The sequence below is a fragment of the Streptomyces sp. NPDC057486 genome (assembly GCF_042802415.1).
GTDB lineage: Bacteria > Actinomycetota > Actinomycetes > Streptomycetales > Streptomycetaceae > Streptomyces > Streptomyces yanii.
The window spans coordinates 1-40,827 of record NZ_JBHVEE010000089.1 but is presented as its reverse complement, the minus strand read 5'-3'; the positions used below and the strand labels follow the sequence as shown (position 1 = coordinate 40,827).

Annotated in this window: 35 protein-coding genes; 9 read left to right on the top strand and 26 right to left on the bottom strand. The window is 70.6% G+C overall.

Annotated features, from left to right (window positions below; all coding sequences use genetic code 11):
• Positions 1-133 precede the first annotated feature (133 nt).
• The 6 genes from ACFU6I_RS32200 to mmuM all read right to left on the bottom strand — a co-directional run bounded on the left by ACFU6I_RS32200 (position 134) and on the right by mmuM (position 9,326).
• Positions 134-1,573, bottom strand: a complete 1,440-nt coding sequence (locus ACFU6I_RS32200) for an amino acid permease (RefSeq protein WP_384373029.1) — start codon at positions 1,571-1,573, stop codon at positions 134-136.
• Positions 1,574-1,785: 212 nt separating this feature from the next.
• Entirely contained in the window at positions 1,786-2,790 is a 1,005-nt protein-coding gene (gene argF / locus ACFU6I_RS32195) for an ornithine carbamoyltransferase (RefSeq protein ID WP_384373027.1), read from the bottom strand.
• Positions 2,791-2,935: 145 nt separating this feature from the next.
• Complete coding sequence (locus ACFU6I_RS32190; RefSeq protein ID WP_384373025.1) at positions 2,936-4,168, bottom strand: arginine deiminase; 1,233 nt, start codon at positions 4,166-4,168, stop codon at positions 2,936-2,938.
• A 110-nt stretch (positions 4,169-4,278) separates the two neighbouring features.
• The gene (locus tag ACFU6I_RS32185; protein WP_384373023.1) at positions 4,279-6,846 is read right to left on the bottom strand and encodes a polynucleotide kinase-phosphatase; all 2,568 of its coding nucleotides are present in this window, start codon (positions 6,844-6,846) and stop codon (positions 4,279-4,281) included.
• On the bottom strand, positions 6,843-8,321 hold the full coding sequence (locus ACFU6I_RS32180) for a 3' terminal RNA ribose 2'-O-methyltransferase Hen1 (protein WP_384373020.1): 1,479 nt from the start codon (positions 8,319-8,321) through the stop codon (positions 6,843-6,845). The genes ACFU6I_RS32185 and ACFU6I_RS32180 overlap by 4 nt, the downstream gene beginning before the upstream one ends.
• Before the next feature lie 66 nt (positions 8,322-8,387).
• Entirely contained in the window at positions 8,388-9,326 is a 939-nt protein-coding gene (gene mmuM, locus ACFU6I_RS32175) for a homocysteine S-methyltransferase (RefSeq protein WP_384373018.1), read from the bottom strand.
• Positions 9,327-9,648: 322 nt separating this feature from the next.
• On the opposite strand from mmuM, the gene ACFU6I_RS32170 reads away from it, so the two are divergent.
• Complete coding sequence (locus ACFU6I_RS32170) at positions 9,649-10,572, top strand: LLM class F420-dependent oxidoreductase (protein WP_384373016.1); 924 nt, start codon at positions 9,649-9,651, stop codon at positions 10,570-10,572.
• A gap of 187 nt (positions 10,573-10,759) precedes the next feature.
• Here ACFU6I_RS32170 and ACFU6I_RS32165 read toward each other — a convergent pair whose 3' ends face one another.
• The 15 genes from ACFU6I_RS32165 to ACFU6I_RS32095 all read right to left on the bottom strand — a co-directional run bounded on the left by ACFU6I_RS32165 (position 10,760) and on the right by ACFU6I_RS32095 (position 25,311).
• Positions 10,760-11,578, bottom strand: a complete 819-nt coding sequence (locus ACFU6I_RS32165; RefSeq protein ID WP_384373014.1) for a hypothetical protein — start codon at positions 11,576-11,578, stop codon at positions 10,760-10,762.
• Positions 11,579-11,984: 406 nt separating this feature from the next.
• Complete coding sequence (locus ACFU6I_RS32160) at positions 11,985-12,509, bottom strand: DUF6099 family protein (RefSeq protein ID WP_384373012.1); 525 nt, start codon at positions 12,507-12,509, stop codon at positions 11,985-11,987.
• A gap of 124 nt (positions 12,510-12,633) precedes the next feature.
• A complete protein-coding gene (locus ACFU6I_RS32155; protein WP_384373010.1) occupies positions 12,634-12,993 on the bottom strand; it encodes a nucleotide pyrophosphohydrolase in 360 nt (119 codons plus the stop codon).
• A complete protein-coding gene (locus ACFU6I_RS32150; RefSeq protein WP_384373008.1) occupies positions 12,990-14,234 on the bottom strand; it encodes an AAA family ATPase in 1,245 nt (414 codons plus the stop codon). Before ACFU6I_RS32150 ends, ACFU6I_RS32155 begins: the two co-directional genes overlap by 4 nt.
• A 55-nt stretch (positions 14,235-14,289) precedes the next feature.
• Entirely contained in the window at positions 14,290-14,688 is a 399-nt protein-coding gene (locus ACFU6I_RS32145) for a cell division protein SepF (protein ID WP_266980409.1), read from the bottom strand.
• A gap of 104 nt (positions 14,689-14,792) precedes the next feature.
• Positions 14,793-16,070 (bottom strand): cytochrome P450, encoded by a 1,278-nt coding sequence (locus ACFU6I_RS32140; RefSeq protein WP_384373006.1) that lies wholly within the window; start codon positions 16,068-16,070, stop codon positions 14,793-14,795.
• On the bottom strand, positions 16,067-16,681 hold the full coding sequence (locus ACFU6I_RS32135) for an ATP/GTP-binding protein (protein WP_384037188.1): 615 nt from the start codon (positions 16,679-16,681) through the stop codon (positions 16,067-16,069). The genes ACFU6I_RS32140 and ACFU6I_RS32135 overlap by 4 nt, the downstream gene beginning before the upstream one ends.
• A complete protein-coding gene (locus ACFU6I_RS32130) occupies positions 16,659-17,012 on the bottom strand; it encodes a DUF742 domain-containing protein (RefSeq protein WP_384373004.1) in 354 nt (117 codons plus the stop codon). The genes ACFU6I_RS32135 and ACFU6I_RS32130 overlap by 23 nt, the downstream gene beginning before the upstream one ends.
• Positions 17,009-17,437, bottom strand: coding sequence for a roadblock/LC7 domain-containing protein (locus tag ACFU6I_RS32125; RefSeq protein ID WP_384373003.1), 429 nt, complete (start codon positions 17,435-17,437; stop codon positions 17,009-17,011). The genes ACFU6I_RS32130 and ACFU6I_RS32125 overlap by 4 nt, the downstream gene beginning before the upstream one ends.
• Entirely contained in the window at positions 17,434-18,834 is a 1,401-nt protein-coding gene (locus ACFU6I_RS32120; protein ID WP_384373001.1) for an ATP-binding protein, read from the bottom strand. The genes ACFU6I_RS32125 and ACFU6I_RS32120 overlap by 4 nt, the downstream gene beginning before the upstream one ends.
• A 62-nt stretch (positions 18,835-18,896) precedes the next feature.
• Positions 18,897-19,895, bottom strand: coding sequence for an MBL fold metallo-hydrolase (locus ACFU6I_RS32115; RefSeq protein WP_384372999.1), 999 nt, complete (start codon positions 19,893-19,895; stop codon positions 18,897-18,899).
• Between the two features lie 547 nt (positions 19,896-20,442).
• Positions 20,443-21,615 (bottom strand): Gfo/Idh/MocA family protein, encoded by a 1,173-nt coding sequence (locus tag ACFU6I_RS32110; RefSeq protein ID WP_266980423.1) that lies wholly within the window; start codon positions 21,613-21,615, stop codon positions 20,443-20,445.
• Between the two features lie 39 nt (positions 21,616-21,654).
• The gene (locus ACFU6I_RS32105; RefSeq protein WP_384372997.1) at positions 21,655-23,292 is read right to left on the bottom strand and encodes a hypothetical protein; all 1,638 of its coding nucleotides are present in this window, start codon (positions 23,290-23,292) and stop codon (positions 21,655-21,657) included.
• 52 nt (positions 23,293-23,344) lie between these two features.
• A complete protein-coding gene (locus ACFU6I_RS32100; RefSeq protein ID WP_384372995.1) occupies positions 23,345-24,304 on the bottom strand; it encodes a carbohydrate ABC transporter permease in 960 nt (319 codons plus the stop codon).
• On the bottom strand, positions 24,301-25,311 hold the full coding sequence (locus ACFU6I_RS32095) for an ABC transporter permease (protein WP_384037165.1): 1,011 nt from the start codon (positions 25,309-25,311) through the stop codon (positions 24,301-24,303). Before ACFU6I_RS32095 ends, ACFU6I_RS32100 begins: the two co-directional genes overlap by 4 nt.
• 388 nt (positions 25,312-25,699) lie before the next feature.
• Between ACFU6I_RS32095 and ACFU6I_RS32090 the strand changes: the two genes are divergently transcribed.
• Complete coding sequence (locus ACFU6I_RS32090) at positions 25,700-26,944, top strand: DUF3472 domain-containing protein (RefSeq protein WP_384372993.1); 1,245 nt, start codon at positions 25,700-25,702, stop codon at positions 26,942-26,944.
• Between the two features lie 42 nt (positions 26,945-26,986).
• On the opposite strand, the gene ACFU6I_RS32085 is transcribed toward ACFU6I_RS32090, so the two are convergent.
• Complete coding sequence (locus ACFU6I_RS32085; protein WP_345514160.1) at positions 26,987-27,787, bottom strand: DeoR/GlpR family DNA-binding transcription regulator; 801 nt, start codon at positions 27,785-27,787, stop codon at positions 26,987-26,989.
• 185 nt (positions 27,788-27,972) lie between these two features.
• Between ACFU6I_RS32085 and ACFU6I_RS32080 the strand changes: the two genes are divergently transcribed.
• Both ACFU6I_RS32080 and ACFU6I_RS32075 read left to right on the top strand, forming a co-directional pair.
• Complete coding sequence (locus tag ACFU6I_RS32080) at positions 27,973-28,857, top strand: SIS domain-containing protein (protein ID WP_384372991.1); 885 nt, start codon at positions 27,973-27,975, stop codon at positions 28,855-28,857.
• A gap of 7 nt (positions 28,858-28,864) precedes the next feature.
• Positions 28,865-29,761 (top strand): acyl-CoA thioester hydrolase/BAAT C-terminal domain-containing protein, encoded by an 897-nt coding sequence (locus tag ACFU6I_RS32075; RefSeq protein WP_384372989.1) that lies wholly within the window; start codon positions 28,865-28,867, stop codon positions 29,759-29,761.
• 416 nt (positions 29,762-30,177) lie between these two features.
• Here ACFU6I_RS32075 and ACFU6I_RS32070 read toward each other — a convergent pair whose 3' ends face one another.
• Positions 30,178-30,726, bottom strand: coding sequence for a hypothetical protein (locus ACFU6I_RS32070; RefSeq protein ID WP_384372987.1), 549 nt, complete (start codon positions 30,724-30,726; stop codon positions 30,178-30,180).
• A gap of 614 nt (positions 30,727-31,340) precedes the next feature.
• On the opposite strand from ACFU6I_RS32070, the gene ACFU6I_RS32065 reads away from it, so the two are divergent.
• The 4 genes from ACFU6I_RS32065 to ACFU6I_RS32050 all read left to right on the top strand — a co-directional run bounded on the left by ACFU6I_RS32065 (position 31,341) and on the right by ACFU6I_RS32050 (position 35,442).
• A complete protein-coding gene (locus ACFU6I_RS32065; RefSeq protein ID WP_327249373.1) occupies positions 31,341-32,102 on the top strand; it encodes a DeoR/GlpR family DNA-binding transcription regulator in 762 nt (253 codons plus the stop codon).
• The gene (pfkB, locus tag ACFU6I_RS32060) at positions 32,099-33,046 is read left to right on the top strand and encodes a 1-phosphofructokinase (RefSeq protein WP_384372986.1); all 948 of its coding nucleotides are present in this window, start codon (positions 32,099-32,101) and stop codon (positions 33,044-33,046) included. Before ACFU6I_RS32065 ends, pfkB begins: the two co-directional genes overlap by 4 nt.
• A gap of 85 nt (positions 33,047-33,131) precedes the next feature.
• A complete protein-coding gene (locus ACFU6I_RS32055; protein WP_384372984.1) occupies positions 33,132-35,129 on the top strand; it encodes a fructose-specific PTS transporter subunit EIIC in 1,998 nt (665 codons plus the stop codon).
• A gap of 40 nt (positions 35,130-35,169) precedes the next feature.
• Positions 35,170-35,442, top strand: coding sequence for an HPr family phosphocarrier protein (locus ACFU6I_RS32050; protein WP_266980443.1), 273 nt, complete (start codon positions 35,170-35,172; stop codon positions 35,440-35,442).
• 36 nt (positions 35,443-35,478) lie between these two features.
• On the opposite strand, the gene ACFU6I_RS32045 is transcribed toward ACFU6I_RS32050, so the two are convergent.
• Complete coding sequence (locus tag ACFU6I_RS32045; protein ID WP_384372982.1) at positions 35,479-37,716, bottom strand: SpoIIE family protein phosphatase; 2,238 nt, start codon at positions 37,714-37,716, stop codon at positions 35,479-35,481.
• Between the two features lie 418 nt (positions 37,717-38,134).
• Here ACFU6I_RS32045 and ACFU6I_RS32040 point away from each other — a divergent pair, with 418 nt between their 5' ends.
• On the top strand, positions 38,135-39,571 hold the full coding sequence (locus ACFU6I_RS32040) for a helix-turn-helix domain-containing protein (protein WP_384372980.1): 1,437 nt from the start codon (positions 38,135-38,137) through the stop codon (positions 39,569-39,571).
• Here the strand turns inward: ACFU6I_RS32040 and ACFU6I_RS32035 are convergent.
• Together ACFU6I_RS32035 and ACFU6I_RS32030 are read right to left on the bottom strand one after the other, a co-directional pair.
• Complete coding sequence (locus tag ACFU6I_RS32035) at positions 39,499-40,503, bottom strand: adenosine kinase (RefSeq protein ID WP_384372978.1); 1,005 nt, start codon at positions 40,501-40,503, stop codon at positions 39,499-39,501. The two genes, ACFU6I_RS32040 and ACFU6I_RS32035, sit on opposite strands and share 73 nt — an antisense overlap.
• Before the next feature lie 139 nt (positions 40,504-40,642).
• On the bottom strand, positions 40,643-40,827 hold a 185-nt coding region (locus ACFU6I_RS32030; protein WP_384372976.1), incomplete at its 5' end, for a ferritin-like domain-containing protein.

The following is a 40,827-nucleotide window of genomic DNA, read 5'->3' as shown; positions in this document are numbered from 1 at the left end:
CGGAGGGTCGTCCTCGTACTGGACGTACTCGGACGACCCCGACAACGCAGCGAGCGTGCGTGCCGGGCGTCGCGGGGCAGGCGGGACTTCCGACACACGCCCTAAAAGAGCTGTCCCCTCCCGGCGGGCGCTCTCAGGCCCGGTCCGCACCGGCCAGCCGCGACCGGCGTCGCCCGTAGCAGGCGTACACCGCCGCGCCGACCAGCAGGAAGACCGCGAACTGCACCCAGGTCGCCCAGCCCGTCCCGTACATCAGATAGAGACAGAAGCCGACGCCCAGGATCGGGCTGGCCGGATAGAGCGGCACCCGGAAGGAACGCTTCAGCCCGGGATGGCTGCGGCGCAGCGCGATCACCGCGATATTGACCGCCACCATGATGGCGAGCGTGCCGATGGTGGTCAGGTTCACCACCGCGTTGAGGGATGCGAAGGCCGCCGGAACGGCAAAGACGACGGCGACGATCCAGGTGTTGGCGACGGGCGTCGCGGTCCGCGGCGAGACGCGTTCGAAGACCCGCGGGACCAGGCCGTCGCGGGACATCGACATCAGGATGCGGGTCTGCCCGTACATCACCGCGAGCACGACGGACGCGATGGCGACGACCGCACCGAAGGCGACGATGCCGCCGCCGACAGTCGAATCGGTGACCTGGTCGACGATCGCCGAGAGCGCGGCCGGCTTGTTGGAGACGGCGTCCGCGCCAAGTGCCCCGATGGCGGTCAGAGCAACCGCGCAGTAGAGCAGGGTGGCGACGCCGATGCAGATCATGATCGCGATCGGGATGTTCCGGCGGGGGTTCCTGACCTCTTCCCCGGCGGTGGTGATGGCGTCGAAGCCGATGTACGAGAAGAACGCCAGCGAGGCGCCGGAGGTGATGCCGGCCACACCGTGGTTGGCGAACGGCGAGAGGTGGCCTGCCTCGAACGCGGTGAATGCGATGGCGCAGAAGGCGATCAGGATGCCGATCTTGAGGACGACCATCGCGGCCGTGGCGCCCGCACTCTCCCGGACGCCGCGCACCAGCAGGGTGGCGGCCATCATGATCACCACGACGGCGGGGAGGTTGATCACGCCGCCGTCGGCGGGCCCCGCGGACAGGGCGGCGGGCAGGTGCCAGCCGACGATGCTGTTCAGCAGCTCGTTGACGTACTGGCTCCAGCCGACCGCGACCGCGGAGACCGAGACGCCGTACTCCAGCAGCAGGCACCAGCCGACGAGGAACGCGACGCGTTCGCCGAGGGTGGCGTAGGCGAAGGAGTAGGAGCTGCCGGAGACCGGGATCGCGCCGCCCAGCTCCGCGAAGGAGAACGCGGTGAAGATGCAGGTGATCGCGGCGAGGACGAACGAGACGACAACGGCGGGGCCGGCCTCGGCAACACTGTCGGAGAGGCCGACGAAGATGCCGGTTCCCACGATGGCGCCGATGCCGAAGCACACGAGCTGGAACAGCCCCATGGTGCGCTTGAGGCCGTGCCCCTCCAGGTCGGCGCCGGATTCGGCGACCAGCTGGGTGGGGCTCTTGATGCGCAGTCCCGGCCGGGGCGACAGGTTCTGCGGGCGGAGCGGACTCACGGGGAGGATCTCTTCTCTGGTGGAGCATGTGGGGGGCGTGCGCGCGGAGCTGGTGGGGGGCTCCGGTCGGCTCCGTGAGGGGAACGCGTCAGACACGACGGTGGGGTTCGAGCCCGCGAGCTCGAACCCCACCAAGTGGAACCATTGTAACCAATTGCCTGCATGTTCACCCAATTGGGCGCATGTTCATGCAGAACCTGGACGGCGACCCGTCAGGCGGCGGCCAGGGTCGCCACCAGGACGGCCTTGATCGTGTGCATCCGGTTCTCGGCCTCGTCGAAGACGATCGAGTGCGCGGACTCGAAGACCTCGTCGGTGACTTCCAGCTCGGTCAGCCCGTGGGCGGCATGGATCTCGCGGGCGACCTTGGTGCCGAGGTCGTGGTAGGCCGGGAGGCAGTGCAGGAACTTCACATCGGCGTTCCCGGTGGCGTCCAGGACGTCCATGGTGACGGCGTACGGCGCGAGCGCCGTGATGCGCTCGGCCCAGACCTCCTTGGGCTCGCCCATGGAGACCCATACGTCGGTGGCGACGAAGTCGGCGCCGCGGACGCCCTCGGCGACATCCTCGGTGAGGGTGACGGTCGCACCGCTGGCCTCGGCGAGCTTGCGGGCCTGCGCGACGATCTCCTCGGCCGGCCAGTACGACTTCGGGGCGACGATCCGGACGTCCATGCCCAGCAGCGCACCGGTGACCAGGTACGAGTTGCCCATGTTGAAGCGGGCGTCGCCGAGGTAGGCGAAGACGATCCGCTCCAGCGGCTTGTCGCTGTGCTCGGTCATCGTGAGGACATCGGCGAGCATCTGGGTCGGGTGCCAGTCGTCGGTGAGCCCGTTGAAGACGGGGACCCCGCCGTACGCCGCGAGCTCCTCGACGGCCGCCTGACTGTCACCGCGGTACTCGATGCCGTCGAACATCCGGCCGAGTACGCGGGCGGTGTCCTTCACCGACTCCTTGTGGCCCATCTGCGAGCCCGAGGGGTCGAGGTACGTGGTCGAGGCACCCTGGTCGGCGGCGGCGACCTCGAACGCGCAGCGCGTGCGGGTCGAGGTCTTCTCGAAGATCAGCGCGATGTTCTTGCCGCGAAGCCGCTGCACCTCCGTACCCGACTTCTTGGCTGCTTTGAGCTCGGCGGCCAGGTCGATCAGGCCGCGGAGCTCCTCGGCCGTGAAGTCCAACTCCTTCAGGAAGTGGCGGCCTGCGAGGTCTATGGCCATGATGACTGCTCCTGGGTCGGGCGAGGGTCGCGCGTACAGTTCTCTGGAAGTCTATACGAGAGAGCGCATTGCTATACAGACCCGCGCGGCCGTGCCGCCTTCCGTACTCCCGCGCGGTCCCGTGTTCCCCCGTTCGGTCGCGGCACTAGACCGCATCGCGGACCACCGGGCAGCTCATGCAGCGCGGACCGCCCCTGCCCCGGCCGAGTTCGCTGCCGCGGATCTCTATGACCTCGATTCCTTGCTTGCGCAGATACGTGTTGGTGGTGGCGTTGCGCTCGTACGCGACGACGACACCCGGCTCGACGGCCAGCACATTGCAGCCGTCGTCCCACTGCTCGCGCTCGGCCGCGTGCACGTCCTGGGTGGCCGTGAGGACCCGGATCGAGTCCAGCCCCAGCGCCGCCGCGATGGCCCGGTGCATGTGCTCGGGCGGATGGTCGGTGACCTTGAGCTCCCGCGGTCCGCTGCCGGGCTCGATGGTGTAGGAGCGGAGCATGCCCAGCCCCGCGTACTGGGTGAACGTATCGCCGTCGACCATCGTCATCACCGTGTCGAGGTGCATGAACGCCCGCCTCTTGGGCATGTCGAGCGCCACGATCGTGCGGGCGGAACCTGCGTCGAACAGTCCGCGGGCCAGCATCTCCACCGCCTGCGGGGTGGTGCGCTCGCTCATCCCGATCAGGACGGCGCCCTTCCCGATGACCAGGACGTCGCCGCCCTCGATGGTGGACGGATAGTCGTCCTGCCCCTCGGACCAGTGGTGGAAGGCTCCCGCCTCGGAGCCGGTGAAGAGGGGGTGATGGCGGTAGATCGCCTCGAAGTGGACGGTCTCGCGCTGCCTGGCCGGCCAGCGCATCGCGTTGATGGACACCCCGTCGTATATCCAGGCGGAGGTGTCCCGGGTGAAGAGGTGGTTGGGCAGCGGACCGAGCAGGAAGTCGTCCAGGTCCATGACATGGAAGCGGACGGATGTCGGCTCACTGTGCCGTTCCAGGAACTCCCGCTTCGTCATCCCGCCGACCAGCGCCTCGGCCAGCTCGGCGGTGGACAGCTCCTCGAAGGCGGCCCGCAGGTGTTCGGTGGCGAGCGGGCCGTACTCCTTCTCGTCGAAGACCCGGTCGAGGACGAGCCGCTTGGCCACCGGGATGTCCAGGGACTCACGCAGCAGATCGCCGAAGAGGTGCACCTCCACCCCGCGGTCGCGCAGGACGTCCGCGAAGCCGTCGTGCTCCTGCCGGGCGCGACGCACCCACAGCACGTCGTCGAAGAGGAGCGCGTCCTTGTTGCTGGGGGTGAGCCGCTTCAGTTCCAGATCGGGGCGGTGCAGGATGACGCGGCGCAGCCGCCCGGCCTCGGAGTCGACATGGAATCCCATGCCTCCATCCTCACCGCGCGGAGCGCCGTTCACCCGGCGAATCGCCACCGAGTTCGCCACCGAATGCGATGCCGGGTCGGGCATCGCATCCCGGCGCGTTCCGGCTGCGGTCAGAGCCTCGGGTCGACGGGCTCCGACTCCAGGGCGAGCACCGCGAACACCGCCTCGTGGACCCGCCACAGCGGCTCGCCCTCGGCCAGCCGGTCCAGGGCCTCGAGGCCGAGCGCGTACTCACGGAGCGCCAGCGACCGCTTGTGGCCGAGGAACCTGGAGCGCAGCCGCTCCAGATTTTCCGGACGCGTGTACTCGGGGCCGTAGATGATCCGGAGGTACTCCCGGCCGCGCACCTTGATGCCCGGCTGGACCAGCCTTCCCTTCTCGTCCCGCACGAGTGCGGCAAGGGGTTTGACGACCATGCCTTCGCCGCCGCGGCCGGTCATCTCCAGCCACCAGTCGATGCCGGCGCGGACCGATGCCTCGTCGCCGGTGTCGACGACGAGCCGCCGGGTGACCTGGAGCAGCCCCGTGGGGTCGTGCTCCACCAGCCGGTCGAGCCAGGCCAGCTGCTCGTCGTGCGGTACGGCGGCCAGCGAGCGGCCCTGCACGGCGAGGATCTGGAACGGGGCGATCCGCACCCCGTCCAGGCCCTCGGTGGACCAGCAGTAGCGACGGTAGGCGTCGGTGAACGCCGCCGCGTCGGCCGTCCGGTCCTGCTGACGCGCAGCCAGGTCGGCGACGTCGACACCGCGGGCCGCCGCTGCCGCGAGTGCCGCGTCGACCTCGGGGAGTACGGCACCGGACGCGGCGCCGACCGCCGCGTACTGGGAGCGCAGCAGCCCGCCCGCCTTGAGGGACCAGGGCATCAGCTCGGCGTCGAGCAGCACCCAGTCGGTGTCCCACTCCTCCCAGAGTCCTGCGGCGGCGACGGCCGTGCGCAGCCTGCCGAGGATCACCTCGGTCAGGGCGGCGTCGTCGAGGAACGGCCGACCGGTGCGGGTGTGCAGCGCCCCGGTCGGGCCCTCGACCCCGAACCGCTCGCGGGCCGCGTCCGCGTCACGGCAGACCAGGGCCACCGCCCGCGAGCCCATGTGCTTCTCCTCGCACACGACCTGGGCGACCCCGTCGGCCCGGTACTGCGCGAAGGCCTCGGCGGGGTGCTCCAGGAAGCCCTCCTCGTGGGAGGTCGCGGTGGGCGCCATCGTCGGCGGGAGGTAGCCGAGCAGCCGCGGGTCGACGGCGAACCGGCTCATCACTTCGAGCGCCGCCGCGGCGTTCTCCTCGCGCACCGAGATGCGGCCCATGTGCCGGGTCTCCACGATCCGCCGGCCCTGCACATCGGCCAGGTCGAGCGGACGCCCCTCGCGGCCCCCGGGCGCCTCGGTGACCAGTGGCTTCGTGGGCTCGTACCAGACCTTCTCGGCCGGTACGTCGACGAGTTCGCGCTCCGGCCAGCGCAGCGCGGTCATCTTCCCGCCGAAGACCGCGCCCGTGTCCAGGCAGAGCGTGTTGTTGACCCAGGAGGTGCTGGGCACGGGGGTGTGGCCGTAGACCACGGCGGCGCGGCCGCGGTAGTCCTCCGCCCACGGGTAGCGCACCGGCAGGCCGAACTCGTCGGTCTCGCCGGTGGTGTCCCCGTACAGCGCGTGCGAGCGGACCCGTCCGGAAGTGCGCCCGTGGTACTTCTCGGGCAGCCCGGCGTGGCAGACGACCAGCTTCCCTTCGTCCAGCACGTAGTGGCTGACGAGCCCGTCGATGAACTCCCGTACCTGCTCGCGGAAGGCCGGATCCCTGGCGTCCTCGCGGTCCAGCTGCTCGATGGTCTCGGCGAGCCCATGGGTGTGCTGGACCTTGCGGCCCTTGAGGTAGCGGCCGAGTTTGTTCTCGTGGTTCCCCGGCACGCACAGGGCGTTGCCCGCCGCCACCATGGACATGACGCGGCGCAGCACGCCGGGGCTGTCGGGGCCGCGGTCGACGAGGTCGCCGACGAAGACCGCCGTGCGCCCTTCGGGGTGTGCGCCGTCGACGTAACCGAGCTTGCCGAGCAGGGTCTCCAGCTCGGAGCTGCAACCATGGATGTCACCGATGATGTCGAACGGCCCGGTGAGATGACGCAGGTCGTTGTAGCGGCGCTCCAGCACCACGTCGGCGTGGTCGACCTCTTCCTCGGTGCGCAGGATGTGCACCTTGCGGAACCCCTCGCGCTCCAGGCCGCGCAGCGAGCGGCGCAGCTCGCGTCGGTGGCGCTGGACGACGTGGCGGGGCATGCCGGCACGGTCGGGGCGGGTGGCGTTGCGCGCCTGGCAGACCTCTTCGGGCAGGTCGAGGACGATCGCGATGGGCAGCACGTCGTGGGTCCGGGCCAGCTGCACCAGCTGCCTGCGGCTCTCGGCCTGGACGTTGGTGGCGTCGACGACGGTCAGCCGTCCCGCGGCGAGCCGCTTGCCCGCGATGTAGTGCAGGACGTCGAAGGCGTCACCGCTCGCGCTCTGGTCGTTCTCGTCGTCTGCGACGAGGCCGCGGCAGAAGTCCGAGGAGATGATCTCGGTGGGCTTGAAGTGCTTGCGCGCGAACGTGGACTTGCCGGAACCGCTGGCCCCGATGAGCACGACGAGGGAGAGGTCGGTCACCGGCAGCGTGCGGTGCGCGTCGGTGGTCTTCTCGGTGTCGTTGTCGGTCATGCTGCCTTCGCCTCCTTCTTCTTCGTGTCGTCCTCGGCGGTCCTCGTGAACACGGCCATCTGTGTGGGCGGCCCCACCTCGGGGTCGTCGGGTCCCACCGGCACGAAGCCGACCCCGTATCCGTGCCGCTGCGCGACGTCCCGCGCCCAGTCCCGGAACTCGGCCCTGGTCCATTCGAAGCGGTGGTCGCCGTGGCGCACGTGCCCGGCGGGGAGGCTCTCCCAGCGGACGTTGTACTCCACGTTCGGCGTCGTCACGAGCACCGTCTGCGGGCGGGCCGAGCCGAACACCGCGTACTCCAGCGCGGGCAGCCTCGGCAGGTCGAGGTGCTCGACGACCTCGCTGAGCACGGCCGCGTCATACCCGCCGAGCCGCTTGTCGGTGTACGTGAGCGAGCCCTGCCGCAGCGTGACGCGGCCGGCCTGCCGCTCGCCCATCCGGTCCAGCTTCAGCCGGCGCGAGGCGATGGTCAGGGCGCGCATCGAGACATCGACGCCGACGATCTCCGTGAAGCGCACGTCCTTCAGCAGCGCCTGCACCAACTGTCCCTGTCCGCAGCCGAGATCCAGCACCCGGCTCGCCCCGGCGGCCCGCAGCGCCTCCAGGATCGCTTCACGCCGCTGCTCGGCGAGCGGCACCGGTTTCTCCTCGGTGTCCGTCGTCTCGTCCACGGCGTTGTCGACGCTCTCCACCGCCAGGTCGTCCAGCTCGGCGAGCCGTACCAGTTCGAGCCGTTCCATCGCCTGCCGGGTCAGCCCCCAGCGCCGGGAGAGATAGCGGCTTGTGATCAGCTTGTGCTCCAGGTGGTCGGCCAGCCAGCCGTCACCGGCCCGCAGCAGCTTGTCCACCTCGTCGGGCGCGACCCAGTAGTGCTTGGCGTCGTCGAGCACCGGCAGCAGGACGTACAGCTGCCGCAGCGCGTCCGCGAGCCGCAACTCGCCCTCCAGCACCAGTCGTACGTACCGCGAGTCGCCCCACTCCGGGAACTGCTCGTCCAGCGGTACGGCCACCGCGTCCACGCTCGTCCAGCCGAGCGGACCGAAGAGCTTCGTCACGAGCTCCGCGCCGCCGCGCGCCGGGAGCGCGGGCACCTCGATCCTGAGCGGCAGGGGCGCCGTCGCGCGCTCGGGCAGGGCCCGGCACACGCCGTTCAGAGCGGACTTGAACACGGTGCTCATCGCGACGGAGAGCAGTGAGGACGCCGCGTACGGCCGGTCGTTGACGTACTGCGCGAGCGCCGCGTCGGGAGCTCCGCCGCGGCCCTTGCCCCTGCCCCGGCGCACGAGCGCCACGGGATCCACCTGCAGCAGCAGGGCGGCCGTGCAGCGCTCGGCGGATGCCTCGGGATAGAAGACATGCGCGGTGCCGTGGGAGGTGGAGAACGTCTGCGCCTTCTCGGGATGCTTGTGCAGCAGGAAGCCGAGGTCGGTCGCGGGGCGCTCGGGGGTGCCGGTCGTACTGATGGTCAGGAACACACGTCCGAGTATGGTCTGGATCACTGCCCCCGACCAGGCATTTTCGTGGTACCTACGGGACATCCCTCAGGGTGTCCGGGGTTCTTCTCCCCCCGCCTTCGGCCCGGCCTCCAGCAGCCCGGCCAGCTCCGCGATCGGTCCGGGACCGACCCGGCAGCAGCCGCCGACCAGCCGCGCACCGGCCTCCTGCCAGCCCCGTACCCGGCGAGGGTCGAACGTGGCACCACCGGTCCATCCCCGGCCCTCGGCGTCCCACTGCTCCCCGCTGTTCGGGTAGACGACGACCGGTTTCCCGGTCGTCTCGGCCGCCGTCACCACCGCCCGGTCCGCGTCCGCAGGATCGCAGCAGTTCACCCCCACGGCCACCACCCGGTCGTGCCCGGCAGCGAGCCCGAACGCCGTCTCCAGCGGCTGCCCCGCCCGGGTCCGGTCGCCCGCCACGCTGTACGAGAGCCAGACCGACAGCCCGCAGTCGTCGACCACCCGCAGCAGCGCCTCGGCCTCATCGGTGTCCGGCACCGTCTCCAGCGCCAGCACATCGGGGCCGGCGGCGGCCAGCGCCTCGATCCGGGGCCGGTGGAAGCGCTCCAGCTCGCGCACCGAGAGCCCGTACCGCCCGCGGTACTCGCTGCCGTCCGCGAGCATCGCCCCGTACGGGCCGACGGAGCCGGCGACCCAGACCTCCCGGTCCGCCGCCGCACCGGCCCGCCGGGCCAGCTCCACGCTGGAGGCGAAGAGCTCCGTCGCCCGGTCCCGGCCGATCCCCCGCCGCGCGAACCCTTCGTACGTCGCCTGGTAACCGGAGGTGATGAGCACCTGCGCACCCGCCCGCACATACGCCCGGTGCGCGGCCTCGATCTGCCACGGCTCGTCGACCAGCAGCCGGGCCGACCACAGTTCGTCGGACAGGTCGCAGCCCTGCGCCTCCAGTTGGTTGGAGAGACCGCCGTCGAGGAGGACGATTCCTTCGGCGAGCGCGGCGGCCAGCGGGCGGGCGGGTCGCACAGCTGCTCACTTCCCTCCGGTCGACCACCCGCACAGGTGCGTACGTGGGTCGCGGCGATACGGTCCTCGTCGGCCGGGGACCGCACGAGGCCCGGATCCCACGACAGCCGGACGCGATCGCCACCAGGGCCTTCTGCATGTCGGTGACGAGGAGCGCGCAGGTGTGTGTACGACCCACGGTAGCGGTCCTCCTCCGGGCAGCGAGGTGATCGCGGCGAAACGGCCCGAGTACGCCGGCGTACCGTGCCCTCCGCACACCGTGATGCGCGTGCGACAGCGGTTCGAGGCGAGTCCGTGAGTACACCACGGGCATGATGGACGCATGGATCTTCGTGTCTTCACAGAACCGCAGCAAGGGGCGACCTACGAGACGCTGCTCCGCGTCGCCAAGGCAGCCGAGGACCTCGACTACGGGGCCTTCTTCCGCTCGGATCACTATCTGCACATGGGAGCCGTGGACGGCCTCCCAGGACCTACTGACGCCTGGATCACGCTTGCCGGTCTCGCGCGCGAGACGACGCGGATCCGCCTCGGGACCCTCATGACCGCCGGCACCTTCCGCCTCCCCGGTGTCCTCGCGATCCAGGTTGCGCAGGTCGACCAGATGTCCGGCGGACGGGTGGAGCTGGGTCTCGGCTCCGGCTGGTACGCGGAAGAGCACGCGGCCTACGGCATCCCGTTTCCCAAGGAGAAGTTCGGACGCCTGGAGGAGCAGCTCGCGGTCGTCACCGGGCTGTGGAACACCCCCATCGGCGAGCGATTCGACTTCACCGGGACGTACTACCAGCTTTCGGACTCCCCCGCGCTGCCCAAGCCGGCCCAGGCCAGGGTGCCAGTCCTGATCGGCGGCCACGGAGCCAGGAGGACACCCGCTCTTGCCGCTCAGTACGCCGACGAGTTCAACATTCCGTTTGCGTCCCTCGTCGACACGGAGCAGCAGTTCAAGCGCGTGCGTGCGGCGGCTGAAGCCTACGGGCGCAGGCCGGACGACCTCGTCTACTCCAACGCCCTCGTCGCCTGTGTCGGCAAGACCGACGCGGAGGTGAAGCGCCGGGCGGAAGCCATCGGCCGCGACGTCGACGAGCTGAAGGCCAACGGTCTTGCCGGGTCTCCCGCAGAGGTCGTCGAGCGCATCTCGGCGTTCCGGGCCGTCGGCTCACAGCGGATGTACCTGCAGATGCTGGACCTTGACGACCTGGACCACTTGGAATTGATCGCGTCCGACGTGATGCCGCAACTCTCGTAGCGAACCGGGTCGGGAAGTCGTGGGGGCCCGTTGACCGACGCGGCCGGCCGATGCGGTCGTTGCCTCACCCCGCAGACGAGTGCGCCGGTCGGCCTGTGACGGGTGATGTTCGGCCGCAGGGGCAGTCCGCTGTTCACGCTGCCCCCGCCCCGGAATCCGGCGGCCCGTCAGCGGCCGCCCCGACGCGTCAACTCACCCCCGGGGGAAGTGCGATGCTGCCGCCGAACACTCCACGGTTCTCCTCGCTCACGTCCTGGGTGTACGTGATGTTCTGCCCGCCGTTCGGAATCAGGAAGGCGAACCGGGATGCGTGGGCCTCCACCTTCCCCGTCCTGGCATCCAGGGTCAGCGTCTCGGTCAGCCGGGACAGGGTGACCTGAGACTTGTCCACCGCCACGCCGGCCCCTCGGAGCTGATCGAGGACGGGCTCCACCTCCCGTACGGCGGACTTCACATAGGCACGGTCCTGCACCTCGGGCACCTTGCGCGGCGAGGCCACCCGCACCTGGAGCCGCACCTTGCCGTGGCTGTCCGCCTCGGTGAGGGTGACGCCCCCCTGCTTCAGGTAGGTCCGGAACGTCTGGACGGCGGCGACGGGATCCTCGACCTTGTTCGCGATCACCGGATCAGTGAGGGCCCCGTGCTTCCAGGTGCCTGGGTCGCCCTCCTTCACGTACCCCGTGCCGCCGACGACGAAGACCTCTTCGGGCTTGCGCTGCCCTTTGCTGCTGATGATGACCCCGTGCGACTGGAGCGCCTCGGGATCACTGGTGCGCCGCACGGTGGCCGTATAGGACGCATTGCTGGGCTGCTGCCCTTGCAGGGTGAGTCCTTCCTTCCCGCGCACGGCGAAGGTCCATCCGTGCTGCGCCGCCATGGCCTTCTCGGCGAGGTCGAGAAAGTCGCCGGGGGTCTCGGGCGAGGCGGGCGCCTTCTCCGATGCAGCCGCGGATGCGGATGCCGCTGCCGGCTTCGCCGCGGCCGGCTGCACATCCTCCCCGCCCACGGCGGAGCAGCCAACGACCGCAAAACAAAGGGGTGCAACCACCCCGACAAGCCCGACCCGCCTCTTCATCTACGTGCCCCTCCTCCGACCCCCCGCCTGACGTGGGGTAACGAGGCGCGGACTATATAGCAAGGCGCGCCACTCGGTCGCGGCAGCGGACAATCCGCCCATTCGGATGGGCAGCCACGAGGGCCACGGGCGGTAATGGCGTCAGACGCGCACACCGTGCCGGGGCCCCCGCCGCCGCATGCCAGAGCACCATCGACGACCGGAGCCGTCCGGCTCACCGGTGGGCGCAGCATGTGCCGCGCCCACCCGTGGTGTTGTGGCGTTCGAAGGGCGGCACGCCCCGTCATGAGGGAACGCGGAGCAGGTCCAGCTCCAGCCTCATTCTCGCGCCGTCACGTCACGCCTGGCCCGCCGCCGAGCCCGCCGGTCCGCGCACCGCACCGTACGCACCCTCCCGCTCCCGCTGCCGGTCCTGCTCCCGGTCCTGCTCGGCGAGGAGCCGGAGCATGCTGTGCACGCGGTCCAGCGCCTCGTCGGCCGCGTCGATCGCCTCGATGCACTGCCAGTAGAGGCTCTCCTCGCCGGTGTCACAGGCCACCGCGACGAGAGCCATCCCCATCTCCCCCAGCAGCACGCCGAGGCCGGTCAGGGCCGCCCGGGGATCGGCAACCTCGGCAAGCTGCGCGGCCCGCGCCGTGCCGGTCCGCACCACCGGATGGTCCGGCGCCCCGCCGCCGCTTCCCCCGATCTCGCCGAGTCCCCGCGCCTCGCCCCGCAGCGCCTTCGGCCCGTGGGCCGCCAGGTGCTCGCCGATCGCCTGGGCCAGCGCCTGGACCTGCCAGGCCTCCGCCATGACGGACGGCGCGCCCCGGCTCTGCGCCAGAGCCCGCCGACTTACCTCTATGAGCCGCTCCGCTTCCATACGTCGCCCCCGTCCGAACGAAAACCCGCTCACCTCATCCATTACCCACAGTGAATGGAGCGGTACCGAAACGCCAGGGGATTTCGGAAATCTGTGGACACAAAATCGACTGTGAATAAGTCGATCACTCCGAAGAGTGACGATCTCGAGGCTCTGGAGGCTTCGGAACCGGGAAGCGGGCTTCGTTCCTGTCGATCTTCTCCGCCAGAGCCGCCAGCGCATCGATGCCCAGCACCTCGCAGAACTGCAGCAGATACGCGAGCACATCCGCGACTTCGTCCGCCACCCGATGCGCCGTCTCGGGCACCTCCATCACCTTCGCGGACTGCTCCGGCGTCAGCCACTGGAAGATCTCGACCAGTTCGGACGCCTCGACGCTGAGCGCCGCCGCCAGGTTCTTCGGGGTGTGGTACTGCTCCCAGTCACGGGCGGCCGCGAACGCGGCGAGCCGTCGCTGCAGTGTCTGTACATCGAGTCCGTTCACGGTCCCAGGTCTACCACCGTCGCACCTGCGGTCCCACGGGCCCGTGCGGCGGCCGCCTCGGCGGCCGTCCCCACCAGCCTGAGGTGCCCGGTCGAGCCGACCGACGCGGCCAGGGCCAGCAGTTCCGCCACCTGCCGTCCGTCCAGGTCCCGGTCCAGCCCGTCGACCAGGACGGTGAGCGTCTGCATGGCCGACGGCACCTCCGCCGCGGCGTCCATGGCCAGCACCCCGGGGCCGGTGAGCAGGACCAGGGCGAGCGCCAGATACCTCAACTCGCCGTCGCCGAGTCGCCCGACCGGGGTGAGGTGACCGCCGTCGCGCTCCACCACGGCGCGCAGCAACCCGTCCGGGAGCCGCTCGACGCCCAGCCCCCTCACCGTCCCCGCGCATCCGGCAGCGGCCGCCGCCACCAGCCGGGCATGCCGCTGTCCGCACTGGGTGTGTGTGCGTTCCAGTACCGCCGCGAGGTTGTCGCAGTCCCGGCGCAACCGGCCCTCCCCACCGGGCACCGGTGCCCGCATCCGCTGCGGCTGCGGTTCGCAGACGAAGACGGAGCGCAGGGCCACGACCATCTGTTCGGCGGCGGCGAGGACCCGTAACTGTCCCTCGGTCGTGCCCGCGACCCGCAGCGGCAGCAGCGCCGTGCCGAGCAGGTCGTCCGGCAGCGGGGCCCGGGTCACCGGGACGGTGCCGGCCGTGTGCCAGGCCGCCTGGACCGTCGAGCCCCTGGGGTCGCGCAGCGCGGTGGTCAGCAGCGTCTCACCGCCGCCGGTCAGCCGTTCACCGACGATCCGGAGGGCGGGCTCGACCTGCACGGCGAGGTCGAGCCGGACCGGTCCTGCCGGGCCGGTCGCCGTGCAGCCGATCCGGAAGCCGCGACGCCCCTGGGTGTCGGGACCGGCCCTTTCGGGTACGTACGCATCCGGGTCCGGGAACACCTCGTCGAGCGGGTCGCCCGCGCCCAGCCGGGCCAACGCCTCGTACGCCCGCAGCGCGCTGGACTTCCCACTGCCACCGGCCCCGGCGAACAGCGTGAGCGGGCCCACCGGAAGGACGGTGCCACGGTGCGAGGCGAAGGCGGAGAGCCGCAGTTCGGTGACGACGGGGCCGGCGGAGCGGACCGCACCGTTTCGGGGAGGTCCGGTTCGGGGAGGTCCGGTTCGGACAGCCTCGTTTCGGGCTTCTCGGGCAGCCGTTGCCTCTGGGGTCGCCCACGGGTTTTCCGGGCAGCGTGCAGTCATGAGCGGACCGTACGCACGCCGTCGACCGGCGAACCGTTCCGCCCGCGCGACCTTCCTACGATCGGGGGACGCCCGCGGCCGCGACCCCTTCGACCTCCATGCCGGCCGGCGACAGAAGAAACACGTTCCGGTCGACACGGTGCATTCCGCTGCCGAGCCCGAAGACCACACCGCTGGTGAAGTCCAGGATCCGCTTGGCCACATCGGTCTCGGCACTGGTCAGATCGAGCAGGACCGGGATCTGTGCGACCAGATACTCGGCCACCTCGCGCGCGTCCGCGAAGACCTGCACCCGCAGCACGACCATGCGCCGCTGTTCGACGGTCTCGTGGTCGTCGGGGACCGCGCGGTGGTCGACCCGTGACGGCCATTCGTTGCGGCTGCGCAGCGGTACGACCTGGGCCAGTCCCTCCCACTGCTCGTCCGTGACGTCATACCTGTCGTACCTGCTCACCGGACCACCCCGTCTGTGCTTCGGTCGGCGTTGCGCCGGCTGCGCTCGCTGTTCATCGGGCAATTCTCTCGCCCCTCACCCGTTCGGCGTACCACCGACACGGTTCATCGGCTGATCGACACCTCCGACGGGGCCGGGAGCGCCGTGTCGCCGGTCACGTCGAGCGGGGTGAAACGGACCGGGAGATGCACCAGTGCGCGGTGGAACGGACCTGGCCGCCACATCAGTTCACTCGCCGGAACAGCCAACTCCGCATCGCACAGCTGGCTGGTCAGCTGCTCGATCGCGGTCATCGCGATGAGCAGTGCCGGCTGCTTCGCGGGGCACCTGTGCGGCCCCGCCGACCAGGACAGATGGGCGCTGCCTCCGGAGCGCTCGCCGGGGTCCGAAGGGGCGGGCGGGGACTGGGTGTTGGCCCCGGCGAAGGAGACCAGGAGCAGTTGCCCCGCGCGCAGCCGGACGCCGTGGAACTCGGTGTCGTGGCGGGGGTAGTGGGCGGCGAAATTGGCCAGCGGCGGGTCCTGCCACAGGACTTCGTTGATCGCCTCGTGGGCCGTCATCGCTCCGCCGTGCAGCGAGCCGGCGTAGCGCTCGTCGGTGAGCATGTGCAGCAACGCGTTGCCGATCAGGTTGGTCGTCGGGTCGTGGCCCGCGCTCATGACCAGAGTGATCTGACGCACAGTCTCGTCGTTGTCGAGGCCGGCCGGGTGGCCGAGGAAGTAGGAGGTGAGGTCGCGGCGGGGGCGGGCACGCCGTTCGGCGACCAGGTCGGTGACGACGGTGACGAGGTCGGCGTACGCGGCGGCGGAGTCCTCGGCGGAGTTGAACATGCCGCCGATGCCGTCGACGATCCGTTCGCTGTCCTCGGGCGGGACGCCGAACCAGGTGGTGAAGACGTGCAGCGGAAGCCGTCGGGCGTACTGGGCGACGAGGTCGCCGCTGCCGGTGGCCGCGAACTCCCGGATGAGCTGCCGGGCGACGCGGGCGACCTCGGCCCGCAGGATGTGCGGTTCGATCAGGGCCAGGCTGTCGTTGATCGTGTCGCGGTAGCGGGCGTGCACGTCGCCGTCGCTGAAGAGTGCGGTGGGCCGGTGGCCGAGCATGGGCAGGACCGGCGAGTCGGCGGGGACGGTGGCCTGCCAGGCGCGGGGGTCCTTGGTGAAGGTGTGGGTGTCGCGGAGCAGGTCGACGGCCGCCTGGTAGTCGGTGACCAGAAGGGCGTCGATGCCCGGGGCGATCCGGACGGGGGCGAGCGGGCCGTGCGCGCGCAGCCGGCGGTAGTGGCTGTGCGGGTCGGCGGCGAAGTCCGGGCCGTACAGCGCGAGCGGCTGCGGCGGCTGTACGGAGCGGGCCGGGCGCGCGGAGTGGGCGGGGGACGTCATGACGGGTCCTGAGGCTGGGGCAGGCGGGTCAGCACGTGCTCGGCGAGGGCGATCAGGGCGTCGATGCTGCCACGGCGTTCGCGGGCGTCGCACTGGAGCAGTGGGGTGTCGGGGTGGAGGTCGAGATGCTTGCGCAGGACCTCGTCGGTATGGACGGGGGCGTCGGGGAAGCGGTTGACGGCGACGGCGTACGGCAGTCCCTGCTCCTCGACCATGTCCATGACGGCGAAGGAGTCGCCGAGCCTGCGGGTGTCGACGAGGACGAGGGCGCCGAGCGCGCCGCGCGCGATGTCCTCCCAGAGCGGGAGGAAGCGTTCCTGTCCAGGCGTGCCGAACATGTAGAGCACCAGGTCGTCCTGGACGGTCAGCCGGCCGAAATCGACGGCGACCGTGGTGGTCGTCTTGTCCGGCAGCCCGGCGGTGTCGTCCAGCCGGGTACTGGACTGGGTCATCGCCTCTTCGGTGTGGAGCGTGGGTATCTCCGACAGCGTACGGATCAGGGTTGTCTTGCCCACGCCGAAGGGACCCGTGACGACGAGCTTCATCAGGGTCTGGGCGGCAGGCGGCAGATAGCCGATGCCGGTCCGGTCAGTGGAGGGAGCGGAGTCCAACGAGCAGCCTCTCGACGAGCGACCGGTCGGTCCCCCCGGCACTGGGGATCGGCGGTCGGGTGTGCAGGTGTCCGGAGGCCGCGAGGTCCGTGGCCAGGAAGACGGTGGCGCTGACCGGGAGGTCCAGGTGGGCCGCGCACTCGACGACGGTGAGCGCGCCCGGTTCCAGCAGCTCGCACAGCCTGCGCTGTTCCGAGCCGGTGTCCGGCGGCAGGGCCGTGTCGGTGCGTACGAGCACGGTGAGCCGGTCGAGTGCGGGTCCGGTGGGCCTGGTCCGGCCACCGGTGACCAGATAGGCGGGGATCAAACGGCGTCCTGGGCCGGGGCTCATGGCCGGGCGGCGGTGTCCGGTTGGCGGGCGGGTGCGTTCATCGCCCGGGTCAGCGCGTTGACCTGCACCTGCATCTGGTACGCGATGTCGCCGAGCCTGGCCCCGGGTTCGGCGAACAGGGCGAGCGTGGTGTTCTTCCCTGCCGGTACGACGATGGCGAAGCCCTGGTCGGACTCCACCACCGTCTGGGCCAGCCGCGGCGCCTCGACATCGGTGAACGCGGTGGTGAAGGCGCGGGCCGCGGCGTGCAGGGTGGCGGTCATGGCGGCGACCCGCTCGCCGGACGCCCGGTCCAGGCCGGGCGAGGCTCCTTCGACGAGCCCGTCGCCGGTGGCGACCACGGCGTGCTGCACTCCGGGCAGTTCCAGCAGTGGGGTCAGCACCCATGCGAGGTCACCGGCGGTGGGGGTAGGGGTGCCGCTCACGTCTCGTCGTCTCCTTCGTCGTTCCTGGCGTTCCTGGCGTTCCTGGCGTTCCGGGCGTTCGGGTCTTCGTCGTGCTCCGATGCCGAGGGAGCGGCCGGGGCGGGGGCGCTTCGGCCGCTGAGGGTGCCCTGCTGGAGCGCCGCCCAGGACGCCTCGGCCTGTTCGGGGGTACGGGGCGCAGGCGGGCCGGTCGGGGGCACCGGGGCTGCGGGCGTGGACCGTACCGCTGCCGGGCGGGGTGATCGGCGGCGCCGGCTGGGCAGCTCGGTGCGTACCTCGGCGGTGGGCTCCGGCTCGGCCGCGGCGGGGGCCGTGGGCTCGACGGTGGCCGGCGCCGCGGTGTGCGCGTGCACCGGTTTCGGAGCGAGGGCGGAGAGGTTGGGGGCGTCCTGCAGCACCGTCAGGAGGTGGGCGGGCACTCTCAGAATCGTCCGCATCCCGCCGAAGGGCGACGCCTCGATGTGGCAGCTGAAGCCGTACTGCACGACCAGTCGGCCGACGACGGCGAAGCCGGCCTGCGGCGGATCGCCCAGCTCGGTCAGGAGGACTTCGGACGGGCCCGCCAGCAGGGCTCGGGCTCGTTCCAGCGCGTCGTCGTCCATGCCGATGCCCGCGTCGTCGATCACCAGGAAGGCGCCGCGGCCGCCACTCTGCTGGACCGTCACCTGGACGTCGGTGTCGGGGTGCGAGTAGGCGGTGGCGTTCGCCAGCAGCTCCGCGAGGGCGATCGCGAGCGGTTCGGCGGCGCGGGCGACGACGGCGAGCCACTCGTCGCGCAGATGGTTGGCGACCTTGATCCGTTCGTAGCCCGCGACCCGGGACTGCGCGCCGAGCACGATCTCGACGAGCGGCGAGTTCTGCCGGGCCAGCCCCGGCCAGGCGTCGCAGAGCACCGCGGTGGCCTGGGTGCGGCGCAGCGCCAGTTCGTTGCGGAAGTCCAGCTGCAGGATCCGCGGGTCGTCGTACTCGTGCTGGAGTTCGTGCAACAGCTGCTGGGACTGGTTGAGCAGCGACTGGATCTTGGCGGAGGTGCCGCGCATCGCCGCGCGTGCGGCCGCGTCGACGCGCTGCCGCTCCTCGACGACCGCCGCGCGTGCGGCCTGCACCGCCTCGGTCAGGAGAGTCGCGGATCCGCCGTCGACGTCGGCCGCCTCCCGCAGTCCGGGGACCGGCGCGCTGGGGTGGGAGAGGGCGAGCGCGGCGGCGGGTATCCGCTTCCGGGCGAGCTGCCGGATCTCGTCGGTGAGGGCGGCGGTACGGGCATCGGCCGCCTTCGCCTGGCGTTCGGCCAGCTCGGTGCGGGCCCACGCCACATGGGCGTCCCGGGCCGCGTTCTGGGAGCGGACCACGGCCACCACGGCGGTGACGACGGCTGCCAGCGCCACGATCCATGCCATGCCGTCACCGTATTTCTGTGGTCGGGTCGGCCTCCCCGCCCGGGCGGCGGGAGATCCGGGTGTCACCCCTCGTGGTCTGCCGTCCCACGGGACTGCTCCACTTCTTGAGCGACGACGGCGACATCGGTCATCACCTGGAGCACGCCGGGCAGTTCCGAGCCGTCGAGCTGCCGGTACTCGCTGCCGATCGTCACCACAAGGCGTTCGGCCAGGCCGAGTTCGGGGTGGCGCCCCTCGGCGATCACCCGGCGGGCCGCCTCCAGTGCGGGCACCCCGGCCGCGTGGAGGGCGTGGGCGCGCTCCCGTACGTGTTCGAGGTAGCCGATGTGCGCGCGCACGCCGGCCGGGTCGAGGACCGGACCGTGGCCCGGGACGATGGTCTCGGCGCCGGTGGCCAGCACCTGTTCGCAGGCGGCGATCACGTGGGAGAGGGGGCCCGCCCAGTGCACCGGGTGGTCGCCCGGCTGCTCCGGCGTGGAGGCGAAGATGACGTCGCCGCTGAACACGGTCTGCTGCGCGGGCAGGTGCACGATCAGGTCGCCCGTGGTGTGGGCGGGGGGCAGGGCCGTCACCTGGACGGGGTACTCCGCCAGGGTCAGTTCGAGTTCGCCGGTGAAGTACGTGGTCGGCTGCACGGGTTCGGTCCGTGACCAGTCGAACGGGCCGAAGTGGCGCTTGAGGTACTCACCGAGCGCGGTGGCCGGATCGCTTCCCTGGACGAGGGCGTGCTGCTGCTTCGGGGTGGGTTCGTAGTGAATGTGTTCCCGTGCCTCGCGGGTCGCGATGATCTCCGCCTCCGGGAGTACGCCCGCGCCCCAGAAATGGTCCCCGTTGGCATGGGTGACGATCACCCGGTCGATGGCGGCGCCGTCGGGCAGCCGCTTCGTCGACTCCGCCAGGAACTGGCCGGCGAGCACGGGGTCGTACGGGGTGTCGATCCAGATCGCGCCACGCGATGACGTCAGAAGGCCGCAGTTCGCGAGGCCCCAGCCCCGTTTCGGCGGGAGCCATGCGTACAGGTCCCGGCCCAGCTCGACGAAGTCTCCGCCCGTGATCGACATGGACGCGATTATGCCGACCGCGATCCGGCAACGCGTTCGAACTCGGCCACCGAGGGTTCCGTTTGGCGCAAAACCGCCGCTTGCTCGCACCGGTTGCGGTGCGGCGGTGACGGTACGAGACCGGGCATCCTCACCCCTGTACGACATCTTCCGGACGTTCGGCTTCATTTCCCCCGACGGCATCACGTCTCGCGACCGTGGCCGATCGGACGGCCGCCAAACAGGAAGAGGCCGATTACCCACCGAGCATGGCTGAAAACAGAGGCAGGAAGACCTCCGGCGACGATGCCTCACAGCGCTGCCACCGGAGGTGCCCACGGCTTCCGGCCGGGTGTTCCTGGTGCCGTGACCGGCCATGTCTGCCGGTCACGGCACCAGGGCGTGTGTCGGAAGTCCCGCCGTCCGCCCGAAGGGCGGACCCGAAGGCGTCCGGTGCGTGCGATCGCGAGGCGGAGGGCCGCCCTCGTACCGGACCCGGGCGAGCCCGACGACGCGGCGAGCGTGCGTGCCGGGCGTCGCGGGACAGGCGGGATTTCCGACACACGCCCTAGCGGACCTGACCGCGTTCGAAGTACGCGATCAGCTCGGGGTCGAGGGCCGGCACGTCGTACGGTGCACCGCCCTCACGCAGCGAGCGGGTCGCGAGGACCCCGGCGGCGACGCTCATCCGGGCGGCGACCGGAGAGGTGTCCGTGACACCGCCCTCACGGACGAACCGGCAGAACTCCTCCATGATCCGGGTGTCACCGCCGCCGTGTGAACCATTGGCCTCCGGCACCCGGTAGGTGATGTCGGCCTCGGCGCGGTATCCGCTGGGTCCGGTGTTCCAGACCTTGACCTCGTCACCGGGGCTGTCGCCGAAGTTCTCCAGCCGGCCCTCGGTGCCGATGACGGTGTAGTTCCGCCAGTAGTCCGGGGTGAAGTGGCACTGCTGGTAGGCGGCCACGACGCCGTTGTCGAGCTGCATGTTCATCACCGAGACGTCCTCGACGTCCACGATGTGGTGCAGGTCCTTGCGGGCCGTCGGCGGCCAGTCGAACTCCCGCAGCCAGTTGTCCGGGCGCGGGGTGTCCGCCTCGCGGCGCGGCAGGTCGCCGTAGACGAGGAGGTCGCCGAGGGCGTTGACACGGCGGGTGTAGCCGCCGGCCAGCCAGTGCAGGACGTCGATGTCGTGTGCGGCCTTCTGGAGCAGCAGTCCGGTGGTGCGGGTCCGGTCGGCGTGCCAGTCCTTGAAGTAGTAGTCACCGCCGTAGCCGACGAAGTGCCGCACCCACACGGCCTTCGGTTCGCCGATGTCACCGCGGGCGATGATGTCGCGCATCAGCCGCACGACGCCCATGTGGCGCATGTTGTGACCGACGTACAGCCGGGTCCCCGTCTCGTACGCGGCGCGCAGGACGTTGTCGCAGCTCTCCACGGTGATGCCGAGCGGCTTCTCGACGAAGACCGCCTTGCCGGCCCGCAGGGCATCGATGGCGATGACCTCGTGGGTGTCGTCCGGGGTGGCGATGATGATCGCGTCGAGGTCGTCCCGGTCGAGGAGCAGTTTGTAGTCCTCGACCGCAACATCGGTGCCGAAGCGCTCGGCCTCGCGCTGCCGCACCTCGGGGTCGAGGTCGCAGACGGCGGTGATCGCCGAACCCTGTCCGGGGTGGTGGGCGGACATCGCGATGGAGCGGCGGAGGCCGAGCCCGATGACGCCGAGTCGCAGGTCTGACACGGGGGTCCCTTCTGTCTGTACGGGTGGTGCGGGCGGAGACTACTTACCGGCGATCGAGGCCTCGAACTCGGCCCGGATCTCGTCGCCGCCGCCCGAGCGCCACTTCTTCACCTGGTCCTGGAAGGCGGAGATCGGCTTGCGGCCCGCGACGACGTCGAGGACGGTGTCGCTCACCGCGGTGCCGATGGAGGCGCCCTTCTTCGTCGAGGCGTCCGAGAAGTGACCGCTGGTGGGGTTCGCCTTGCCCATCTTGAGGAGTTCTTCCTGCCAGCCGTGGATCTTCGAGGCCACCTCGGACTTGCCGGGCAGGTAGACGTACTCCGGGGTGTTGGCGAGGAAGGCCAGCGGCATGGCGGTGGTCACGGCCTCGGCGTTGCCCTTGGCGGTGAGCTTGATGTCGCCGCTGGAGGTACGGGTGTAGTGCGTGCCCTCGATGCCGTTGTCGAGGAAGAGCCGCTCCTCGGTGCCGAACGGGGCGGCGAGGTAGTCGAGCACGCGCAGCAGCATCTCGACGCGCTTGGCGTCGGCCTTCTTGGAGATGGCGGTGTAACCGACCGAGCCGTAGCCGAGGGTGTACGACGGGGTGGCACCGGCCTTGCCGGCGAACGGCACGATGACGCCGAACGGGAAGTCGTACGTCTTGACGTCGGTCAGGAAGCTCGGGAAGGACTGCACATAGGCGCCGAGCGAACCCTGCGCCACCTTCTCCATGGTGGTGCTGAGGTTCGGGTCCGGCCAGAACAGACCGGCCTTGCGGACCTTGACCGCGAAGGCCACAGCCTCCAGGTACTCCTCGGTCTCGTACAGGTGGGTGAGCTTGCCGCCCTCCAGCCGCCAGCTGGCGGGCGCGCCGAACCACTGGGCGAACTGGCCGACGTGGTTCACGTACGCCGGCTCCAGGACGTACTTGTTGCGCTTGGCGTCGAGGAGTTCCTTGCCCTTGGCGAGGAAGTCCTCGGCGCTGGTGAACTCGGCGCCGCCGACCGGCTTCCAGAAGTCCTCGTTGACGACGTAGACCTGGCCCATGGAACCGTACGCGACGGCCACACCGCGGATCTTGCCGTTGATGACGGCGGTCTTCCAGGCGGAGGTGGGCAGGTTGGCCAGGTTCGGGTACTTCTTGACCGCGTCGCCGGACAGGTGCGGCGTGAGGTCGTGGAACTTGGCGTCCAGCAGCTCGGGGACGTGCTGGAGGCCCTGGTTCGGCGGGAACCACACCAGGTCGGGGATGTCCCCGCTGGCGACGATCGCGTTGAACTTGCCGGGGTAGCCGGCGCCCTCCTCGACCACGATGGTCATGTCGAACTGCGAGCCGAGGCGCTTGTTCAGTTCCTGCCAGTAGGCGTTCTTGCCCTGGGCCGGGGCGGGCGTCGTGAAGGTCTCGGTCAGCGCCGTGATGCGGCTGCCGTCACCGGGAGCCTTGGCCACCGACTTGGTGAGCTTCTTCGGGTATCGCAGGTACGTGGCGTCCAGACCCGAGGCGTTGCCCGCGAGGTCCGCGGGGGCGGTCTGCGCAGGGACGTACGTCGGGAGCTTCAGCTGGGCGGAGGCCTTGGCGCCGCCCTTGCTGACGGTGGCACCACTGCCGCACGCGGTCAGGGACGACAGGCCCGCGACGGTCAGGCCGGCTATCCCCGCCGCGCCCATGAAGCCGCGCCGGGACAGGTGTGTGGACATGGGTGCTCCTTGAAGTGTGTGAAGTGCGTGGGGCGATGTCCGCGAGGACGGATCAGCCCTTGATCGCCCCGGTGAGGACGCCCTTGACGAAGAACTTCTGCAGGAAGGGATAGACGCAGAAGATGGGCACGATGGCGATGATCAGCACGGCCATCTGCAGCGAGGTAGCGGGCGGAATCGCGTGGACTCCCATGGCCTGTGCGTTGATGCTCTGGCCGTTGAGGACGTACGAGCGCAGGATCACCTGGATGGGGAACTTGCCCGAGTCGTTGAGGTAGAGCACCGCGTTGAAGAAGCTGTTCCAGTAACCGACCGCGTAGAAGAGACCGACCACGGCGAGAACCGCCTTGGAGAGCGGAAGGACGATCCGGAACAGGACCGTGACCTCACCCGCACCGTCGATCCGTGCGGCGTCGTACAGCTCCTCGGGAATGCTCTGGAAGAAGGAGCGGACGACGACGATGTTGAACGCGTTGAGGAGTACGGGAAGGATCAACGAGGCATAGGTGTCGAGCAGCTTGAACTGCTGGACCGCCAGGTAGGTGGGGATGATGCCGGGGGCGAAGAGGAACGTGCCCAGCACCATCAGCAGGATCGGCTTCCCGAGGACCGTGCCGGGCCGCGAGGTTCCGTACGCGATCATCACCGTGCACGCCAGGCTCAGAGCCGTGCCGATCAGCGTGATGAAGATGGAGACCACGGCGGCCTGGGTGACGACCCCGCCCGAGAGGATGACCCGGTAGGCCTCCAGCGTCGGGTGCTTCGGCAGCAGGACGTAGCCGCCGTTGGCGTTGAGGTCCTCGCGGCTCGCGAGGCTGGTGCCGACGGCGAGGACGAACGGGTAGAGCACGATCACGGTCAGGACGATCAGGGCCAGGGCCTTCGCACCCTGCCCGTACCAGTGCGGTCGCTCCATCCACGGCGGGCGGCCGGACGCCGTGCGGCTGCGGATGGTGCCCCGGGGGCCGAATCGCGCCGTGCGCAGTCGGGACGCAAGGGTCTGCTGACTCATCGGTACACTCCCTGCTCACCGAAGCGGTGCGCCAGCTTGTTGGCGGCGAGGATGAGGGCGAATCCGATGACGCCCTTCATCAGGCCGGCGGCCGTACTCATCCCCCAGTCACCGTCGATGACCCCGTGGTAGTAGACATAGGTGTCCATGACCTCGGCGGCGTCCTTCCCGACGGCGTCGCGCTGCAGGATGATCTGCTCGAATCCCACCGAGAGAATGTCGCCGAGCCGCAGGATCAGCAGCATGAGGATCACCGGCCGGATACCCGGCAGGGTGATGTGCCAGATCCTCCGGAGCCAGCCCGCGCCGTCCATGGCGGCGGACTCGTACTGGCCCATGTCGATCGAGGCGATCGACGCCAGGAAGATGATCGTCCCCCAGCCGCAGTCCTTCCAGATGGCCTGGGCGGTGATCAGCAGCTTGAAGGTACCGGGGTCCGTCATCACATTGCCGATGTTGACCCCGTGCTCCATCAGGAGCGTGGTGACCGAGCCCGCACCGCCGAGCACCTGCTTGAACATCGCGACGACCACCACCCACGACAGGAAGTGCGGGAGGTAGACGATCGTCTGGATGAAGCGCTTGATCTTCTCGCTGATCAGCGAGTTGAGCAGGAGCGCCAGCGCGATCGGGGCCGGGAAGTAGAGGAGCAGCTGAATCGCGGTGATCTGCAGCGTGTTGGAGACCGCGCTCCAGAACTCCGGCTCGGAAAGCAGCGCCGTGAAGTTGGCCAGACCGACGAACGGACTCTGCTTGAAGCCCAGGAACGGCTGGTAGTCCTGGAAGGCGATGACGTTGCCCGCGAGCGGCAGATAGAAGAAGAGCACGAAGTACAGGACGCCCGGCAGGCAGAACAGCAGAAGCGCCTTGTCCCGCTTCAGTCGGTACCGCAGTGGCTGCCGTATTCGGCCTTTGGCTCGCTTCTTCCCGGCGGGTGAGTCCGCGTCATCGGGGTCACGGGGCTGCGGCACCGGCGACCGCACGGATGAGACCGGCGCATCTGCCATCGTCACAGGCACCTCCAGGGCTGATGGAGCAAGGGGGGAGTGTCCCGCGATCACGGCTGCGGCACGCACCGGTGACGGTGCGGCCGCTGCTTCCTCGCGGCGACAGCCACATAGTTCACGACAGTGCGCCTCGATGGCAAGAGTTGTTCATTTCGCACAGGTAACGAACATCTATAGACATTGAAAAGCTGGAGAAGGTCCGATTGAACCGCGTCAGGGCGCAGATCCGGGCGCGGAAGGGATGCGAAACGGGTACGTAAGCACCTCTGCGAGATCACCGAACCCCTTGCCAGCGGCTTCATCGTGGGTCCAGGATGCGACCTCGTGCTCGATCTTGCACTGACGGGCACATCTCCCAACATTCTCAAACAGAGGCGGGTAAGCCCGTATGCGCTCTCGCACGCCCAAGTCCGGCTTCGGCCGGCTCGGACGCATCGCCGGAAGTGCCGTCGCGGCACTGGCACTTGCAGCCGGTATCGGAATGTCCACGGCGGCCACGGCGGACGCCAATGAGGACGGCTGGGGGGACACACCCGGCACATACACGCACTACACCTTCCCCGCCGGAACCCCGGACCTGTCGTCCGTGACGTGGAGTACCACGGTCACTGCCGACCCCGGCTTCACCTCGCACACCTTCTGGTCGCATCAGTTCGGCTTCAACCAGGGGAACGGCGGCTACATCGGCATGCAGGACAACGGGGGCGAGGACCAGCTGTTCCTCTTCTCCGTCTGGGACGTGAACCAGGCCAAGCCCGGCAGCAAGGGCAGCTGGTGCCAGGACTTCGGCGGCGAGGGCACCGGCTACAGCTGCCGGATGAACGTGCCGTGGAAGACCGGTCACACCTACACGTTCAACGTGGCCTCGGAGGGCGGCGGCTGGTTCGGCGCCACCGTCGAGGACACCACCGCCCACACCTCGTTCGAGCTGGGCAGCATCCTGACTCCGGCGACCGGGATCAAGACGGCCGGCATGGTCGACTGGGTCGAGTACTACGAGTGGAGCATGCCCCGCTCCACCTGTGTGCAGCAGCCCTACAGCGCGGCGACCTTCGGTCTTCCCAGGGCCACGACCCTGAACAACACCCAGGTCACCGGCACGGCCACCCGGCCCGAGAACAACGGCGACTGCGCCAACGTCACCAGCACGATCGGCCCCGACGGCGGCGAGCAGGTCCTGGGCATCGGCAACTCCACCAGGGACGCCGTGACCGACCGGGCGGGCAACTGCCTGGACGTGGAAGGCGTGGACTACGCCCAGCTCGAATGGGCCGAGGACGCCGATCTGGCCGCCGACGAGAACCGGGCCGCGGTCGTCGAGACGTGCCACCGGCGCACCGACCAGGGCTGGGTGCACGGCGCCGACCGGACGCTGCGCCTGGTGAACAACTTCTGCCTGACCGCCGCGCCCGAGGCGGCCGGGAACGACAAGAAGGTCCCGGTCACGATCACGACCTGTGCCGGCACCCCTGGACCGCTGACGACCTGGACGTACGGCGCACAGGGCTCGATCGTGAACGACGCGACCGGCCAGTGCCTGTACGCCCCGGGCGGCAACGAGACCGGGCACCGTGTGGAACTGCGCGACTGCACCGGCAGGGCCGACCAGCGGTGGACCGCGCCCCGCGCCTGATACCGCGGGACGGCGTCACCGCCGGACGGGCTGGCGTCACCCTCACACAGCGATGACGGTGACGCCGGCCTCGGTGAAACGGGCCTTCGCGTCGCGAGTGATGCCGGTGTCGGTGACCAGGAAGTCGACCTGGCTGAGATCGCAGACCCGGGCGAAGGCACGCTTACCGATCTTCGAGGAGTCGGCGGCCACGACCACCCGCTGTGCCTGCTGGGCGAGCAACCGGTTGATGCTGGCCTCGCCCTCGTGGTGGACGTACGCCCCGCGCTCGGTGTCTATCGCGTTGACGCCCAGCACGGCGACATCCAGCGTTATCTCGCCGAGCACTCCACTGGCCAGCGGCCCCGTGAGCTCGTACGACTGCGGCCGGGCCACTCCACCGGTCACCACGATCTTGATCTGCGGCCGTATCACCAGCTCGTTGGCGATGTTGAGGGCATTGGTCACCACCGTCAGGGTCGGCTGCCCCCCGGCCCCGGGGCCGGTGTCACCGACGAGGTCGGAACGCACGGCGAGCGAGCGGGCGACCTCGGTGATCGTGGTGCCGCCGGTCAGTCCCACCACCTCGCCCACCGCCACGAGTTCGGACACGGCGCGACCGATGGCCTGCTTCTCCGGGGCGTTGCGTCCTGTCTTGTAGCGCAACGCCAGTTCGTAACTGACTCCGTGCGCGACGGCGCCGCCGCGGGTTCGGGTGAGCAACTGCTGCTCGGCGAGCTGGTCCAGGTCACGGCGGATGGTCGCGGCCGAGACGTCCAGCGTCGTCGCGGCGTCCTCGACCTCCACCCGGCCGTGTTTGCCGACCAGCTCAAGCAGCGCGTCCCACCGAGCATCCCTGGACAAGTGAACTCTCCTTACGGGCCCGGGATTCGAACGCCCATCCCCTTGGGCAATGTCACCGGACATGCGCAAGGGTCGCACAAGGCGCCGATCAGTCAAGCCTCATGCAAGCAGAATGCTTGATAATGATCGTAGTACGTGTATAACGTGCGTGAACGAGCATCCAACCACCCATACGGAGTGCAAAAGTGTCGTTTGTCGAGATTGAGACTGCCAGCCAGCCGGAGTGCTGGCGTCGCGCCGCAGACCTGGCACAGAGCCAGTCGGCCGCCCTGCCCGCCACGGGCGAGCGCATCGCCGTCGTCGGCTGCGGCACCTCGTTCTACATGGCCCAGGCGTACGCCGCACTCCGCGAGGAATCCGGACAGGGCGAGTCCGACGCTTTCGCCGCATCGGAGTTCCCCTTCGGCCGCAGCTACGACCGGGTCGTGGCGCTCACCCGCTCGGGCACGACGACCGAGGTACTGGAGCTGCTCGAGCGCCTCCGTGGCGTCACCCGCACCGTCGCGATCACGGCCGACCCGAACACCCCGGTGATGACGTCCGCCGACGACGTCGTCGTCCTCGACTTCGCCGACGAGCAGTCCGTGGTGCAGACCCGGTTCGCCACCACGCTGCTCACGCTGCTCCGTGCCCACCTCGGCCTGCACACCGACGCCGTGGTCCGTGACGCGGAGACCGCACTGGCCGAGCCGCTGCCCGAAGGGCTGCTGGAGTGCACCCAGTTCACCTTCCTCGGCCGGGGCTGGACGGTCGGTCTCGCCAACGAGGCCGCGCTCAAGATGAAGGAGGCGTCGCTCTCCTGGACCGAGTCCTACCCGGCGATGGAGTACCGCCACGGTCCGATCAGCATCGCCACCACCGGCACCGCCACCTGGGTGTTCGGTCCCGCCCCCGAGGGTCTTGAGGAGCAGGTCACGTCGACCGGCGCCCGCTGGGTGGCGAGCGACCTGGACCCGCTGGCCGAGCTGGTCCGCGTACAGCGTCTGGCGATCGCCCGCGCCGAGGCGGCCGGCATCGACCCGGACAGCCCCCGTCACCTGACCCGCTCGGTGGTTCTCACCGACGCCTGACCGGCGGATGGACGTCATCGAACGCGCGCTCACCGTTCCGCACGACGGTGTGCGCGGGGGCGCGTGCGAGGGGTTCCTCGCCGCGCCCGCACGGGGCGGCGACACCGGTGTCCTCGTCCTTGCCGGGTCCAGTGGACGGATCGAGGACGAGCGATGCCGACTCCTGGCCCGGGAGGGTCTGACCGCCCTGTCGGTCCGCTGGTTCGGCGGCGCCGGGCAGCCGCCCGGGATCTGCGAGGTCCCGCTGGAGACGTTCGTGTCCGCGACCGAGCTGCTCCGGTCGCGCGGGGCGCGGCGTATCGGGGTGCTGGGTACCTCCAAGGGCGCGGAGGCTGCGCTGCATCTCTCGGTTCTGCACCCCGGGACCGATGCCGTGGTGGCGCTCTCGCCCACGTCGCTGACCTGGGCCAATGTCGGACCCGGGCGGGACGGTCGGGCTCACCCGTACCGGTCGTCCTGGACCTGGCGGGGCGAGCCGCTGCCCTTCGTCCCCTATGACGACAGCTGGACGCAGACCGAACCCGACGGCACTCCGGTCGCCGTCCTCGGCTGGTACGAACGCAGTCGGCAGACCTTCGCCGACCGTGTCGACGCGGCCGCGATCCCGGCGGAACGGTCCACCGCCGACCTGCTGTTCGTCGCGGGCGGCGACGATGCGATGTGGCCGTCCCTGCGCTCCGCCCAGGAGCTGGCCGCCCGGCGTCGCACGGCCGGACGGCCGGTACGGGTGGTCACTCACGCCGATGCCGGACACCGCCCGCGCTTTCCCGGCGAAGGCCCTGCACCGGTGTCCGACCGATTCCTGTACGGCGGTTCGCCCGCCGCCGACGCGGAACTCGGCGCGGCCGCCTGGCCGTACGTACTCGATGTGCTGCACGGGGTTCGGGAGCCGGACCCCGTATGACCGCGCGTGCTTTCGGGCTGCGCCCCGAGGCTGGACGCCCGCCCTGCGACGGGGCAAAGCTTGCCGGGAGGGGCACTAGGTGTTCTGTCCACGGAGGTTGGTGACAGGGCTCACCGATGCGCCGGTCCCGCATCCGGCGGACGAGGAGCGCGAACCCGTCGAACCGATGGCCCGGTTCGGCACCGGCCGGTAGGGACGCATCGCGGGTGAGGGGCCGGCCGTGGGGGTCGGTCCCTCACCCGTGTTGCAGCACTCGGGACGTGTTGCCCGTGACGACGGGGCGGCCCGGATCCGCGTCTCGGTGACACCGCACCGGATCCGGGGGCAATCCGCCCCGTCGGCCGGGTACGCCGCCCCGGACCGCACCGGGGACGATCCGGTCGCGCCTGCGGCCGGCCCTTCGCCACCGCCCCGGGCTACTCCTCGAAGTAGGCGTCGAGCACCGCGTCGAGTTCTTCCGCCCACGCCTTGAGACTGCTTCTGTCGGCCGCCTCGACCTCGGCGTTGAACCAGCGACGGGACGACATGTGGACGGTGACGGTGAACCGGCGCCCGAACCGGGGGACCTTCACCTCGACCGCGCCGACCTCGTCCCAGTGGAACTCGGCCTCCTGGTCGTCCAGCCGGAACCGGATGCCGTCACGGTCCGCGGTGATCGAACCCCGTCGGTCGCCGACCTCGAATACGGGCCCGTTCTCGGCCTTCTCGGACTTCTCGTCCTTCTCGTGTTCCTCCTGCTCCCCGTCCTTTGCGTGCTCCGAGCCGGACTCGGCGGCGGTGCCCCCGGGGGCACCCTCCGCAAGGGCGTCGTCGGGGACGGCGCCCTCGAGCGCCGGCTCCTCGGTCTTTTCCTGGTCCGCCTCGGGCGTCCCGACGGTGAGGGGGGCCGTGAGACCAGGTATGTACGCCGGGTCTGTCCCTGCGGCGTACGCGGGCTGAGTGTTCGGATCTATGCGCTGCTCCACGGCGGGCAGTATGGCCGACGAACCTGTACGAGACCAGTAAGGGCCGGACGGGCCGTGAAGTCATTCGAGAACGTACCGAGTTGGCGGAGCAGGAACCGGCGTCCGCAGGACCTCCGCGGCGCCCGCGGCCAGGAGTCCCGGGCGATCGATACGATCGACGCCCCGGGAGGGGCATGCCCTTGCTCCTGTTCCGCAGTCCGGCGGACGGGATGGCGATCGCCTTCCGCTCGACGGTGACCTTCGGAGCCCTGCCGTACCTCCCGGCCGTCTCCTTCCGCAGCGTTCACGACTTCACCGCACTCCGGACGTGTCCGCCTTCCTGGTGCCGTCGCTGTCGATCGACACGGGCACGCAGACCGGCGAGCGGACGACCATCCGCCCCGCGCCCCGGACCGGGCAGCTCACGGGTGCCCGTCGTCGGCGCCGCCGGAACCTCCGGCGCTCGCCCTCGGGATCTCCACCGACGTCGGGTGCGGTGCGGTCGTCGGCTGCGGACGTGCCCGCACATGCCCGTTCGTACCCATTCTTTGCCCGAGTCTGTTTACATCGCCGCCTCACGGCCGTAACCTGACAGCGAAACCACACAGTCGGACATTGATCGGAACCAAAACAACATGTACGCACCGGAGCGGCAGCAGGAAATCCTCCGCCTCGCCCGCGAGAGCGGCCGGGTCGACGTGGTGTCCCTGGCCGAGGAGTTTCAGGTCACCGCCGAGACCGTGCGGCGTGACCTGAAGGCTCTCGACCGGGCCGGGCTGCTGCGGCGCGTCCACGGCGGTGCGATCCCGGCCGGGCGACTCGACTTCGAGCCCGATCTGGCCGAACGCGATGCGGTGGCCATCGACGAGAAGGAACGCATCGCGGCCGCCGCGCTCGGCGAACTCCCCGTCGACGGCAGCGTGATCATCGACGCGGGCAGCACGGCCGCCCGGCTGGCCGCGGTCATCCCGCTGGACGCCCACCTCACCGTGGTCACCCACGCGCTGCCGGTCGCCGTCCGACTCGCCGACCACCCGGGCATCGCGCTGCACCTGGTCGGCGGCCGGGTCCGGCACCGTACCCGCGCGGCCGTCGACGCCTGGGCGCTGAACGCCTACCGCGAGGTCAACGCGGACGTCGTCTTCCTCGCCACCAACGGCTTCTCCCCGAACGGCGGTCTCACCACGCCGGACCTGGCCGAGGCCGCCGTCAAGCGCGCCATGATCTCCGCCGCGCGGCGGGTCGTGCTGCTCGCCGACTCCGCCAAGTTCGGCCAGGAGCACTTCGCGCGCTTCGGTGATCTCGCCCAGGTCGACCTGCTCATCACCGACACCGGGCTCGGCCCCGACGACGCCCTCGCCATCGAGAGCCAGGGCACGGAAGTAGTACGTACATGATCCTCACCGTCACCCCCAACCCGAGCCTGGACCGTACGTACGAACTGCCCGGGCTCACCCGCGGCACCGTGTTGCGGGCCACGACGGACCGTGTCGACCCCGGCGGCAAGGGCATCAACGTCTCGCGCGCGGTCGCCGCGGCCGGCCACCGTACGGTCGCCGTCGCACCGCTCGGCGGGCCGGAGGGCGCACTGCTCACCCGGCTGCTCGGCGAGCACGGCATCGAGGCGGCAGGTGTCCCGATCGTCGCCAGCACTCGTATCAACGTCACGCTCGTCGAGCCCGACGGGACACTCACCAAGGTCAACGCCGTCGGTCCGCAGCTCACCGGCGCCGAGGCGGAGGCCCTGCTGGAAGCGGTACGGATTCGGTCGGCGGGCACGGACTGGATCGCCTGCTGCGGCAGTCTGCCGCGCGGGCTGCCCCCGCAGTGGTACGCCGAGCTGGTCGCCCGGAGTCACCGCGCCGGGGTCCGCATCGCCCTCGACACCTCCGGAGCCGCGCTGACCGCAGCCCTGCGGGAGCGGCCCGATGTGATCAAGCCGAACGCGGAGGAGCTCGCCGAAGCAGTCGGTCGCCCGCTGGCGACGGTGGGCGACGCCGTGAAGGCGGCCGAGGAGCTGCGTGAGCGCGGTGCCCGAGCCGTGCTCGCCAGCCTGGGGGCCGACGGGCAGCTGCTGGTCGACGGCACGGGCACCTGCTTCGGCACCGCCCGGGTGGCGTCGGTCCGCAGCAACGTCGGAGCGGGCGACGCCTCCCTCGCGGGCTTCCTCGCCGCGGGCGGAAGCGGCCCGGCCGCGCTCGCCGCTGCGGTCGCCCACGGGGCGGCGGCCGTACAGCTCCCCGGCAGCGTCATGCCGACCCCCGCCGATCTCGACCTGTCGGCGGTCACCACGACCCCCGACATCCCCCTGGACCGCCCCCTGAAGGAGCCGGCGCCGTGACCGCCGCGCTTCCGCGAACGACCCCGCACCGCCCCACGTCCCCCCGCACCGCCCACAGGACGGTCCCCGAGCAAGGAGCCCCGCGATGAGTGAACTGATCACCGCGGCACTGGTCGATCTCGATCTTCCCGCCGAGACGAAGGACGACGCCGCCAGGTCGCTCGCCGAGCGGATGGTCGCGGCCGGCCGCGTCACCGACCTCGACGGCTTCCTCGCAGACGTCGCCGCCCGTGAGGCCCAGATGCCGACCGGTCTGGACGGCGGCATCGGCATCCCGCACTGCCGCAGCGAGCACGTCTCCGTGCCGACCCTCGCGTTCGGCCGCAGCGAGCGTGGCATCGACTTCGGCGCTGCGGACGGCCCCGCCGATCTGATCTTCCTGATCGCGGCTCCGGCCGGGGCGGACGACGACCACCTCACGATCCTCTCCGCCCTGGCGCGACGGCTGATGGACCCGGAGTTCACAGGCGCACTGCGCGCGGAGCGCGATGCGGGTGCGGCCGCTGCCCTGATCCGCGGCGAAGAGGCCGCGGCGGACGAGTCGGCGCCGGACGCTGCGGCGGCCGAGGAGCCCGCAGGAACCGCCGCGGCCGCCCCCGCCGCCGAACCCTTCCGGATCGTCGCCGTCACCTCATGTCCGACCGGCATCGCCCACACCTACATGGCTGCGCAGTCCCTGGAGGCCGCCGCCCGCGCCGAAGGCGTGGAACTCACCGTCGAGACGCAGGGCTCGGCCGGCTTCGAGCGGCTGGACCCGGCGGTCATCGCGGCCGCCGACGCGGTCATCTGGTCCCACGACGTCGAGGTGCGCGAGAAGGCGCGGTTCGACGGCAAACCTCTCGTCGACACCGGGGTCAAGGCAGGGATCAACCGGCCCGCCGAACTCATCGCCGAAGCCCGGCAGAAGGCAGCGCGCGGCGAGATCAGCACTGTCTCCGACGGCACCGGTCCGAAGGACGACGGCACCCCGTCCGCCGGCGACCACGCGCACTTCGGGATCCGGCTGCGGACCTATCTGATGTCGGGCGTCAGTTACATGGTGCCGTTCGTCGCCGCCGGTGGCCTTCTCATCGCGCTGTCGTTCGCCATCGGCGGCTACGAGATCGCCAACGCCAAGTCCGTCGCCGACCACTTCGTCTGGGGAGAGACCGCCAGCTGGGCCGCTCTGCTCAACCAGATCGGCACCGCGGCATTCGCCTTCCTCGTGCCGGTGCTGGCCGGATACATCGCGTACGGCATGGCTGACCGGCCCGCGCTCGTACCCGGTTTCGTCGGCGGTGCCATCGCCCTCACCATCAACGCGGGCTTCCTCGGCGGTCTTGCCGCGGGTCTGCTGGCCGGTGCGGTGGTGATGGCGATCCAACGGGTGAAGGTCCATCCCACACTGCGCGGCATCATGCCGGTGCTGGTGATCCCCCTGGTCGCCTCGACCGTCGTCGGCTTCCTGATGTTCATCGTCGTCGGCAAGCCGATCGCCTCGCTCCAACGGGCTCTGACCGACGGACTCAACGGGCTCTCCGGATCGAACGCGATCATCCTGGGCGTCGTCCTCGGCCTGATGATGTGCTTCGACATGGGCGGTCCGCTCAACAAGGTCGCGTACGCCTTCGCGGTCGGCGGCCTGGCCGACCCGACGCCCGGCAGCCTCAAGGTGATGGCTGCGGTCATGGCGGCCGGCATGGTGCCGCCGCTGGCCATGGCCCTCGCGACGACCGTGCGCGGCAGCCTGTTCAGCAGGACCGAGCGGGAGAACGGCCGGGCGGCCTGGGTGCTGGGCGCGTCCTTCATCAGCGAGGGCGCGATCCCGTTCGCAGCGGCCGACCCCCTGCGGGTGATCCCGTCGGCCATGGTCGGCGGCGCGGTCACCGGTGGGCTGTCGATGGCCTTCGGCTGCACACTCCGCGCCCCGCACGGTGGCATCTTCGTGGTGCCGCTCATCGGCAGCCCGTTCCTCTACCTGCTGGCCATCGCCGTCGGTACGGCGGTCGCGACCACCCTGGTCGTCCTCCTCAAGGGGATGCGCAGGACCGCGCCGACGCCCGCCCCGGCGACCGGCGAACCCCAGATATCCGTCGCCGCCTGACGGACTCCACCTCCCACCACCACACGGAAGAGAGATCACCATGCACCAGCGCACCGTCGCCGTCGGCTCCCGCAGCGGACTGCACGCCCGCCCGGCCTCCTTGTTCGTCCAGGCAGCCACCCGGCAGCCCGTCAGGGTGACCATAGGCCGGGACGGCCAGAGCCCGGTCGACGCCCGGAGCCTGCTCTCGGTTCTCGCCCTCGGGGCCCAGCACGGCGACTCGATGGTCCTGGCCGCGGACGGCGAGGGTGCGGAAGCCGCGATCGAGGAACTGGCCACGCTCCTCGCCCGCGACCTCGACGCGACGCCGTAAGGCCGCCACACCGCCGGACGGCGCGGCAGCACCTCGTCATTCAGCCCGCAGGGCGATCTCGAACCAGGTGGTCTTGCCGCGCCCCGCGGGCGAGCTTCCCCAGTCGCCGGCGAGCGCGTCGACGATCAGCAGTCCGCGCCCGGACTCGGCCTCCTGATTGGTCTCCTCCTCCGCGACGATCGCCGTGGGGACGGGCGGATGCGGGTCACTGTCGCGGACCTCGACGCGGATGCGGTCCGGGTACTCCCGCAGCCTCAGTTCCACTTCGCTGTCGGCGTGGATCAGTGCGTTGGTGACCACCTCGGTCGTCACCAGTTCCAGGGTTTCCAGCAGCTGCGCCCTGTCCCACTGGCGCAGCAGGTCCCTCAGGAACACTCTGACCTGGGCGACTGCCTGCAGGTGGTGTCGCTGTACCGACATCCGCGCCGTCCGCCGGTGGCCCTGGGGATGCGCTCCCTCGTACCGCACCAGCAGCAGAGCCGCGTCGTCGGCGAGCACCCGCCACTCGCGGCGGTCCGCGACGATGCGGTCGGCGAGTACCTCCAGGTTGTCTCCGCTGTGGTCGGCGAGCACCTGGCCGAGCTTCGCCATCGCCGCGTCCGATCCGAGGAGCCTCGCGTCCAGCAGGCCGTCGGTGAACAGTGCCAGTACCGAGCCCGGCTCCAGCTGCGCATCGCTCTGCTCGTACCGTGCCAGTGGGTCGACGCCCAGCGGAGGTCCGACGGGCAACGGCCCGGTGATGCTCCGCCCTCCCGTGCCGACGAGGAGCGGACTCGGGTGGCCCGCGGTCGCCGTGGCGGCGGTCCCGGTCGACAGATCGAGCCAGACGCAGCAGCAGGTGGCGTACAGATCCGTGTCCAGCCCGGACAGGAGCCGGTTGCTCCGTTCGAGCACGGTGGCCGGGTCGTGTCCCTCGGTGGCGTACGCCCGGACGCCGCTGCGCAGCTGCCCCATGACCGCCACCGCCTCCAGGCTGTGGCCCTCCACGTCACCGATGACCAGGCCGATTCCGCCGCCGGGCAGCGGGACGATGTCGTACCAGTCGCCGCCCACCTCCGCCCCCTCGGTCGCCGGGAGATAGCGGGCCGTGGCGACCGCCTCGGTCAGATGCGGGAGGCTGCGGGGCAGCAGACTGCGCTGCAGGGTCTGGGTGAGGGCGTGCTCGATCTCGTACGAGCGGGCCCGCTCAAGGGACTGGCCCACCTGCTCCAGCATGATCGCCAGGACGGCGAGCTCCTCGGGCGCGATGGGGCGCGCGGGTTCCGGGAATTCCAGGACGCAGCAGCCCATGGCCCGACCGTTGGAGACGAGGGGCAGGTAGGCACGGGCCTGGACCTCCGGGTCGGGATCACCATCCGGATAGGCGTCCCGCAGTTCCTCCGCGGACCGGAACGACCGGATCTCCAGCGAGCGGATCGTGTCCGTCTCCGGGGTGTGGTGGGACAGCAGCGTCCCCTCCACCCGGTGAACCGCCTCGCGTGAGAACCCCGAGGCGCCGATCACATGCAGCCGTCCCTGCTGGGCGAGGCACAGCATCACCGCCCGGCCGCCGAAGGGCCGCACCACTTGGGATTCGGCGGCGGCGAGTACGTCCCGGATGTGCACCGCGGCCGTGAGTTCGGCGGCGAGCCGTTGCAGCTGGTAGAGGAACATGCTGCTGGTCGGCACGGGGGCGGTCGGCGACTGTGCTCCCCCACTCCTTTCCACGGGGGCGTTGCCGTGCGGCAGCGCGGAAATGAACAGCGGGAGGTCCGGAGCCTTCATCGACACGCCCTGCTGTGCGAGGTCCTGCAGCTCGACCGCCAGGTCCTCCGCGACGACCCGGAGGTAGTCCAGCGTCTCGTCGGCGACCGGCCGCGGCGGCACCCACCGCATGGTCACGGCACCGAACCGGTGCCGGTCGGTCCGTACCGGCGCGGAGGCGACCAACATCGGGTAGGGGTTGGTGAGGAAGAGCGCGGGAACCCGTCGGGTCAGCTCCCGCAGCTCCGAGTTCTCGAACACCACCACCCTCCCCGACTGATGCGCTCGCGCCGCGGAGAAGTTGCTGTCGTCCGCCGCAATACCCGAGGGCACCGTGAAACTCATGGTGGTGTCGACCATCATCGCGGCCACCAGCGTCCGGTCGTCCTCCGTCAGCAGATAGGCGGTACACGTGCTGAAGTCGACATGGTGGTTAAGGCGTCGCAGCGCCGCGGCAATGGCGCGGTCACGGGACGTCGTCCGGCGCCCGGCCGGCCCGTCGGGGCGTGCCGCGGAGGATGGGGAGTCCATGAGATCCACCCCGGTGCGTCGGCGACAGGTGGGGGCTGCCCGGCTGCTCGGCGATACGCGCCGTAGCCATTTCAGTATGGGCGCAATCCCCGAGGTACGCGCCCGCGCGACGCCACTCGGCGTCCCCACCGGTGCACGGAGGGCCGGGCGGACAGGACGCGGCCGCCGCATCGAACTCCGGGATCCCACCACATGACCGTCGCGCCGCCCGGCGGGGCCGGACGCAGGCCGGGCGGGCGTCGAATCCCGTATTCAAGAGGAGCTCCCTGGCCGGGGGCGGCCACCGGTGAATAAGGTTGCGCTTGCACACCCCACCGAAGAATCCGGCCATGGGAAACAGTCCGTGCACCCATCCGTCCTTGCTGCCGCGTGGGACGTTCACCCGTACCGAGCAGCCGACAGCGGAGGAGCAGGCACGATGTCAGGGACCGGCCGGGCGGCCGCGGCCGACGAGGCAGCGGAAACCCCCGCGCGCGGCGTACCGGAGCGGCCTGACCGCCCGGTGGGCCAGGACGCCCCTCGCGTGATCGGCGAACGGGTGAAGCGGCTCCGCAAGGAGCGTGAGCTGACCCAGCGCCAGCTGGCCGAGCCCTCCTACACGGCCGCGTACATCTCCACCCTGGAGGCCGGAAAGGTCCGGCCCTCCGAGGCGGCGCTGCGCCACCTCGCCGAGCGGCTCGACGTCTCGTACGAGGAGCTCGCCACCGGGCGCCCCAGCCATCTCGCCACCGCGCTCCGGCTTCGCCTGGCCGACGCACAACGGATCCTGGCCACCGGAGACGCGGCCGATGCGGCCGTGGAGTACGGGCGGCTGCTCGCCCGGGCCGAGGAGTACGGCCTCCGGACCGAACAGGCAACCGCCCTCACCGGGCTGGGTGAATGCGCCCTGGAGACGGGTGAACTCGTCGAGGCGCGTGCCCACTTCGAGGCGGCCGAGCAGCAACTCGCCGACGCACCCCTGCCCGAGCGGGCCCGAGCGGTACGCGGCCGGGCGGTCGCCCACTTCCTCGCAGGCGAACTCCGCTACTCCTGCTACCTGCTGGAAAGCGCCCTCGACGAACTGAACACCTCGGGCCTGCAGGACCCCGGCGCCCTGCTCCAGCTCTACACCGCCTCCATCGCGCCCTACATGGACCTGGGAGCGCACGCCCGCGCCGCGCAGGCCGCCGACCTGGCCCTGGCCCTGGCTCCGCAGGTCTCCGATCCCGCGCTGGTCGCCTCCATGCACCGCTCGGTGGCCCGCACCCTCATCGCGGAGGGCCGTGCAGCAGCCGCCGACGCCGCGCTCGCCAAGGCGGCCGAGCTCTACCAGCAACTGCAGATGCGCACCGAACTCGCCCACTGCCACTGGATGCGCGGCTACGTCCACGCCCAGCACGACGACCTGGAGAAGGCGGAAAGCGAACTGCGCACCGCGCACTCCATGCTGATCTCCAAGCGCGCCGCCCTCTACACCTCCCAGGTCGAGGTGGAACTCGCCGATGTACTCCGCCGCCGCGGCAAGGCCGACGAGGCCGCGGGCCTGCTGCGCGACCTGCTCGGCGGCCTCCACCCCGACCGCGGCGCGGTCCACGCGGGCGGAGCCCATCGACTGCTCGGCCTGATCGCCGAGGAATCCGGGGACGCCGAGGCCGCCGAGGAGCACTACGTCACCGCTCTCTCCCTGCTCGAACGCGCCGGAGCGGCGGGTGACCTCGCCGACATCTGCCGGCTCCTGGGCGACCTGCTGCGCAGCGAGGGCCGCACCGAAGCAGCCATGGACGCCTACCGCACCGGTCTCGGTCACCGCTCCAGTCCGGGCACCACCACCCTCGGCCCGGCTCCGGCCCGCCCGCCGGAGACACCCTGGGGCTGACGGTCCCGACCGTGGCTCCGTTTCTCACTCTCCGACTCCGCGACACGGGCGAGGAGTTCGTCACGGCCGATCGGATCGGTTCGCGTCGACTCCACCGTGCAGGCGTGGGCTCCGGCCACCGCACCGTAGAGGCCGCACCGCCGCGGCGGTTCGCCGGCCAGCCAACCGAGGAGGAAGCCGGACACGAAGGCGTCGCCGGCGCCGTTGGAGTCCACCACCGGCCCCGGGGGCGTGACGGCCGGAATCCGGGTCACCTCGCCGTCGGCCAGCAGATGGGCGCCCTCGGCTCCGGCCGTGGCAACGACCACCTGGGCGCGTCCCCGCTCGGCGACCCGTCGCATGGTCCGCTCCGGGTCCGACAGGGCGACGGCGGAGACGAAGACGAGGTCCGCCTCGTGGGCGAACGGCTCGTGGTAGGGGTTGACGCCGTCCCAGTTGTGCAGGTCGGTCGAGATCGTCACTCCGGCCTCCCGCAGCACGGGAAGAGCGAAGGCGCACGGGTGGGTGATCGAGACATGGGCATGACGGCTCGCCGTGGCCAGGGACCGGACCGTCGCCTCGGGCAGCCTGTCCCCCTCCTGCGACCGGCTGTCGTCGTACAGGGACAGCCGTCGCCCGTCGGGACCGACGAGATTGACGGCGCGCTTGGTACCGCCGGGCAGCGGGACCTCGGTGAGTGCGATGCCACGGTCGCGGTGCAGCGCCCGGATCAGGTCACCTGCGTGGTCGTCGCCGATCATGTCGAGGTGATGGGCGCGCAGGCCCAGGGCACTCACCCCCAACGCGACGAAGTCCCCGGTCTGCCCCGCCCGCGTCTCGATCCCTGGGCGGATCATGTAGCTGTCGGCGTACGGGAGGGGCAGCTCCGGCACGTACACGATCGTGTCGACGCCCGCGCCTCCCAGGACGAGGACATCGGTCTCGGCGCTCATGGGTGTTCCTCTCCGCCCGACCGGCAACTGTGGCTGTCGGCAGGCGAGTCAAGCAGGGCAGCCACTACAGCCGCAAGGTGTTGCAGAATCTTCCCGCAAGCATTTGCTCCTCACCTGCCGACCCGACGCTTCCGTTCCCTCAGGCGCGGACCAGTGGCGTGTCGACCAGGTGCTCGGCCAGGAACCACGCCTGGAGCTCGCCGGTGCGGATCACCTGGGAGACGAGCAGGTCGTTGGTGCCGTCGTCCCCCAGCTCGGCCGTCCTTGCGGCGGCGTCGTGGGCGTCGATGAGGACGGCCTCATGGGCCTCGAGGAGCCGGGACA

Coding starts and splice junctions, on each gene's coding strand:
- pfkB (WP_384372986.1), top strand. CDS start 32,099: ATGATCCTCACCGTCACCCCCAACCCGAGCCTGGACCGTACGTACGAA.
- ACFU6I_RS32055 (WP_384372984.1), top strand. CDS start 33,132: ATGAGTGAACTGATCACCGCGGCACTGGTCGATCTCGATCTTCCCGCC.
- ACFU6I_RS32065 (WP_327249373.1), top strand. CDS start 31,341: ATGTACGCACCGGAGCGGCAGCAGGAAATCCTCCGCCTCGCCCGCGAG.
- ACFU6I_RS32095 (WP_384037165.1), bottom strand. CDS start 25,311: ATGGCAGATGCGCCGGTCTCATCCGTGCGGTCGCCGGTGCCGCAGCCC.
- ACFU6I_RS32160 (WP_384373012.1), bottom strand. CDS start 12,509: ATGGAAGCGGAGCGGCTCATAGAGGTAAGTCGGCGGGCTCTGGCGCAG.
- ACFU6I_RS32040 (WP_384372980.1), top strand. CDS start 38,135: ATGTCAGGGACCGGCCGGGCGGCCGCGGCCGACGAGGCAGCGGAAACC.
- ACFU6I_RS32075 (WP_384372989.1), top strand. CDS start 28,865: ATGGACGTCATCGAACGCGCGCTCACCGTTCCGCACGACGGTGTGCGC.
- ACFU6I_RS32035 (WP_384372978.1), bottom strand. CDS start 40,503: ATGAGCGCCGAGACCGATGTCCTCGTCCTGGGAGGCGCGGGCGTCGAC.
- ACFU6I_RS32045 (WP_384372982.1), bottom strand. CDS start 37,716: ATGGACTCCCCATCCTCCGCGGCACGCCCCGACGGGCCGGCCGGGCGC.
- ACFU6I_RS32120 (WP_384373001.1), bottom strand. CDS start 18,834: ATGGCATGGATCGTGGCGCTGGCAGCCGTCGTCACCGCCGTGGTGGCC.
- ACFU6I_RS32100 (WP_384372995.1), bottom strand. CDS start 24,304: ATGAGTCAGCAGACCCTTGCGTCCCGACTGCGCACGGCGCGATTCGGC.
- ACFU6I_RS32115 (WP_384372999.1), bottom strand. CDS start 19,895: ATGTCGATCACGGGCGGAGACTTCGTCGAGCTGGGCCGGGACCTGTAC.
- ACFU6I_RS32190 (WP_384373025.1), bottom strand. CDS start 4,168: ATGGGATTCCATGTCGACTCCGAGGCCGGGCGGCTGCGCCGCGTCATC.
- ACFU6I_RS32105 (WP_384372997.1), bottom strand. CDS start 23,292: ATGTCCACACACCTGTCCCGGCGCGGCTTCATGGGCGCGGCGGGGATA.
- ACFU6I_RS32090 (WP_384372993.1), top strand. CDS start 25,700: ATGCGCTCTCGCACGCCCAAGTCCGGCTTCGGCCGGCTCGGACGCATC.
- ACFU6I_RS32140 (WP_384373006.1), bottom strand. CDS start 16,070: ATGACGTCCCCCGCCCACTCCGCGCGCCCGGCCCGCTCCGTACAGCCG.
- argF (WP_384373027.1), bottom strand. CDS start 2,790: ATGGCCATAGACCTCGCAGGCCGCCACTTCCTGAAGGAGTTGGACTTC.
- ACFU6I_RS32185 (WP_384373023.1), bottom strand. CDS start 6,846: ATGACCGACAACGACACCGAGAAGACCACCGACGCGCACCGCACGCTG.
- ACFU6I_RS32150 (WP_384373008.1), bottom strand. CDS start 14,234: ATGACTGCACGCTGCCCGGAAAACCCGTGGGCGACCCCAGAGGCAACG.
- ACFU6I_RS32130 (WP_384373004.1), bottom strand. CDS start 17,012: ATGAGCCCCGGCCCAGGACGCCGTTTGATCCCCGCCTATCTGGTCACC.
- ACFU6I_RS32170 (WP_384373016.1), top strand. CDS start 9,649: ATGGATCTTCGTGTCTTCACAGAACCGCAGCAAGGGGCGACCTACGAG.
- ACFU6I_RS32050 (WP_266980443.1), top strand. CDS start 35,170: ATGCACCAGCGCACCGTCGCCGTCGGCTCCCGCAGCGGACTGCACGCC.